Genomic DNA, 57,671 nt, shown 5'->3' with positions numbered 1-57,671 from the left:
ACCACCGGCAGCGAGCCGGGCATGCCCAGGCAGGTCGGGCAGACCTGGGAGTTGGGCTCGGCCCCGAAGGCGGTCGAGCACCCGCAGAACATCTTGGTCGCGGTGCCCAGCTCCACATGGACCTCAAGGCCCATCACCGGGTCGTACGACGCCAGGGCGTCCTCGAACGACACCAGGTTCACGACGCTCACAGCGTCCCCTTCTTCACGTTCACGGAAAGGTTCTGCGGGAGCCGGTCCGCACCCCGGGGTGCGGACCGGCTCCGCCGGGTCTCAGCCGAGCAGGACGTCGTCGTCGCCCAGGTGCCTGAGTTCGCGGATCAGCAGTGCGGTGCCGGTCAGCAGGGCCACGGCCCCGACGACGGCGTTGACCAGCTTGAGGGTGTCGTGCTCGCCCCGGGCCGTGCGGACGTCCTTGACGATCCCGATCGCCCCGAAGGCGCTGGTGCCGATCGACAGCAGCAGGCCGGGCTTGGAGTGCTTGAATCCCTTGAGCTGTGCGGCCTTGCCGCCCTTGGTGGAACTGCTCACAGTGCCGGTGCCTCCTCCAGCAGGGGGTGTCCCCACTTCTCGGTGAATGCGGCCTCGACGGCACCGCCTACCCGGTAGAGGCGGTCGTCCGCCATCGCGGGGGCGATGATCTGCAGGCCGACCGGGAGATTGTCCTCCGGCGCCAGGCCGCAGGGCAGGGACATGGCCGCGTTGCCCGCCAGGTTCGACGGGATGGTGCACAGGTCGGCCAGGTACATCGCCATCGGGTCGTCGGCGCGCTCACCGATCGGGAAGGCGGTGGTGGGGGTGGTCGGGGAGATCAGTACGTCCACCCCGGCGAAGGCCGCGTCGAAGTCCCGGGAGATCAGGGTGCGGGCCTTCTGCGCCGAGCCGTAGTAGGCGTCGTAGTAGCCGGAGGAGAGCGCGTAGGTGCCCAGGATGATCCGGCGCTTGACCTCGGGGCCGAAGCCGGCCTCGCGGGTCAGCGCGGTGACCTCCTCGGCGGAGCGGGTGCCGTCGTCACCGACCCGCAGGCCGTACCGCATGGCGTCGAAGCGGGCCAGGTTGGACGACGCCTCGCTCGGCGCGATCAGGTAGTACGCGGGCAGCGCCAGGGTGAAGGACGGACAGGAGACCTCCACCACCTCGGCGCCCAGCTCGCGCAGCAGCTCCACCGACTCGTTGAAGCGCTGCATGACGCCGGCCTGGTAGCCCTCGCCGCCGAACTCCTTGACCACGCCGATCCGCATGCCGCGCACATCGCGCATCCGGGCCGCCTCGACGACCGGCGGCACCGGCGCGTCGATGGAGGTGGAGTCCAGCGGGTCGTGCCCGGCGATGGCCTCGTGCAGCAGCGCGGCGTCCAGCACCGTACGGGCGCAGGGGCCGCCCTGGTCCAGCGAGGAGGAGAAGGCGACCAGGCCGTAGCGGGAGACCGCGCCGTAGGTCGGCTTCACGCCGACGGTGCCGGTGACGGCGCCGGGCTGGCGGATGGAGCCGCCGGTGTCGGTGCCGATGGCCAGCGGCGCCTCGAACGCGGCCAGCGCGGCGGCGGAGCCGCCGCCGGAGCCGCCGGGGATGCGGGAGAGGTCCCACGGGTTGCCGGTGGGGCCGTACGCGCTGTTCTCGGTGGAGGACCCCATGGCGAACTCGTCCATGTTGGTCTTGCCGAGGATGACGACGTCGGCCTCGCGCAGCCGGCGGGTGAGCGTCGCGTCGTACGGCGGCAGCCAGCCCTCCAGGATGCGGGAGCCGCAGGTGGTCGGGACGCCCTTGGTGGTGAAGACGTCCTTCAGCGCGAGCGGCACACCGGCCAGCGGGCCGAGCCGCTCGCCCCGGGCGCGCTTGTCGTCCACCGCGCGGGCGGCCTGGAGGGCGCCCTCGGTGTCGACGTGCAGGAAGGCGTTCACCTTCTCGTCGACGGCGGCGATCCGGTCGAGGTGCGCCTGGGCGACCTCGGTGGCGGAGACGGCGCCGGCGGCGACGGCGGCGGCGGTCTCGGCGGCGCCCCAGCGAATCAGGTCTGCCATGGGTCAGTCCTCCCCAAGGATCTGCGGCACGCGGAAACGCTGTTCCTCGGCCGCCGGAGCGGCGGCGAGGGCCTCGGCCGGGGTCAGCGACGGCCGCACCTCGTCCGCCCGCATGACATTGGTCAGCGGCAGCGGGTGGGAGGTCGGCGGGACGTCCTGTCCGGCGACCTCGGAAACGCGGGCGACCGCGCCGATGATCACGTCGAGCTGCTCGGCGAAGTGGTCGAGCTCTTCGTCCTTCAGCTCAAGACGCGACAGCCGGGCGAGGTGGGCGACCTCCTCGCGCGTGATGCCAGGCATGCAGCGATCCTCAAGGTGAGTTCTGGTGAGGCCGGTCGCCAGGACCGGCCCGGCGGGCCGGCCCGGTTGCGGCCGGCCCGGCCCTCCTCGTCTGTACGCCCCATCCTATGGCCCTGCGACACGCCACCCGGCCCGGCCGCCCCGCCCGCCGCGGGGGCCGCAACCATGCCCGGACTCATGGAGTTACGCAATCCCCACCGGCCGCCCGCCCCGGGGCGCGAGGAACCGCGCGAACAACCCGTACCCACCGTGGGGGCAGCACCCCCGCCCGCCCCGGCCACGGCCGGCCCCCGGCGCAGCCTCAGGGCGGCGGCGCCGCCGTGGGCAGCTGCGGCTCCGGCGGCAGGCTGGGCGGTGCCAGGGGGCGCGGGGGGACGAGCGGGCGCGGCGGCAGCACCGGACGCGCCCCCGGCCGGGCCGCCGAAGCGGCGGGCAGCTGCGGCTCCGGCGGCCGGACCCCCTCGGGGAGCGCCGGGCAGACCACCAACTCCGGCGGCGGCACCGCCGTACGCCGCACCCGCAGCCAGGCGGACGCCTGGTCGGCCGGGAGCGCGGCCGAGACCAGCCAGCCCTGCACCGCGTCCACGCCCATGCCGTGCAGGCGCTCCCAGGTCTCGTCGTCCTCCACCCCCTCCGCGACCACGGTCAGCCCCAGCGAGTGCGCCAGCTGCACCGAGCAGCGGACCACGGCGGCGTCGTGGTCGTCCGCGACCATCCGGGAGACGAAGGAGCGGTCGATCTTCAGCTCGCCGACCGGCAGGCTGCGCAGCCGTACCAGCGAGGAGTGCCCGGTGCCGAAGTCGTCCAGCGACATCCCGACCCCGTGGCGGCGCAGCTCCTCCAGGGTGTCGGCGGCCCGCTTGGAGTCCTCCAGCAGCATCCGCTCGGTGATCTCCAGCTGGAGGGCCTGCGGCGGTACGGCGTACCGGGCCAGCCGGTCCGCCACCCCGGCGGCGAAGCCGGGGGTGAGCACATCGCGGGGCGAGACATTGACCGCAACCTGGACGTACAGGCCCTGGGAGCGCCACTCCGCCAGCTGGTGGACGGCGGCGTCCAGGACGTAGTCGGTGAGCCGGGGCATCAGGCCGCTGGACTCGGCCAGCCCCACGAACTCGTCCGGGCTGATCCGGCCGCGCCCGGGGCGGTCCCAGCGCAGTAACGCCTCCAGCCCGACCACCCGGCCGTCGAAGGCCACCTTGGGCTGGTAGTGCAGCTCGACCTCGCCCGCCTCCAACGCCCGGCGCAGGTCACCGAGCAGCCCGATCCGCACCGGGGTGTCCGCGTCGCGCTCCTCGTCGTACACCTCGACCCCGGTACGGCCCCGCTGGGCGTGGCCCATGGCGACATCGGCCCGGCGCAGCAGGGTCTCGGCGTCCCCGGCGTGGTCGGGGTAGATGCACACCCCGGCGCTGGCCTCCAGGACCAGCAGCAGGCCGTCGAGCCGACTGGGGGCGGCCAGCTCCGCGATCAGGGCTCGGGCGAGCCGTTGCAGGGTGACGGCGCAGCCGACGCCGGGCAGCAGCACCGCGAACTCGTCGCCGCCCATCCGGGCGACCACCGCGCGCCGGCCGCCCTGCACCGGCGGCGGCAGCACCGAGAACGGGTCGTCGGCGTGCCGCCGGGCGTTCGGGGCCGCCGGGCCGGGCAGCAGGCCGCCGCTGCTGAGCGCGGCGTGCAGCCGGTGCGAGATCTGGACCAGCAGCCGGTCCCCGACGGCGTGCCCGAGGGTGTCGTTCAGCGACCGGAAGCGGTCGAGGTCCAGCAGGATCAGACCGACCCGGCCGGACGGACCGGCGCCGCCGGTGATCGCGGCCCGTGCGGCCAGCAGCAGGGCCTGACGGTTGGGCAGCCGGGTGAGCGGGTCGGTGAGCTGGTCGCGGGCGCGGTCGCGGGCGATCCGCCAGGCGGCGACCAGCACCGCGAGCGGCACGGTGAACAGCGGCAGCAGCGCCGCCTCCTGCTGCCCGACCAGGACGGCGAGCGGGATCAGCGGGGCGGCGCCCGCCAGCAGGATGCCGAGCAGCAGTGTCGCACCCGTCACGCCCTGCGGCGGGTGGGTGGATGCGCCCCTGGAGTACTTGTCCATGCGCAGATCCTCCGTCGGTCCCCGCCCGGCCGGGCCGCCCTGCATGCCTGTGCCTGCCCGCCACCCGGCCGACCGTCGGCCCCGGGGTCGCACACCCCCGGGACCGGCCCGTCGGCGCAGCTGGCACCGCCGACACGGCGGGGGTGTCCCGTCGTACGAGCGGTGGGTGCCTTGCCTCATGATCCGCGCAGCACGACAGTGCCGTCGCGGCATTGCGCCTTGCGCGGGCAGCTTGCGTTCAAGGGTAAATCGAGGCAAGGGCCATGGGCAGTGTTTCGGACATCCATAGCTGTACTACCACGCAGCGGTGTCGGCCGGTGACACTGCGGCGTACAACCCCCGCTCCGGCGGGCGGGGGTGACGGCGACTCAGGACTGCGGTTCCTCCGGCTCGACGGCCTCGGCGGGCTCGACGGCGGGCGGCTCGACGGCCTCGGCGGCCTCGGCGGCGGGCGGCTCGGCGGGCTCGACGGCCTCGGCGGCGGGCGGCTCGGCGGGCTCGACGGCCTCGGCGGCGGGCGGCTCGGCGGGCTCGACGGCTTCGGCGGCGGGCGGCTCGGCGGGCTCGGCGGCGGGCGGTTCCACGGCTGCGGGCTCGGGCTCCGGCTGGTCGGCGGGCGGCAGCCCGAGGTGCGCGCGGGCGGCGTCCGGCCCCTGCTCCAGCAGCACCGCGAAGCCGGCGTCGTCCAGCACCGGCAGGTTGAGCTGCACGGCCTTGTCGTACTTGGAGCCCGGGTTCTCCCCCGCCACCACGAAGTGGGTCTTCTTGGAGACCGACCCGGTGACCTTGGCACCGCGCGACACCAGCGCCTCCTTGGCGCCGTCCCGGGTGTGCGAGGCCAGCGTGCCGGTGACGACCACGGTCAGCCCCTGCAACGGGCGCGGACCCTCGTCCGCGACCTCCTCGTCCGCCAGTTCGACGTAGGCTTCCTCCCAGGCTTTGATGATCTCGCGGTGCCACTCCTCGGCGAACCACTGCTTGATCGCCGCCGCGATGGTCGGCCCCACGCCCTCGGTGGCGGCCAGCTCCTCCTCGCTCGCCTGCTCAATTCGCCTCAGGCTGCGGAATTCCCTGGCCAGTGCCTGCGCGGCGACCGGCCCGACATGCCGAATCGACAGGGCATTGATGTACCGCCACAGCGGGCGGGTCTTAGCCGCTTTGAGGTTGTCCAGCAGCAGATGCGCTGTCTTCTTGGGCTCGCCCTTGGTGGTGGCGAAGAAGGAGACGACTTTCTCCTCGCCGGTGCGGTCGTCCAGCTTGGGCAGGCCCGATTTAGGGTCACGGACCAGTACCCGGATCGGTAGCAGCTGCTCCATCTCCAGGCGGAAGAGCCCCCCCTCATCGGCAAGCGGCGGCTGTTTGGGCTCCAGCGGCTGGGTGAGCGCCGTGGCGGCCACATAGCCGAGCCCCTCGATATCCAGCGCCTGGCGGCCGCCCAGATAGGCGATCCGCTCCCGGATCTGGGCCGGGCAGTACTGGGCGTTGGGGCAGCGCAGGTCGATGTCCCCCTCGCCCATCGGCCGCAGCGGGGTGCCGCACTCATGGCACTCCCCGGGCATCACGAACTCCTGCTCGGTGCCGTCCCGCAGGTCCTCGACCGGGCCCAGGATCTCCGGGATGACGTCCCCGGCCTTGCGGAGCACCACCGTGTCCCCGATCCGAACGCCCTTGGCCTTCACCACGTCCTGGTTGTGCAGGGTGGCGTACTGGACCATCGAGCCGGCCACCTTCACCGGCTCGGCCAGCACCGCGTACGGTGTGGCCCGGCCGGTGCGGCCGATGCCGATCCGGATGCTGGCCAGCTTGGCGGTGACCTCCTCCGGCGGGTACTTCCAGGCGATGGCCCAGCGCGGCGACTTGGAGGTGGCGCCCAGCCGGCCCTGGAGCGCGATCTCGTCGACCTTGACCACCACGCCGTCGATCTCGTGCTCGACGGAGTGGCGGTTCTCCCCGAAATGCGCGATGAACCGCTTGACCTCCTCGGGCGAGCCGACCACCTTGTTGTGCCGGGCGGTGGGCAGCCCCCAGGCGTGCAGCAGGTCATAGGCGTGCGACTGGCAGTCGAGGTCGAAGCCGCGCCGGGCGCCGATGCCGTGCACCACCATGTGCAGCGGGCGGGAGGCGGTGACCTGCGGGTCCTTCTGGCGCAGCGAACCGGCGGCGGCGTTGCGCGGGTTGGCGAACAGCCGGACCATGGCCAGCGGCCGCTTGCCGTCGGCGGTGCGCTGCTCGTTCTCCGCCCGGCGGCGCTCGTTCTCGGCGGCCAGCGCGGCGTTGAGCGCGGTGAACTCCTCGGTGGGCAGGTAGATCTCGCCCCGGATCTCCACCAGTTCGGGGACCGGCTGCCCGCTGTCGGCGCGCAGCACGTCCGGGATCTCCGCGATGGTGCGGACATTGGCCGTGATGTCCTCGCCGGTGCGGCCGTCGCCCCGGGTGGCGGCGCGCACCAGCCGTCCGTTCCGGTACGTCAGGTTGACGGCCAGACCGTCGACCTTGAGCTCGCAGAGGAAGTGGTACGGGATGCCGTCCAGCTCGCGGGCGACCCGCTCGAACCAGGCGTCCAGCTCCTCGTCGTTCATCGCGTTGTCCAGGCTGAGCATCCGCTCCAGGTGCTCGACCTCGGCGAAGTCGTTGGAGTAGCTGCCGCCGACCTTCTGGGTGGGCGAGTCGGGGGTGCGCAGCACCGGGTACTGCTCCTCCAGGCCCTCCAACTCCCGCATCAGCGTGTCGAACTCGGCGTCGCTGACGACGGGCGCGTCCTTGACGTAGTACCGGAAGCGGTGCTCCTCGATCTCCTGCGCCAGCCCGGAGTGCCGGTCGCGGACGTCCGCCGGCACCTCCGCCAGGTCCACGGCCTTGCCGTCACCGGCCACGCGAGCCTCCCAAAACCTCGATGCGCTTACTCCGGCGTGTCCGCCAGGCTCCTGGCCGCTGTGACGCTCAGTGACAGCGCACGGCGGGCATAGGCCGGGGAAGCCCCCGCCAGCCCGCAGCTCGGCGTCACCACGACACGGCGGGCCAGCGACTCGGGGTCGAACCCCAGCCTGCGCCACAACCTCCTGACAACAGCGACACTATCGGCCCCCACTGACAATCCCTGAGTACTGGGGATGACACCCCCGAAGATCAACGTGCCGCCCTCCACCGCCTCCCCGATGGCGTCGTCATCACGCTCGGTCAGCAGCGCCATGTCCAGCGAGACCGCCGCCGCCCCGGCCCGCCGCAGCAGCCCGATCGGCACCTGCGGCGCGCAGCAGTGCACCAGCACCGGCGCGTCCAGCGACCGGACCAGCCCGCGCAGCGCCTCCTCCGCCAGCTGCCGGTCCACCGCCCGCAGCCGCTGGAAGCCGCTGGCGGTGGGCACCTGCCCGGCCAGTACGGCGGGCAGCAAGGGCTCGTCCAGCTGGAGCACCACCTCGGCGCCCGGCACCCGCCGCCGCACCTCCGCCAGATGCCGGCGCAGGCCCTCGGCCAGCGACCCGGCGATGTCCCGGCAGGCGCCCCGGTCGGCCAGCGCCTTCTCGCCGCGCGGCAGCTCGACCGAGGCGGCCAGCGTCCACGGCCCGACGGCCTGCACCTTCAGCGGCCCGGTCCAGCCCTGGGTGAACTCCTCCAGCGCGTCCAGGTCCTCCCCCAGCCAGGCACGGGCCCGCCGGGTGTCCCGCCCCGGCCGGTCGGCGAACCGCCACCCGGACGGCTCCACCCCGGCGTACAGCTCCACCAGCAGCCCGGCCCCGCGCCCGATCACATCCGCCCCGGGCCCCCGCTCGGGCAGCTCCGGCAGGTGCGGCAGCACCTCAAGCTCACCGACGACGGTCCGTACGGCCTCCCGGGCATCGGTGCCGGGCATGGACCCGACCCCGGTCGCAGCGGCCACCAGGTCGGGGAAAGAACGCTCAGTACTCACGTCGAAAGAGTAGTGCGGCCGCCGGGGTGCTCCGGAGCGCCGGTCAGGGGTCGGCGGTCAGCGGGCGGCGGTCAGGGGTCGGCGGTCAGGGGCGGCGGTCGGGGGGCGGTGGTTCAGTGGCCTGGGCGGACGGTGAGGTCGGTGATCTCGGCGTCGCGGGGGAGGTCGAGGGCGGTGAGGACGGTGGTGGCGACCGAGTCGGGGTCGATCCAGGCGTCGGGCCGGTAGTCGCGGCCCTCCTGGGCGTGGACCTTCTGCTGCATCGGGGTGGCCGTGCGGCCCGGGTAGACGGTGGTCACCCGGACGCCCGCGGCGTGCTCCTCGGCGCGCAGCGCGTCGGCCAGCGCCCGCAGGCCGAACTTGCTGGCCGCGTACGCGCCCCAGTCGGCGTTGGCCCGCAGCCCGGCGCCGGAGTTGACGAAGACGACCTGGCCCCGGGCCTGCCGCAGCGAGGGCAGCAGCAGCCGGGTGAGCTCCGCCGGGGCGACCAGGTTGACGGCCAGGGTCTGCTGCCAGACCTTGGGCGGCAGCTCGCCCACCGGGCCCAGCTCCGCCACCCCGGCGATCTGGAGCAGCGAGTCCAGCTCCACCGGCAGCTCCTGGTGGCCGAAGGCCCAGGACAGCCGCTCCGGCTCGGCCAGGTCGCCGACCAGCGTCCGGCTGCCGGGGAACCGGTCGCGCAGCTCGATGGCCCGCTTGGCGTCCCTGGCCAGCAGCCAGAGCTGCTCGCCCCGCTCGGCCAGCCGCCGCGCGACCGCCGCGCCGATGCCGGACCCTGCCCCGGTGATCAGATGCGTACCCATGATCCGATTACTACCACGGGCACCGCCGCCGGGGCGTTCAGGCGGCCGACGCCTCGCCCGCCGTCTCCAGGTGGGCCAGCGCGGAGGCGGCGTCCTCGGCGAAGAAGACCAGCTCGTCCAGCGGGCGCGGCAGGAAGCCCTCGGCCGCCATCCGGGCCAGCTGGCTGCGCAGCCCGTCGTAGAAGCCGTCGGTGTCCAGCACCACCACCGGCTTGGTGTGCAGCCCGTGCTTCTTCAGCTCCAGCACCTCGGTCACCTCGTCCAGCGTGCCGAGCCCGCCGACCAGCACCACCACCGCGTCGGCCCGGGAGAGCAGCATCGCCTTGCGCTCGGCCAGGTCGCGGGTGGTGACCAGCTCGTCGGCCCCGTTGTACGCCTTGTGCGCCAGCAGCTCCACCGAGATCCCCACCAGCTTGCCGCCGGCCGCCTTCACCCCGTCGGCCAGCACTCCCATCAGCCCGGCGTTCGACCCGCCCCAGACCAGGGTGTGGCCGCCCTCCCCGAGCAGCCGGGCGAACTCCCGGGCGGGCAGGGTGTAGCGGTCGTCGAGGGAGAACGCGGAGCAGAAGACAGAGATATTCATGATGTCCCCACTGGTATCACGCCTTCGGCCCGCTGCACCACGGCGTTCTACCAGCCGGGACACCGCCGCTCAGGCGGGCGCCGGGGCGGGCCGGGTGGTGGTGGCGATGGTGGCGGAGCCGACCACGCGGGTGCCCTGGTAGAGGACGACCGCCTGGCCGGGTGCGATGCCACGGGCGGGCTCGGCCAGGCTGACCCGCAGCTCGCCGCCGGTCAGCTCGGCGGTGACCGGGACCTCGGCGCCGTGGGCGCGCAGCTGGGCGGTGTACGTGCCGGGGCCGGTCGGCGCCGGGCCGCACCAGCGGGGCTTGACGCCGGTCAGCGCGACCACGTCCAGCGCGGCGGCCGGACCGACCGTCACCCGGTTGTCGACCGGGGAGATGTCCAGCACATAGCGCGGCTTGCCGTCGGCGGCGGGCCGGCCCAGCCGCAGGCCCTTGCGCTGCCCGACGGTGAATCCGTACGCACCGTCGTGCTCGCCGACCTTGGTGCCGTCCACGTCCACGATGTCGCCGGTGGCGGTGCCGAGCCGCTGGGCCAGGAAGCCCTGGGTGTCGCCGTCCGCGATGAAGCAGATGTCGTGGCTGTCGGGCTTGCGGGCCACCGCCAGGCCGCGGCGCTCGGCCTCCTCGCGGATCAGCTCCTTGGGGGTGTCGCCCAGCGGGAAGAGGGCGTGCGCCAACTGCCCGGCGTCCAGCACGCCGAGGACGTACGACTGGTCCTTGGCGCTGTCCACGGCGCGGTGCAGTTCGCGGCCCTCGGGGCCGGAGACGATCCGGGCGTAGTGGCCGGTGCAGACCGCGTCGAAGCCGAGGGCCAGCGCCTTGTCCAGCAGCGCCGCGAACTTGATCTTCTCATTGCAGCGCAGGCACGGGTTGGGGGTGCGCCCGGCCGCGTACTCGGCGACGAAGTCGTCCACCACGTCCTCGCGGAACCGCTCGGCCATGTCCCAGACGTAGAAGGGGATGCCGATCACATCGGCGGCCCGCCGGGCGTCCCGGGAGTCCTCCAGCGTGCAGCAGCCCCGGGCGCCGGTGCGGAAGGACTGCGGGTTGGCGGAGAGCGCCAGGTGGACGCCGGTCACCTCATGGCCGGCCTCGGCGGCCCGAGCCGCCGCCACGGCGGAGTCGACCCCGCCGGACATCGCGGCCAGCACCCGCAGCCGCCGCCCGCCGCCCGTACCGGGCTCGCCGCTCACCGCAGGACCGTCACTCGCCCCAGGACCGTCACTCACCGACCCGCCACCCGCACCAGGCCCATCACCCGTACCAGGCCCATTACCCGCACCAGGAAAGTCACTCATGATGCCCACCAGCGTACGCGGCGCGCGGTCAGCGCCGCAGCGAAGCCAGCCCGGCGTTCCTGGCCCGCCGCACCACCGGCCCGATGGCCGCCGCCAGCGCCGCCACATCGGCCGCCGTGCTGGTGTGCCCGAGCGAGAACCGCAGCGAGGAGCGCGCCAGCTCCTGCTCCGCCCCGATGGCCAGCAGGACGTGGCTGGGCTGCGGCACCCCGGCCGAGCAGGCGGAGCCGGTGGAGCACTCGATGTCCTGCGCGTCCAGCAGCATCAGCAGCGCGTCGCCCTCGCAGCCGGGGAAGGAGAAGTGCGCATTGGCGGGCAGCCGCCCGTCCGGGTCGGGGTCGCCGTTGAGGACCACGTCGGGCACGGCCGCCCGGACGACCGCGACCAGCTCGTCCCGCAGCGCGGCCAGCTGCTTGGCGTGCTCGGGCTGCCGCTCCACCGCCAGCGCGGCGGCGGCGGCGAACCCGGCGGCGGCGGGGACGTCCAGCGTGCCGGAGCGGACGTCCCGCTCCTGGCCGCCGCCGTGCAGCAGCGGGACGGGAGTGAAGGAGCGGGAGAGCACCAGCGCGCCGACCCCGTACGGGCCGCCGATCTTGTGCCCGGTGACCGTCATCGCGTCCACCCCGGAGTCCGCGAAGGAGACCGGTACCTGACCGAGCGCCTGCACCGCGTCGGAGTGGATCGGGATGCCGTACTCGTGGGCGACCGCCGCCAGTTCGGCGACCGGCTGCACGGTGCCGATCTCGTTGTTGGCCCACATCACGGTGACCAGCGCCACCGACGCCGGGCCCGCGCCGCCCTCGACGGCCGCCCGCAGCGCCTCGGGGTGCACCCGGCCCAGGGCGTCGACCGGCAGGAACTCCACCTGCGCGCCCTCGTGGTCACCGAGCCAGTGCACCGCGTCCAGCACCGCGTGGTGCTCCACCGGGCTGCACAGCACCCGGGTGCGGGCCGGGTCGGCGTCCCGCCGGGCCCAGTACAGGCCCTTGACCGCCAGGTTGTCGGACTCCGTCCCGCCGCCGGTGAAGACGATCTCGCTCGGCCGGGCGGCCAGGGCCCGTGCCAGCGCCTCCCGGGACTCCTCGACGACGCGCCGGGCGCGCCGTCCCGCCGCGTGCAGGGACGACGCGTTGCCGGTGCTGCCGAGGTGTGCCGTCATGGCGTTGATCGCCTCGGGGAGCATCGGCGTGGTCGCCGCGTGATCGAGATAGGGCATGGCTCGACAATTCTAGGGCCCGCCCGGCGGCCGGACGACCGTTGCACCGCTCCCGGCCGCTCGCTAGCGTGTGGCCACCGGTCGGCGCTGCCACCGGGTCCCGAGCGGAGCAGGGGGCGGACGCCGTGTCGCAGACCGTGGACCGGGCACTGACCATCCTCGCCTCCCTGGCCGACGGCCCCTCCTCGCTGGAGCAGGCGGCGACCCGGCTCGGCGTCCACAAGTCCACCGCGATGCGGCTGCTGCACACCCTGGAGGAGCACGGCTTCGTCCACCGCCAGGACGACCACCGCTACCGGCTGGGCGGTCGGCTGTTCGCGCTGGCCCAGCACGCGCTGGAGGGCTTCGACGTACGCCGGGTGGCCTCGCCCTACCTGGTCGCGCTGAACGAGCGGTACGGCCACACCGTGCATCTGGCGGTGCTGGAGGACGACCAGGTGATCTACGTGGACAAGGTGGAGAGCCGCTACCCCGTGCCGTCGCACTGCTGGCTCGGCGGCGCCTCCCGGATCGGCCGCCCGGCCGCGCCCACCGCGTCGGCGGCGGCCAAGGTGCTGCTCGCCGACCTCCCCGACGACCAGCGCCGCAGCCGGCTGGCCGAGCTGACCTTCACCGCGCGCACCGCCCGCAGCATCCCCGGCCCGGAGGAGTACCTGGCCGAGCTGGACGCGGTGCGCGCCCAGGGCTGGGCGCAGGACCGGGGCGAGGTGGACGTCACGGTGACGGCGGTGGCCGCGCCGATCCGGGGCATCGACGGCCGGACCATCGCGGCCTGCTCCATCTCGGCCCCCGCCGCGCCCGGCCGGGATGCCGGTGGCGGCGCCGGTCCCGACGGGCTGCCGCAGGTGCTCCAGGAGCTGCTGCCGGAGCTGCTCTGCACCACCGAGGCGATCTCGCTGGCGTACGGCGGGCAGCCTACTCTTCGCTGGTGCGAGAGCCGTTGCGGTGCCAGGCCCGCGGCGCGCGCCATCCGTATCTGAGCGCCAGCATCCGCAGCGCGAAGCCGACCAGCGCGGCCCCGGTGCCGGTCAGCGGGCCCAGCGCCCCGGCCGCGATCAGCGCCGCCACCAGTACGGACGCCGCCATCGCGGGTACGGCGTAGATCTCCCGGTCCCAGCGCAGCAGCGAGGGCACCTCATTGGCCAGGACGTCGCGCAGCACCCCGCCGCCGACGGCGGTGGCGACGCCCAGCGCCACCGAGGCCACCGCGCCCAGGCCGTAGTCGTGGGCCTTGGCGGTGCCGGTGACGGCGAACAGGCCGAGCCCGAGGGCGTCCAGGGTCTGCACGCTGCGGTTGATCCGCTCCACCTCGGGGTGCAGTACGCAGACCACGGCGGCGGCGACCAGCGGGGTGAAGAAGTAGCCGTTGTCGGTGAAGGCGGCGGGCGGCACCGCGCCGATGACCAGGTCCCGCAGGACGCCGCCGCCCAGGGCGGTGACCTCGGCAAGCATGGCGATGCCGATGAGGTCGAGGTTCTTGCGCACCGCGAGCAGGCCGCCGGAGAGCGCGAAGGCGAAGATCCCGACGAGGTCCAGGGTGTGCTGGACGGTGTGGCTGAAGAGCTGGGTGGTCACAGCAGAGTTCTACCGGGTCGTGCTGCCGGCCCCGTGCTGCCGTCCCGGGGGCAGGCCGGAGGGGGTGCGCGGGCGGCGCACCCCCTCCGGACGGCTTCGGGTCAGGCCGCGCCCTTGCCGGCGGCCTGGCCGGTGTCCGCGCTGCAGGGCGCGTTCTCCGGGAAGTGGCAGGCCACCTGGTGGCCGGTGGCCAGCGCCACCAGCGGCGGCTCCTGGGTGGCGCACTTCTCCTGGGCCTTCCAGCACCGGGTACGGAACCGGCAGCCGCTCGGCGGGTTGATCGGCGAGGGGACGTCGCCGGTCAGCAGGATGCGCTCCCGCTTGCCCTTGCGCCTGGGGTCCGGCACCGGCACCGCCGACATCAGCGCGGTGGTGTACGGGTGCATCGGCCGGGCGTACAGCTCGTCCCGGTCGGCCAGCTCCACGACCTTGCCCAGGTACATCACCGCGACCCGGTCGGAGACGTGGCGCACCACCGACAGGTCGTGGGCGATGATCAGGTAGGTCAGGCCCAGCTCCGTCTGGAGGTCGTCCAGCAGGTTGACCACCTGGGCCTGGATGGAGACGTCCAGCGCGGAGACCGGCTCGTCCGCCACGATCATCTTGGGCCGGAGCGCCAGCGCGCGGGCGATGCCGATGCGCTGCCGCTGGCCGCCGGAGAACTCGTGCGGATAGCGGTTGTAGTGCTCCGGGCTGAGGCCACAGATCTCCAGCAGCTCCTGTACGGCCTTCTTGACGCCGCCCTCGGTCTGCACCTTCTGCAACCGGAAGGGGGCGCCCACGATGGTGCCGATGGTGTGCCGGGGGTTGAGTGACGAGTACGGGTCCTGGAAGATCATCTGGATGTCGCGGCGCAGCGGCCGCATCTTCCCGGTGGACAGGTGGGTGATGTCCACCCCCTCGAACTCGATGGTTCCGCTGGTGGGCTCCAGCAGCCGGGTGACCAGCCTGCCCATGGTCGACTTGCCGCAGCCGGACTCGCCCACCACACCCAGCGTCTCGCCGGCCGCGACCGTGAAGTCGATGCCGTCCACCGCCTGCACCGCGCCGGTCTGACGACGCAGCAGCCCCTTGTGGATGGGGAAGTGCTTGGTCAGTCCGGTCACCTTGAGCAGCGGCTCACCGCCGCGCGGCGCGGCCGGGGTCGCCGCCGGCGCCGTCTCGCTGTCCGTCATGATCGGATCTCGTCTCCTCGACGTCGTGCTGGTTGCCGGGGTCGCGCGCGGGCTCTACAGCCGCGGCGCGATCTCCTCGGCGAAGATGCGGTGCCGCAGTTCGGTCGGCATGTGGCAGGCCGCCAGGTGGCGGTCGCCGTCGCCGACCCGGCTCAGCGCGGGCACCTCGGTGAAGGACCGGTCGCCGTTGCGGCCCGCGTACGGGCAGCGCGGGTGGAAGGCGCAGCCGTCGGGCACGTTGATCAGGCTGGGCGGGCTGCCCTTGACCGGGACCAGCCGGTCTTGGAGCTCGCGGTCCATCCGGGGCATGGAGCCCAGCAGCCCCCAGGTGTACGGGTGCTCGGGGTGGTCGAAGATCTCGGTGGCCGGGCCCTTCTCCACGCACTTGCCGCCGTACATCACCAGGATGTCGTCGGCCAGTTCGGCCACCACACCCAGGTCGTGGGTGATGATGATGACCGCCGAGCCGAACTCCTTCTGGAGGTCGCGGATCAGGTCCAGGATCTGCGCCTGGACGGTGACGTCCAGCGCGGTGGTGGGCTCGTCCGCGATCAGCAGCGACGGGTCGTTGACCAGGGCCATGGCGATCATGGCCCGCTGGCGCATGCCGCCGGAGAACTGGTGCGGGTAGTCGTCCACCCGGGAGTCGGGCTGCGGGATGCCGACCCGGTCCAGCATCTCGATGGCGCGCTTGCGGGCGTCCTTCTTGCTGGCCTCGGGGTGGTGCTCCCGGTAGCCCTCCATGATCTGGGCGCCCACCGTGTAGTACGGGTGCATGGCGGTCAGCGGGTCCTGGAAGATCATCGCCATCTTCTGGCCGCGCAGCTGGCGCACCCGGGTCGGGGTGGCGCCGATCAGCTCCTCGCCGTCCAGCCAGACCTCGCCGCTGATCCGGGCGTTGCGGTTGCGGTTGCCGCCGGTCTTGTGCAGGCCCATGATCGAGAGCGAGGTGACGGACTTGCCGGAGCCGGACTCCCCGACGATGCCGAGGGTCTTGCCCTTCTCCAGCGCGAAGGTGAGGCCGTCGACGGACTTCACCACGCCGTCGTCGGTCGGGAAGTGCACCCGCAGGTCGCGGACCGCGAGGTATTCGGACGGCGCCTGCGCGGTGGTCCCGGCGCTCGGGGCGGGGTCACCGGAGGTCTTGGTCTGCTTGCTCATCCGATCCTCACCCGGGGGTCGACGACGGCGTAGAGGAGGTCAACCAGCAGGTTGGCCATGACGATGAAGAAAGCGGCGAAGAGCGTGACACCCATGATCACCGGCAGATCGCTCTGGGCGATCGCCTGAACGGCCTCATAGCCCAGGCCGCGCAGGTTGAAGGTGGACTCGGTGAGGACGGCGCCGCCGATCAGCGCGCCGATGTCCAGGCCGAAGATGGTGAGGATCGGCGTCATCGTGGAGCGCAGGGCGTGCTTGCCGATGACGGTCCGCTCCTTGAGCCCCTTGGCCCGCGCGGTGCGGATGTAGTCCTCGCCCAGCACTTCCAGCAGCGTGGCCCGGGTGAGCCGGGCGTAGGTGGCCGCGTAGAGGAAGGCCAGGGTGATCCAGGGCAGGATCAGGTTCTGCGCCCAGGCGACCGGGTCGTCGGTGATGGCGACGTAGTCGTTGGGGAACCAGCCCAGGGTGTGGACGAAGACCGACAGCACCAGCAGGCCGGTGAAGTAGATCGGCAGCGAGACGCCGGCCAGGGCGGTCACCATGGTGACGCGGTCCAGGACGGTGCGGCGGCGCAGCGCGGAGACGACACCGGTCGCGGTGCCCAGCACCAGCCAGAGCACCGAGGCGCCGGCGGCGAGCGAGGCGGTGACCGGGAGCCGGTTCAGCAGCAGCGGCCACACCTCCTGCTCGGTCTTGAAGGAGTAGCCGAGGCACGGCGCCGCGCAGTGCGTGATGTCCGCGCCCTGGCTGTAGTCGCGTCCCGCGAAGATGCCCTTCAGGAACAGGCCATACTGCTCGATGATCGGTTTGTCGAGGCCCATCTTGTGGCGGATGCCTTCGACAGCGGCCTTGTCGGCGATCTTTCCGACGTAGTACAGGGCCGGATCGCTACCGGTGAGCTTCGGCACCATGAAGAAGATGCCGAAGGTGATCGCGGAGACCACCAGCAGCAGGACGGCGACGTTGACGAGCCGTCGGATGAGATACACGAGCACTGCGCTCGGCCCCGCCCGGGGCCGCCGCCCGGACTCCGGTAGGAGTCCTGCGGCGGCCCCGGTAAGGCCTTCACCTGCCCTTCGGACTAGCTGTGCGAACTACAGGGGTGGACGGCGGGTCACTTGCCGTCGCTGGTGCCGAGGGCCTGGAAGTCGACCATGCCGAAGGCCTCGTGGACGTAGACGTTGGTCAGGCGCGGGTTGCGGTAGTTGAGCGCCCGGTCCGCCACCACCGGCAGGTAGTAGGCACCGTCGACGACCTTGTGGTTGATCTCCTTGTAGAGATCGGCGGCCTTGGCCGGGTCGGTCTCCGCGGCGGCCTTGTCGAACGTGGCGTTGATCTCCGGGTCGTTGATCTCGGAGAAGTTGTTGTTGCCGTTGGAGGCGATGAAGCGGCCATCCACCAGCGGCTGGAGGAAGCCGGAGCCGTTCGGGTAGTCGGCGCCCCAGCCCATGACGATCAGGCCGTAGCCCTTCTTGTGGACGACGTCCGGCGCGCCGATGACGGAGGAGATCAGCTTGCCGTCGTACTGGTCGATGGCGGCGTCGATGCCGACGGTCTTCAGCGCGTTCTGCAACGCGACGGCGCTGTTCACCTCCTTGTCCTTGTTGTTACGGACGGCGATGGTGGTCTTGAACCCGTTGGGCTTGCCGCACTGCTTGAGCTCGTCCTTGGCCTTGTCGACCTGGGACTTGCCGCCGGTCAGACCGAACGGGTCGTAGTCGTCCGAGCCGAGGATGTTCGGCGGGAGCATGTTGCCGTAGATCGCGCCGGCCGTCGGGCCGCCGCGCGCGGTCTGCAGGGCGGTCGGGTCGGCCGCGTACAGGACGGCCTTGCGGCAGTGCTCGTTGTCGAAGGGGGCGACCTTCGGCACGATCGAGATGTAGCGGATGAAGCCGTTGAACGGGTCGTCCGTGTTGGCCTTGAGCTTGGGGTCCTGCAGGATCTTGATCTGCGCGTCCTGCGAGACACCGGTCTGGCCGATGTCCAGGTCGGCCGTGCCCGCCAGCAGCCGGGCGTCCATGTCGTCCGGGTTGGTGGTGATGGTGAGGTTGATCTTGTCCGGCAGGGCCTTGCGGAACGGGTCGGTCTTCGGGTCCCACTGGTCGTTGCGGACCAAGGTCAGCGACTTGCCGGGCTCGTACGACTGGAACTTGTACGGGCCGGAGGAGACCGGGTGGCTGCCGTACTTGGCGCCGGTGTCCAGCTTCTGCGGGACGGGCGCGGCGCTGCCCATGGCCAGCAGGTACGGGAAGGACGAGTCGGCCTTGGCCAGCTTGAAGATGATGGTCTGGTCGTCGGGGGTCTGCACCGACTTCAGGCCGAGCTTGTTCGGGTCCTTGTCCTTGTACGGGCCGGGGTACTTCTGGCCCTGGTCCAGCGACTGGACGAGGTAGGTCGGACCACCGCTGATGACGTCCTGGGCGAAGACCCGCTCGACGCCGTACTTGATGTCCTTCGAGGTGATCGGAGAGCCGTCCTCGAACTTCAGGCCCTCCTTCAGCTTGAAGGTGTAGGTCTTGCCGTCGGCGGAGATCTCCGGTGCGGCGGAGGCCAGGTCGGGCACCAGCTGGAGGCCGTCCTTGCCCGGCTTGGAGTCGTACGCCAGCAGGGTGCGGGAGTAGAAGCGCTCCATGTTCCAGACGAAGGCGTAGTAGCCGCGCGCCGGGTCCCAGGAGTCGGCGTCCTGGCTGCTCCACAGGTTGAGCGTGCCGCCGGTCTTGTCGGACGCGTTGACGACCTTGCCCACCGCGGCGTCGAAGCCGGCTCCGGCGCTGGACGACGTCTTGCCGTCGCTGGCCTTGGAGCCCGAGTCGCCACCCTTGGAGCCGCCGCAGGCGGAGGCCGTGAGCGTGAGGGCGGCGACCAGTCCGGCCGCTGCGAGGGTTCTGCTGCTGCGAATCATCACTGCTGTCGATCCTCCGAGGTAGTCGCGGCCCTGGATGTGGGCCGCCGGTTGCCGCAGGAGCCGGAGCGAGCCTGCTGGGTGTCCGCGTGGCCCGGTGGTACCGGGACCCGCATCGGGCGGACGGGAATGGTTCGTGGGACGGTCAGTTGCCCTTCGGGTCGAGGGCGTCCCTCAAGCCGTCACCGAAGAGGTTGAACGCGAGCACCGTGATGAAGATCGCCAGGCCGGGGACCACCATGTAGGTCGGGTCCGCCTGGTAGATGTGGACCGCGTCGGAGAGCATCTGGCCCCAGGACGGCGTCGGCGGCTTCACGCCCGCGCCCAGGAAGCTCAGTGCGGCCTCGGTGAGGATGTTGGTCGGGATGATCAGCGTGGCGTACACCAGGACCGGGGCGACCAGGTTGGGCAGCAGTTCGCGGAGCACGATGTGGACGCTGCCCGCGCCCAGGCTCTTGGCGGCGTCGACGAACTCCCGCTCGCGGAGCGAGAGCGCCTGGCCGCGCACGATGCGGCCGATGTACGGCCAGCCGAAGAAGCCGATCACCACGATCAGGACCGCCATCCGGACGCCGGTGCCGCTCAGACCGAGCAGGCTGTCCGGCATGACCGAGACCAGGGCGATCGCGAAAAGCAGCTGCGGGAAGGCCAGCAGCAGGTCCATGATTCTGCTGATCACCGTGTCCACCCAGCCACCGAAGTAGCCGGCGGCGGTGCCCATCAGCACGCCGATGACCACGGACACCGTGGCCGCCAGGAAGGCCACCACCAGCGAGATGCGGGCGCCGTAGAGGATGCGGCTGAAGACGTCGCGCCCGAAGGTCGGGTCTGCGCCGAGCAGGAAGTCCCGGCTCATCCCGCCGAAAGCGCCCTTGGGGATGCCGAGGTTGGGGTCGATCAGCTCCGGGTGGGGATCGTCCGGCGGGTGCCCCAGGAAGTGGGTGAGCACCGGGGCGAAGACCGCCGCCAGGATCAGCACCAGGACGACCACGCCGCCGCTCAGGGCCACCTTGTCCCGCTTGAGGCGGTCCCAGGCGATACGGCCGGGCGATCGGCCCTCGATCTTCTTCTTCCCCTGCACCTCTGGCAGTTGCTCGGGAACCTCGATGGTCGAGGTTCCGCTGTCGTGCAGTGGAGCAGTCATATCGGTAGAGACCCCCTAGCCGGCGGTGACCGGCACGCGGTGCCCAGACCGCCGTCCGGAAGGGCCCGGTGATGACGGGGCCGACCGGGTGCGGTCGCAGTTCACGGTTGGTGCCTGGGTGCGTGGTGCGGCGTTGCGGATGGAGCTTCAGCGGACGGTGCTTCAAATGCGTGGAGCTTCATGGTGCTTGAGCTGGTGTGGTGCTTGAGCTGCATGGTGCTTCAGTGCATGGAGCACGGGCCTTCTGGCTGCGGGCAGCATTGCTCACCCGGCGGCCGGACCCGGTGGGACGGCGTTCGCTCGGCGCGGGGACGGTTGTGTCCCGGACATACCGGCGGACCCTGGTGGGGACCACTGGTACGGCGCTTCGACGGTGGATGTACCGCGTGAGGCGACCTCGACTCCCGCGTTGCGGCGCAACTCTGCTTCGTCCGAATAGCGGTGCGCCAGACCCCCCCGGCGATGTTTGCGCAACTGTGATCTGCATGCATGCACACCCGACACCTGCGAATAGCCGTCTTCACACAGCTGCAATGCCCCGCACACATCGCAGGAGGACGCGAGTAGACCCGAAACCCGTACAGAGGGGACGCCACGGCCTCGCGCCAGTCTTACCCGCGCATGTCATTGAAGAACCTCAACTGATGCCCAGAGTATGGACGCCCGGCGGATTCTCCTACCGCCCGGTAGCCCATGCCGTCACAGCTTGCTACCCGCCGGTAGAAGCGGTGGGCGGCACTCCGGCTCCAGGCGGGCGGAACTGGGCGTCCGTCAGCTCGGACGCCGCCTCGTATAAGGGAGTTGAGGAGCCGTCAGCGCGGCGGATAGCCCGGCCACTGCGGCTGCTGCTGCGGATATCCGGCCGACGGATAGCCGTACTGCGGGCCCGGCTGCGGATAGCCGTAACCGGGCGGTGGGGCACTCGGCGGCGGGACGCTCGGCCGGGCCGCGCCGGTGAAAATCTCCCGGTCGAAGAAGGGCGGGGCATAGGCCGCCATCCACATCGCCACCGGGTCGTACTCGTCCGCCATCGCCACCATGGAGACCGCCAGCCCCTGCGGCGCCCCCGCCACGCAGCGCTGAAGCATGTCGCGCACCGCCTCCACCGCCTGCGGCCCGGTGTCGTAGAGGTCCAGGCCGATCGCCAGATACGGCTCACCGACCACCGGCCGCACCCAGGCGCGGCGCAGCGCCCGCACCACCGGCGTGCCGTACGCCTGCTGGGTCAGCAGTGCGTAGAAGTGCGGCGCCCGCACGGTGGGCTCGCCCAGCACCAGCGGACCGGCCGGCAGCCGGTCCAGGCCGGCCGCGATCCGCCGCAGGTCGGCCCAGGGCACGCCGACGCCACCGCCGGGCGCGTGCGGGTCCAGCCAGAGCCCCCAGCGGTCGGGGTAGAGCGAGGCGGCGATCTCCCGGCCGGAGATCCGCTCGTGGGCGCGGCTCCAGCCGCTCGCGGCGAGCTGCTCGGGGGAGGTCACACAGGGCACATAGCCGTGGCCGCCGACCTCCATGTTCCCGTACTGCGCGTCGGGGCGGCCCGGTTCGCCCTGCCAGAGCAGCATCCAGAGCTGCCCGTCGGCCAGTGCGTGCAGCAGAGCTTCGTACGCGTCGTAGCGGCCCGGCGCCACCTCGCGCAGCGCCCGCTCCACCGCCCCGGGCGTCCACGGTCCGTGCGCGCCGCCGCCTGCTGCTCCCGCGCTCAACTCCGACCTCACCTTCCGCCTGCCTCGGGCAGCACCCTACGGCCCGCCGGTCCCGGGCGTCATACCACCGGCCGGGGGGTTCAGGCCCGGGTGTAGAACGGCGCGACCCGCTGCACCATCCAGTCGCCGACCGGGTCCTGGGCGACGTCCAGCAGCACGATGCGGACCTGCCAGGGCAGCGGTACGGCGCCCAGGGCGCGGCCCAGCGCCTCGCTGGCCACGGCCTTGTCCTGCTCGGTCCAGCTGTCCAGCTCCACGCCGACGAAGAGCAGCGGTGCGTCGCCCTCCACCGTCGCCAGCGCCCGCCGGGCGCTCAGCACCACCGGCAGCGCGGCCAGCTCGGACGCCGCTGCCATCAGGAACTCCACCGGCTCCTCGTACGGCTCCGGCTCCCGCAGCCCGACCCTGGCGCCCGGCGCGGCCGAGGGCACCGCCGACCAGCGGTCCTCGCGCGGGCCCCGGCACAGCTCACCAACGCCCTCCGGCGGCACCGGGATGCCGACCGGCGCCTCCGGGTTGACCGCGATGCCCACGCCCAGCGGCAGCCCCCGGGCCAGCTCCCACATCGGCGCCACCGCGTAGCCGATGTTCCCCGCGGTGCGGCGGAACTGCTCCTCGGAGCTGAACACCGGGACGTACGGCGCCCCGGCCAGCTCGATCGTGGGCAGGTCCAGCGCGCCGCTCTCCGGGGCGCCGCCGCTGGGCAGCGGCACCCAGACCTGGCTGCGGGCCAGCACCTCGAACACCCGGGCGGTGGCGCCGGGGTCGCCCAGAGCGGCGGTGAGCACCTGCTCCAGCTCATTGGCGGGCCAGCCCGTGCCGTCGAGCGGCTGCTGCGCCTGCGGTGCGTACGGGGCCCCGGGGGCCTGTGCCGCCTCGTACTCGACCGGTGCGCCGCCTACCGGATAGCCCATCTGCCCCGAACCACCGTTCTCGCCGTTCCCACCGGAGGGCGGGCCCGCCCCGCCCTCCGCACCTTAGCCGCCCCGCACCCTAGCCGCCCGCGCCGCCGCGCACCGGGAGCCGCCCCGGCCCGGCCGCCGTGCCGCCCGCCGCGTCACCCGCTGTACCACCCGGCTGAGTCACCCCCTTGGGTCACCCCCTTGGGTCACCCCCTTGGGTCACCCCCTTGGGTCGCCCCCTTGGGTCACCCGCCGCGCCGTACCGTGGTCCGCCCGGCGCGCGCGACGGCGGCCCAGGTCAGAGCGGTGCCGGCCGACCTCGCGCCGCCGTCCCCGGCCGTGTCATGATGGGCGCCCAACTCCATACCGGCCGTTCGAACCCGCGCGGGAGAGCCCGGCCGCCCCCGACCTGCCCCGCAGGCCGCCAGGGGCGACGCCGGCGCCGAAGGAGCAACTCCTCCCCGGAATCTCTCAGGCACAGCTACCGCGCGGGCGAGGCACATCTGGAAAGCGGACACGGCCACGCCGTGCTCCCACCCACGGTGCAAGCCGTCGCCGCCCCCTGCCCGGGGTAGCCGCGGTGAAGCTCTCAGGTTGCGACGACAGATGGGGAGATCCGAGCCGCCGCATGCCCCCGCGCATGCCCTGCCGGTCCGCACCCGATCCCGTATCCGAGAGCCCAGCCGCCCCGAGGAGCACCACCATGACCGACGGCCCCCGCCGTACCGCACTGGACGCGGTCCACCGCGCCCTGGGCGCCACCATGACCGACTTCGCCGGCTGGGACATGCCGCTGCGCTACGGCAGCGAGCGCGAGGAGCACAACGCCGTCCGCACCAGCGCCGGCCTGTTCGACCTCTCCCACATGGGCGAGATCACCGTCAGCGGCCCGCAGGCCGGCGAGGCGCTGGACCACGCGCTGGTCGGCTTCGTCTCGGCGCTCGGCCACGGCCGCGCCCGGTACACCATGATCTGCGCCGAGGACGGCGGCATCCTGGACGACCTGATCGTCTACCGCACCGGCGAGCAGGCGTTCCTGGTGGTCGCCAACGCCTCCAACGCCCAGCTGGTGCTGGACGAGCTCACCGCCCGCGCGGCCGGCTTCGACGCCGCCGTCCGCGACGACCGCGACGCCTACGCGCTGCTCGCCGTGCAGGGCCCCGAGGCCGCCGCGATCCTCGCCCGGCTCACCGACGCCGACCTGGCCGGGCTGAAGTACTACACCTGCCTGCCCGCCACCGTGGCCGGCCGCGAGACGCTGCTCGCCCGCACGGGCTACACCGGCGAGGACGGTTTCGAGGTCTTCACCTCCCCCGCCGACGCCGAGCACCTGTGGCAGGCCCTCACCGAGGCCGGCGCCGGCCACGGGCTGGTCCCCTGCGGCCTGTCCTGCCGCGACACGCTGCGCCTGGAGGCCGGCATGCCGCTGTACGGCCATGAGCTGACCGCCGCCACCACCCCGTTCGACGCCGGGCTCGGCCGGGTGGTGCGGTTCGACAAGACCACCGGCGGCGGCGACTTCGTCGGCCGCGCCGCCCTGGAGCGCGCCGCCGCCGAGGCCGCGGCGCACCCGCCGCGGGTGCTGGTCGGCCTGGTCTCGACCGGCCGCCGGGTGCCGCGCGCCGGCTACGCCGTGGTCTCCCCGACCGGCGAGCCGGTGGGCGAGGTCACCTCCGGCGCGCCGTCCCCCACCCTGGGCCGGCCGATCGCCATCGCCTACGTCGACGCGGCGCACGCCGCCCCCGGCAGCGCCGTCGCCGTCGATGTGCGCGGCAGCCACGAGCCGGTCGAGGTCGTGGCGCTGCCCTTCTACCAGCGCGCCCGCTGACTCGCTGCCGCATCCTGGTCCCAGGCCGTCACCGGCCCGTTTCGCCGTACCCGTACCCCATCCTGGAGAATTGCCGCCATGAGCAACCCGCAGCACCTGCAGTACAGCAAGGAGCACGAGTGGCTGACCGTCCCCGAGGACGGCGTGTCCACCGTGGGGATCACCTCCCACGCGGCCGACGCGCTCGGTGACGTGGTCTACGTGCAGCTCCCCGACGTCGGCCAGGCCGTCACCGCCGGTGAGCCCTGCGGCGAGCTCGAGTCCACCAAGTCGGTCAGCGATCTGTACTCCCCCGCCAGCGGCGAGGTGACCGAGGTCAACCAGGCCGTGGTGGACGACCCCGCGCTTGTGAACTCCGGCCCGTTCGAGGACGGCTGGCTGTTCAAGGTCCGGCTCGACGGCGATCCCGAGGGCCTGCTGAGCGCCGACGAGTACACCGCCTTCATCGGCGGCTGACTCCCGAGCCCCGGGCCCGCACGCCCGCCAAGGCTCGTCACCCGCTGCGGTCGCGACCGGAGAACCCCTCGCGCGGCCGCCCCGGTCTCCCCGTCCGCCCTTTACCGGAAGACCCCTGATGACGGTTCTCAACCAGTCCCTGCACGCCCTCGACCCCGAGGTCGCCGCCGCGGTCGACGCCGAGCTGCACCGCCAGCAGACCACCCTTGAGATGATCGCCTCCGAGAACTTCGCCCCGGTGGCGGTCATGGAGGCGCAGGGCTCGGTCCTCACCAACAAGTACGCCGAGGGCTACCCCGGTCGCCGCTACTACGGCGGCTGCGAGCACGTCGACGTGGTCGAGCAGATCGCGATCGACCGCATCAAGGAGCTGTTCGGCGCGGAGGCGGCCAACGTCCAGCCGCACTCCGGCGCCCAGGCCAACGCCGCCGCGATGTTCGCCCTGCTCCAGCCGGGCGACACCATCCTCGGCCTGGACCTGGCGCACGGCGGGCACCTGACCCACGGCATGCGGATCAACTTCTCCGGCAAGCTGTACAACGTGGTGGCGTACCACGTCGACGAGGCGACCAACCTGGTCGACATGGACGAGGTGGAGCGCCTGGCCAAGGAGCACCGCCCCAAGCTGATCGTGGCCGGCTGGTCCGCCTACCCGCGCCGGCTGGACTTCGCCGCCTTCCGCCGGATCGCGGACGAGGTCGGCGCGTACCTGATGGTGGACATGGCGCACTTCGCCGGCCTGGTGGCCGCCGGGCTGCACCCCTCCCCCGTCCCGTACGCGGACGTCGTCACCACCACCACCCACAAGACGCTGGGCGGCCCGCGCGGCGGTGTGATCCTCTCCAAGGCCGAGCTGGCCAAGAAGATCAACTCTGCGGTCTTCCCCGGTCAGCAGGGCGGCCCGCTGGAGCATGTGATCGCCGCCAAGGCGGTCTCCTTCAAGGTCGCGGCCTCGCCGGAGTTCAAGGAGCGCCAGCAGCGCACCCTGGAGGGCGCGAAGATCCTCGCCGAGCGCCTCACCCGGCCGGACGCCACCGAGGCGGGCGTCTCCGTGCTGTCCGGCGGCACCGACGTCCACCTGGTCCTGGTCGACCTGCGGAACAGCGAGCTGGACGGGCAGCAGGCCGAGGACCGGCTGCACGAGGTCGGCATCACCGTGAACCGCAACGCGGTGCCCTTCGACCCCCGCCCGCCGATGGTCACCTCCGGCCTGCGGATCGGCACCCCGGCGCTGGCCACCCGAGGCTTCCAGGCCGAGGACTTCCGTGAGGTGGCCGACGTGATCGCCGAGGCCCTCAAGCCGGGCTTCGACGCGGCCACGGCCGAGTCGCTGAAGGCCCGCGTCAGCGCGCTGGCCGTGAAGCACCCGCTCTACCCGGAGCTGTGAGCCCCACCCGCAAGGGGCGCCCCTCCCACCGGGGGCGCTGAGCGGCACACTGGGGGCGGGCCGGGCGGTGAACCCGCCGACCCGCCCCCGTACCCGCCGTTCCGCCCCCCTCCCCCGCAGCCCTACCCGTCGCAGTTCCGTCCCAGCACCCTGGCGCACGAGCTGGACGGGGTCCGCCCCGCCCCACCACCGTGGGGGTGACCCCCGGAGTCCGCACCCGTGGCCATCAGCGTCTTCGACCTCTTCTCCGTCGGCATCGGCCCGTCCAGCTCCCACACCGTCGGCCCGATGCGCGCCGCCCGGATGTTCGCCAGGCGGCTGAAGTCCGAAGGGCTGCTCGCCCAGGTCGCCTCGGTGCGCGCCGAACTCTTCGGCTCGCTCGGTGCCACCGGCCACGGCCATGGCACCCCCAAGGCCGTACTGCTCGGCCTGGAGGGCAACTCCCCGCGCACCGTCGACATCGAGCAGGCCGACCTCGACGTGGCCCGCATCCGGGCCACCGGGCGGCTGCGGCTGCTCGGCGCCCAGGAGATCGCCTTCGACCCCGACAGCCAGCTGATCCTGCACCGCCGCCGCTCGCTGCCATACCACGCCAACGGCATGACGGTCTGCGCGTACGACGACGCGGGCGTCCCGCTGCTGGAGAAGACCTACTACTCGGTGGGCGGCGGCTTCGTCGTCGACGAGGACGCCATCGGCGCCATGGGGGCACCCCCGGCCGAAGGCGGGGGGAGGATCAAGCCGGACGACTCCGTGCTGCGCCACCCGTTCCGCACCGGCGGCGAGCTGCTCCAGCTCACCCGCGACACCGGGCTCTCCATCTCCGCGCTGATGCTGGAGAACGAGCGGGCCTGGCGCAGCGAGGCCGAGATCCGCGCCGGGCTGCTGGAGATCTGGCGGGTGATGCGCGAATGCGTCACGGCGGGCATGTCCCGGGAGGGCATCCTGCCGGGCGGCCTCAAGGTCCGCCGCCGGGCCGCCACCGCCGCCCGAGCGCTGCGCGCCGAGGGCATCGGCCCGGCCAACGCCATGGAGTGGGTCACCCTCTACGCGATGGCGGTCAACGAGGAGAACGCGGCGGGCGGCCGGGTGGTCACCGCCCCCACCAACGGCGCCGCCGGGATCGTGCCGGCCGTGCTGCACTACTACACCACCTTCGTCCCCGGTGCGGACGAGGACGGGGTGGTCCGCTTCATGCTGGCGGCCGGCGCCATCGGCATGCTCTTCAAGGAGAACGCCTCCATCTCCGGCGCCGAGGTCGGCTGCCAGGGCGAGGTCGGCTCCGCCTGCTCGATGGCGGCGGGCGGCCTGGCCGAGGTGCTGGGCGGCACCCCGGAGCAGGTGGAGAACGCGGCCGAGATCGGCATCGAGCACAATCTGGGCCTCACCTGCGACCCGGTCGGCGGCCTGGTCCAGATCCCGTGCATCGAGCGCAACGGCATGGCCTCCGTCAAGGCCATCACCGCCGCCCGCCTCGCCCTGCGCGGCGACGGCCGCCACCATGTCTCGCTGGACAAGGCCATCAAGACCATGAAGGAGACCGGCGCCGACATGAAGGTCAAGTACAAGGAGACCTCCCGCGGCGGCCTGGCGGTCAATGTCATCGAGTGCTGACGGCGTGCCCCAACTGCGGGGTTCCTTCCCCCTGTAAAGCGCTACCCGGAAATGCTCTGCCCGGTGCTGACACCGGTAGGCAGTGAGCAGCCATCTTCCGCCATGGGACCGAGCACGTGTGGCTCCGTCAACCGGTGAAGGCTTTGCGCCTTCCGTGACAGGTCCTGCGCCGTCCAGGCTCCAGAGGCCGCTCACGCAACTGCTCTCAGCCAGCGTACTGCCATAGATCGCAGCAGGTCGAAGGGTTGGACGGGTCACCCTCGCTCCTCCCCCAGCACGAGCAGGACTGTCTGATCCTCAGCACAGTCCAGGAACGGAAGACATCCCTGCCCGCTGGGATCTCTATGATCGTCGTGTGCCCGAAACCGCCATGCAAGAGCACTACGCGTGTGCCGCGCGGCGTCACTATGACGACGCCGTGTACCTACTCGCCGACAGTCGCGTTCCCAATGCGGACTACCACCTCGGGTTCACCGTGGAGTGTGTGCTGAAGAGCCTGCTGCTGCGGTACGTGGGAGCAACCGTAGATCCGACGAAACCGGGTCGGCTTCCACCGAAGAAGCCCTGGGTCCAGAACAGCGACGGCAAGACGCAGTACTTCAGCCATCTACCGGAGCTGTGGTCCGACGTGGCGCTACTACTCACCGGCCGGTCTGGCGGCAGACTGGCTTCAGCACTCCAGAGCTCGACACCATTCGAAAACTGGTCGGTGGACCACCGATACCGCGATGGGGCCGACATCGTCGAGGCCGACGTGTACCACCATCGCGCCGCAGCCGAGCTTCTCCTCCACCTTCACGACCAAGCCCTCGTCGACGGAGCCCTCACGTGAGCCTCTTTCCGGACCCGGTCCGCTTCGACAAGGCCCGGCCGCTCGCCTTGGAAGTAGCCCGTGGCGTAGCCGCGACCGGTGTAGATGTCCTAGTGGTTCGAGATCTCCTCGGCCAGGTCTCCCTGCTTCTGGATGACAGGGAGCAGCGGCCTGACGACGCGGCTCTCAGTGAATGGCGGGATTCACTCACCACCGCTCTTGGCCGGTACGCCTCCAGTCGGCCGGTGGTGCTGGGATCCAGTCTCTTCCAGCCGGCCGCTCTCTTCGACTCTCCCCGCATCGTGGATGAGCTCGACCAGCCTGCCGGTCCTGGGCAGGGGTGCATCAGATGGCTTGAGAGCACAGTTGTCGGCGAGGACTGGTCTCGAGTGCGCCAGATTCCCGAGGAAAGCGGGGTTCGTGCTCCGCGGGTCACGCTCTACGGGTTCAAAGGTGGTGTAGGTCGTTCCACTGCCACCGCCATGCTGGCGAAGCATCTGGCTGATCTCGGGAATCGCGTGCTCGTGGTCGATCTAGACCTGGAGTCACCTGGCTCCGGTCCTTTGCTGCTCTCCGAGGAGGCAACGCCCTGGTACGGCCTTATCGACCAGCTCGTGGAGTCAGCGGTCGGCAATGCCGAAGGCCTGGATCTTGTCGCCCAGGCTTCCAACTACGACGCCAAAGCCGGCGAGATCTGGGTTGCCCCGGCCCGGGGCAAGGGAGCGCCAGGAGCCGTCTACTCGTATGTGGAGAAATTGAACAGGATCTACGCTGACCTTCCCACCAAGAACGGAGCCGGCTTCGCGGACCGCCTGGAGGAAGCCATCGCGGCATGCGAGGAGGCAGTCACACGAGCGAGCGGCACACCTGATGTCATCCTGCTTGACAGCCGGGCAGGTATCCACGACATCGCTGCAGTCGCCATCTCTCGACTCTGCGACCTCGCCCTGCTCTTCGGGGCGGATAACGCCCACACCTGGAACGGATACCGGGACCTATTCACTGCCTGGCGTGACGCTGGGCAGGCACGGGTAGTGAGGGACAGGCTGCGTATGGTCGCTTCCATGGTGCCCGACTCCGCCGAACGACCGATGGACGCTTACCTGGATTCCTTTCGTGAAAACGCCTGGTCGTGCTTCTCCGTCCTTTACGACGATGTCCCGTCCGGGGGCGACCTCCATAGCTTCCCTTCGGCTTACAATCCAAGCCCAGAGGAGGACTCCGCTCCACACTCGCCCATCCCGATCCTCTTCACACTGGACCTGGTAGGAATCGATGCAATCAGCACTCCTGGCTGGTCCGACCGTTCTTTTGTGAAGGCCGCGTACGATTCCTTCCTAACCACTGCCACCCATCTGATCTTTCCCGGAGGGCCTTGATGACGACCGTGCTCGGAGTCGACGAATACCGCGATCTGCTGAGTTCGGCGTTGCCACCCGCACAAGATGCGGACACGGTTACGCCGTCACTCTCAACCCTATTCACTCCCGACAGTCACAGAACTGCGCTGCACGTGGATACCACAGTGGTGCGCGGCGGCCGTGGAGTGGGAAAGACGTTCTGGTACCGGTCGCTACTCGACGACAAGCTGCGCGCCGTCGCCGCCGAGGAGTACCGAATCGACAAACTCCACCACATTACGGTAGCCACAGGCTACGGCGCCCAGATTCAGCCCACTCTTTACCCAGGGCCCGGGGAACTGCGCAGTCTCGTGGAGGAGGCAGTACGCCCGTACGACCTCTGGAACACTGTGCTCCTCGTAGCTCTTGGCCAGCCGAAACTGATGGGCCTGCAAAGTTGGCGCGAACGGGTCGACTGGGTGCGCGCCCACCCGAGCGAACGCGACCAAACCATCGCGCAGGCCGACCAGCAGGCCCAGAGCCAGGGAACCACACAGCTGATCCTTTTCGACGCGCTGGAACACCTGCACTGGGACCGCGCACAAGCCGATCGCCTAGTCGCCGGAATCCTCCAGTTGGCATTGGAGATGCGGCTTGGAACAAAAAATATCCGGTTCAAGGTATTCATTCGTCCGGACATGTTCGACGGGGCTCTTCTCAATTTCCCCGATGCATCGAAGTTGACCTCAAATTCCGCGAGCCTCCAATGGTCCAGAGCCAATCTCTACGGCCTCTTCTTCCACTACCTCGGCAACCACGATAGCGAGGAAGCCGTGTGCTTCCGTGCCATGACCAGCGGCTGGATCGAGCACACAGAAGGTCGGCACCAGCTGCCGTCCGCCCTACGCGGCGACGAGAAAGTCCAGGCTGATGCGTTCAGTCTGATCGCTGGTCCTTACATGGGAGCGAACTTCCGTAAGGGGATCACCTACACCTGGCTGCCCAACCATTTGATGGACGGAGTCGAGCAAGTCAGCCCGCGGAGCTTTCTGAACGCGCTGGTCAAGGCCGTCGAGGAGACACGCGACAGCTACGCAGGGCATGATTTTCCACTGCATCACGAAGGAATTCGACGCGGCGTCCAGTCCGCCTCTCAGACCAGGGTAGCGGAAGTTCGCGAGGATATGCCATGGGTACACACTGCCATCGCACCGCTTCAGGGCCAGCAAGTCCCTATTGATTCGGAACTCGTGATCAGCTTGTGGGGACAGGCCGACCTCACTCAGCGACTGCAACGCGAGGCCGAACGTGTGGCCACAGCCACAAGAAACAGCGGCGAGATCCGCACCGGACCACGTTACGCGGACGACTACCGGCAACTGATTGAAGAGCTTATCCTGCTTGGTGTGATGCGCCGCCGAAAGGACAGGAGGATCGATTTGCCAGATGTATACCGTATCGCATTTTCCATCGGCCGCAAGGGCGGCGTCCCCATGGTCCAGCTTTAGCGAAACATGTCCACGTCGGAAAGATGTAGATCGCAGGTAGAGAAAAACCGGGAAATATCCTCGATTGGCATCTCTCAAATCACGGGCAAGAAGTTTCACGGGTATGCCCGTGATCCCGCAGGATGATCCGGATTCCGTGCGCCCTGCCGAGATTTCTACCCGCAAACGTCGTCACGGAGCAGGTCACCGGTGTTGGTTGCCTGGCGGTCAATGTCATCGAGTGCTGAGGGGCCGTGTGCCGAGGGGGCGGGCTCAGCGGGCCGACCGGATACGGCTGTCGGGCTCGGAGTCGGTCTACTAGGCTGACCGGGTGGCGACAGACGGGGTGTTGCGGGCGGTCAGTGACTTGCATGTCACGTATGCGGAGAACCGGGAGATCGTCGAGCGGCTGCAACCGGGGTCGCCGGACGACTGGCTGATCGTGGCCGGGGACATCGGCGAGCTGATGGCCGACATCGAGTGGACGTTGACCCTGCTGCGGGACCGGTTCGCGCAGGTGATCTGGGTGCCGGGCAACCACGAGCTGTGGACGGTCGACCGCGAGACCAGCCAGGCGCGCGGCGTCGCACGCTATGAGCAGTTGGTGGCGCTCTGCCGCCGGCTCGGGGTGCTCACGCCGGAGGACCCGTACCCGGTGTGGACGGGGGCGGGCGGGCCGGTCCGGATCGCGCCGCTGTTCCTGCTGTACGACTACAGCTTCCTCGCCCCGGGGACGACCACCCCGGCGGAGTCGCTGGCCAAGGCGCACGAGGCCGGGATCGTCTGCACCGACGAGTACTTCCTGCACCCCGACCCCTATCCGTCCCGTGCCGCCTGGTGCGCCGCCCGGGTCGAGGAGACCGAGCGGCGGTTGGCTCAGGTCGCGGGCGAACTGCCGCTGGTGCTGGTCAACCACTGGCCGCTGGTGCGGCAGCCGACCGAGATCATGACGCACCAGGAGTTCGTCCAGTGGTGCGGGACGGTGCGTACGGCCGACTGGCACACCCGCTTCGGCGTCGAGGCCGTGGTCTACGGCCATCTGCACATCCCCCGGCGCACCGTCTACGACGGGGTCCCGTTCGTGGAGGTGTCGCTCGGCTATCCACGGGAGTGGGGCCGCTTCGGGCTGCGGTCCGACCTCGCCCGGCAGATCCTGCCGCGTCCGGCGGGGGTGGACGCGTGATCGGCGCGATACTGCCGCCCTCGGTGCGCTGGGCCCAGTCCTTCACCGACCGCGAGGTCGCGCTGTTCCCGCAGGAGCAGGCCGCGATCGCCAAGGTGGTCGAGAAGCGGCGGGTGGAGTTCACCACCGTCCGGGCCTGCGCGCGGGACGCGCTGGGCGCGCTCGGCGTCGGGCCGGCGCCGCTGGTCCCCGGTGAGCGGGGAGCGCCGAGCTGGCCGGACGGGGTGGTCGGGAGCATGACGCACTGCGCGGGCTACCGTGCGGCGGTGGTGGGGCGCAGTGCCGAGGTGGCCACGGTCGGGATCGACGCCGAGCCCAATGAACCGCTGCCGGAGGGCGTCCTCGGCGCGATAGCCCGCCCGGAGGATCTGGAAGCGCTGGCCGCGCTGCCGACGGCGGCGGGGGTCGCCTGGGACCGGGTGCTGTTCAGCGCCAAGGAGTCCGTGTACAAGGCGTGGTACCCGGTGGCCCGGAAGTGGCTGGACTTCGAGGAGGCCCGGGTGAGGATCGCCCCGGACGGGACGTTCACGGCGGGCCTGCTGGTCTCCGGGCCGACGCTGCTCGGCCGGCCGCTGACCGGCTTCGCCGGACGGTGGGTCGCCGCCGACGGCCTCGTGGCGACCGCGATCGTGGTGGAGCAGGGCGCCTGACCCCGGCCGGTCCGGGCCGGTGCCGGGGAATGCGGTGGTGCCCCGGGGATCGGCCTGGGCCGATCCCCGGGGCACCGGGGTCATGCGGGGTGGTGCGGGGTGGTGCGGGTCAGCTGGCGGTGCAGGTGACCGTGGGGGCCCCGTTGGTGCCGCTGTAGGTGCCCTGGAAGCCGAAGGAGGTGCTTCCGTTGGCGGCGACCGCGCCGTTGTAGGACATGTTGGTCGCCGTCACCGCCGTGCCGCTCTGGGTCACGTTGGCGTTCCAGGAGCTGGTGACCTTCTGGTTGCCCGGGAAGGTCAGGACGACCTTCCAGGAGCTGATCGCAGAGGTACCGGCCTTGACCGTGACGTCGGCGGTGAAGCCGTCCTGCCACGAGTTGGGGGTGTAGGTCGCGGTGCAGCCCGCGTTGGTGCCGCCACCGTTGTTGCCACCGGTGCCGCCGCCGGTGCCGCCGCCGCTGGAGGCGGAGGTGGTGACGGAGAGCGCGGCCGAGGCGGCCGAGACGTTACCGGCCGCGTCGCGGGCCTTCACCGTGTAGCTGTACGCCGTCGAGGCGGTCAGACCGCTGTCGGTGTAGCTGGTGGTGGTGGAGGTGCCGACCTGGGTGCCGTTGCGGAAGATCTGGTACCCGGTGACGCCCACGTTGTCGGTGGAGGCGGTCCAGGACAGCGAAACGCTGTTCGCGGTCTTGGACGGCGACGTCACATTGGTCGGAGCGGTCGGAGCGGTGGTGTCACCGGTCGGCGGGTTGGTGCCGCCGCCGCCGAAGACCGTGGCCTCCTTGGCGGTGGACTTGATGCCGTTGGCGCCATTGAAGATCCGCTGACCCCAGGTGGTGAGCTGGGAGGCGTTGAAGTTGGTCACCATGTCGAGGTATTCGACGCCGCCGCCGTTGCCGCTCCAGGACCAGCCCAGGTAGCCGAGCTTCAGCGACTGGGCGTAGGACATGATCGAGTCCTCGTCCGGGTCGCCGTCGCTGTGCATGTTGCCGAACTCGCCGACCACGATGGGCAGCTTGGCCGTGACGAAGTAGTTGAGGTAGTCGCTGACCTTGGAAGCAGTGTTGTAGACGCCGTACATGTGGATGGAGAACACGGTGTTGGCGTCGGTGTCGGCGGCGAAGACGGACGCCGCGTTGTCCCGCATGGTGTTCGACCAGTCCTGGCCCCAGTTGGGGGCGTCGACCATCAGCATGTTGTGGATACCGGCGTTGCGCACCTTCTGGATGGCGCCCTTGGTGTCGGCGGTCCAGCCGGAGGTGTTGTTGTTGCCGTACGGCTCATTGCCGATGTTGACGATGATGTAGCTCTCCTGGCCGGCCAGGATGCTCTTGAGGCCCACCCAGTAGTCGGCGGCCTGGGAAAGGGTGATGGCATTCTGCTCGCCGTAGCCGGTGGTGTCGTGCGCCTCGAGAACGCAGATCAGACGGCTCGCCTTGCACTTCGCGATGACGTTGCTGACGTCGGTGGCGTCGTTCTTGGTCCACAGGCCGCCGGTGCTCAGCACCACCCGTACGGTGTTGGCTCCCAGCGCCTTGATGTCGGCGAGCGAGTTCAGCTTGTCCGGGTACCAGGCGTGGGCGTGGCTGACGCCACGCATGATGTAGTCATTGCCGTTGCCCTCCAGGATGCGCCCGTTGCTCACGTGGAAGCCGGTGGTGGCGGCGTGCGCGGGCGTGACGAAGGCAAACATCGGGACAAGGAGGGCGAATAGCGCCCCGAAGGCACTGGCTATCCTTTTCCTCATGGACGACTCCCATTGGAGGAGGAATCTCAGTGATTCCACGTAGGGGTCGCGGCAATATTCGGCGACCGGGGGGAATACAGGCACAACCCCACCGTGCTGAATGGGGTTTCGACGCCGCGTCGACCGGCGACATTGTCGCCTCTGAGCATGGGGGCAGGAATTGCAGCCGACAGCGTGAATGGTCGGAGAAACTCGGCGCGAGCCTCAGCGTAAACGCCCGGCACGAAGATCACAACGGTTTGAACCGAACCGGTTTAGTTGCCCAGCACCTGCGCCGCCGCGTCCTTGTGCAGAGCCACCCGGACCAGCGCTGCGGCAAAGGCCGCCGGGTCGTGTCCGGCGGTGAGCCGGGCCAGTTCGCGGGGGTCGGTGGGCAGCCCCAGCCGTTCGGCGCCCTGGAGCGCCTTGGCGCCGAAGTACGGGGCGACGGCACTCCAGACGCCCTGCACCTCGCGCAGGAAGATGTCCGCGCCGGCCGGGCCGATCCCCGGGAACTCCTGGAGCGCCCCGGCCAGTGCCGCGACGTCGTCGCCCGCCTCGCGGTGCAGGTGGCGCAGGTCGCCCTGCCAGCGGTCGAGCAGCAGCCGCGCGCCGTCCCCCAGGCGGGTGGCGGTGCTCTCGTCGTAGCGGCGGTAGCCGCCCTCGCCCAGCGCGTCCACCCGCTGCTGCCAGTCGGCGTCCAGCATCCGGTGCGGATCGCGCAGCCCAGCGGCGAACAGCACCCGGGCCGCGTCCACCGCGATCTCGGCGCGGATGCGGGTGCTGGCCAGCTCGGAGAGGACCAGCAGCTGGTAGAGCCGGCCGGGGGTGTCCCGCAGCCGGATTCCGGCGTCGGCGGCGTAGGTGCGGCCGTGGGCCTCGACAAGGCGGTCCACGACCGCCCGGGGCTGCGTGGAGCGGTCCTCGTTCACGGCGGGGCGGGTACCCCGGAACAGCCGCTGAAAACTCGGGCGATCCAAGGGCGGAGCGTGGCACAGGTCACCATCGCAAGGTGGATCACTATGCACACCTTTGAATGAAAGGTTGAAAGTTGCCCGATTGTCCACCGATATGCCAGAGTGGGAGACCGTTGACCACGGCCTCCGACCGACCCGGCACGGCCGTCTCCGACCGCGCGGCACGCACCCCCTTGGCCGCGCGGTGGCATCGCAGGGGCCCCCGCCGCCGCATCCCGGCATCCGGGGGCCCCGCACTGCTTTCCGGCCGCTACCGCTGCGCCGCCACGGTTCAGGGCTCGCGCACCCGCAGCTCGAACCAGACGCCCTTGCCCCGGGACAGCAGATCGGCGCCCCAGCGCTCGGACAGCGCGTCCACCAGCACCAGCCCGCGCCCGGTGTCCGCGTCCGGCTCGGCCCTGATCAGGCAGGGCAGCGCCCGCGAGGGGTCGCGCACCTCCACCCGGAGCCAGCCGGGGCGCCGGGCCAGCCGCACCCCGACGGTACGGCCGCCGGTGTGCTGCACGGCATTGGTGACCAGCTCGCCGACCAGCAGCTCGGCCACCTCCATCTGCGCCGCCAGCCCCCAGAGCCCGAGCACGGACCGGGTGAGCCGCCGCGCCTCGGCCGCCGACTCCGGCCGGGCCGGGAGCCGTACCTCGTCCACCACCGGGGCGGCCAGCCGGTCGAAGAACGCCGCCTCGAACTCGTCCTGGACCAGCCCCGTCACGTCGAAGCCGACAGGATGGTACGACTGCTCTGTTTCGCCCCGGCCTGCCATGAGCCCATCATCCCGGCTGCGCAGGCGCCGCGCGGGCACAACCGGGAAAGGATCACTATCTGATTGGCATATGCCAGGCGGCGCCGGGGGCAGAGCGGCGCACACCCGGCGCCAATCCGGGCAGAGTCACCCGGGGCAGATCACCCGAGGCAGATCACCCGAGGCAGGGTCAGCGGAACTTCGCCTTCCCGGGCCCCTCCTCCACAAAGCTGCGCATCCCGGTCTCCCGGTCCTCGGTGGCGAACAGCCCGGCGAACAGGCCCCGCTCGATCGCCAGGCCGGAGTCCAGGTCGGTCTCCAGGCCCCGGTCCACCGCCTCCTTGGCGGCGCGCAGCGCCAGCGCCGGGCCGCCGGCGAGCCGCCCGGCCCAGGCCAGCGCGGCGGCGTACACCTCGGCGGCGGGCACCACCCGGTCCACCAGGCCGATCCGCAGCGCCTCCTCGGCCTTCACCTGCCGTCCGGTGAAGATCAGGTCCTTGGCCCGGGAGGGGCCGACCAGCCGGGCGAGGCGCTGGGTGCCGCCCGCGCCGGGGATCAGGCCGAGCAGGATCTCCGGCTGGCCGAGCCGGGCGTCCTCCGCCGCGATCCGGTAGTCGGCGCAGAGCGCCAGCTCACAGCCGCCGCCCAGCGCATAGCCGGTCACCGCGGCCACCACCGGCTTGGGGATGCGGGCGACGGCCGTGAACGCCTCCTGGAGCGGGGCGCCGCGCTCCGCCATGTCGGCGTACGACATGGCCTGCATCTCCTTGATGTCCGCGCCGGCCGCGAAGACCCGCTCGCCGCCCCAGAGCACGACCGCGCGCACGTCCGCCCTGCGGGCCGCCTCCAGGGCGGTCTCCCGGAGCTGGTCCTGCATCGCGGCGTCCAGGGCGTTCATCGGCGGCCGGTCCAGCCGGATGGTGCCGACGCCGTCCGTGACGTCGAGGTGGACAGAGCGCGTCATTGCGTTCTCCCGAGGCGGTGAGGGTTTCCGGCGGCCGGACGGCCGCTCGGGCCGACCCTAGCCGGGTCCGCCGCAGCCGGGCACCCGGGAGTTGGGCACCCGGACAGTCATCAGGGTCAGCACGCGCGAAGGCCCGGCGCCGGGCACACGGGGTGCTCGGGGCCGGGCCTCGGGGCGCGGTGGCCGCTGGGGTCAGCTGGCGGCCTTCCAGTCGGACCAGTCCATGTTCCAGCCGTTGATGCCGTTGAACGGGTCGACGGTGCGGTCGTGCGAGTTGACCACCTGCACCACGTCACCGATCAGCGAGCTGTTGAAGAACCAGGCGCCCGGCGTGTCGGGGTCGCCGGCCCCCTGCACGTCACGCAGGCCCACACAGCCGTGGCTGGTGTTCTGGGAGCCGAAGATGCTCGACGCGCCCCAGTAGTTGCCGTGCACGAAGGTGCCGGAGGTGGTCAGCCGCATGGCGTGCGGCACGTCCTTGATGTCGTACTCGCCCTTGAAGCCCACCGAGTCGCCGTTCATCCGGGTCTGGATGTACTTCTCGGAGATCACCATCTTGCCGTTGTACGTGGTGTGCTCCGGCGCGCCGGCCGAGATCGGGATGGTGCGGAGCACCGCGCCGCCCCGCTTGACGACCATGGTGTGCTTCTCGGCGTCCACCAGGCTGACCTGCGAGCGGCCGATGGAGAACTTCACGTCCTTGGACTGCACGCCGTAGACGCCGGACGCGCCCTCGACGCCGTTGAGCCGCAGGTGCAGAGTGACCTTGGTGCCGGCCGCCCAGTACTCGGCGGGGCGGAAGTCCAGCCGCTGGCTGTCGGCCCAGTGGCCGACGACCTTGACCGACGGGTTGGCGGTGACCGAGATGTGGTCCAGGACGTCCTGCTTGTTGGTGATCGCCTTGTTGAAGCGCAGCGAGACGATCATGCCGACGCCGTAGGTCTGGCCCTGGTCGGTGTTGAAGTAGCCGATGAAGGTGTTGGCGGGCGTCAGCGTGGTGAAGCTGGAGTTCTCCACCGCCTCCAGGTTGTCGGCGTCCTTGGCGCGGGCCTCGACGTTGTACTTGGTGCCGGTGGTCAGCACGTCGTCCGGCGTCCAGCTGGTGCCGTCGGCGGCCAGCTCGCCCGCGACCTCCTTGCCGTCCTCGGAGGTGACCTTGACCGAGGTCAGCTTGCCCTTGCTGACGGTCACCTTGAGCCCGTCGCGGGTGGCGACGTTGTTGGCGCCGTCGGCGGGCTTGATGGTCACCACAGCGGCGGACGTCTTCTCGGCGGCGGCCTTGTCGGCCTGGTTGACGCCCTTGTCGCCGCCGCCCTGGCCGCCGGACGAACCCGACGACGGCGAGCTTCCGGAGCTGCATGCCGTCACCAGCGCCAGCAGCGCACCCAGCAGCAGTGCCAGGACGCCCCTCATGGCGATCCGGCTCCGGCCGTGTGCGGTGCTCGTGCGTATCGCGGCGACTGCCGCCTGTTCCGGCTTCACGTGTGTGCTCCCCTCCCGGTTTCCACCTCAATACACGCGCAGACCTGCGACCCGGTTGCATCGGTCCCGGGAATCTCTCGTGCAGCGGGACCTGAAGGATAACGGGAGGTTCTGAGGGGGTTCCGGGAGGGAGGCGGGCCGGGGAGGTCAGCCGGACTGCGGCCGCCACCGGTCCCAGGGCAGGTTCCAGCCGTTCAGGCCGTTGTCGGGGGCGACCGTGCGGTCACCGGAGTGCGTGACCAACACCACGTCCCCGATCAGCGACCGGCCGAAGAACCAGCCCGCCGGAGAGGTGGCCCCGCCGCCCTTGACATCGGCCAGCCCGACGCAGCCGTGGCTGGTGTTCTCGGCGCCGAAGACCGACGCCGCCGCCCAGTAGTTGCCGTGCACAAAGGTGCCGGAGCCGGTCAGCCGCATCGCATGCGGCACGTCCGGGATGTCGTACTCGCTGCCCAGGCCCACGGTGCGGGAGTTCATCCGGGTCAGCGGGAACTTCTCGGAGATCACCAGATAGCCGTCGTACGTGGGGTGCTCCCGGCTGCCCGCCGAGATCGGCACCGTACGCAGCACCCGGCCGCCGCGCCGGACGGTCATCAGCCGGGCGGCCACGTCCACCGTGCTGATCTGGGAGCGGCCGATGGTGAACCGCACGTCCTTGCGCTGCACCCCGTACACCCCGGGGGTGCCCTCCACGTCCCGCAGCCGCAGCGCCAGCCGCACCCGGGTGTGCGGTGCCCAGAAGTGGTGCGGCCGGAAGTCCAGCCGCTGGGCGCCGAACCAGCGCAGCCGGATCGGCACCGGCGGGTCGGCGGTGACCCGGACCGCCCGCTCCACCGCCGCGCGGTCGGTGATCGGGCGGCTGAAGCGCAGCGAGACGGGCATGCCCACGCCGACCGTGGAGCCGTCCTCCGGAGTGAAGAACGCCACAAAGGTGTGCAGCGGCACCAGGGTGCTGAAGGCGGCGTGCCGGACGGCCTCCAGCCCGTCCGCGTCCCGGGCGACGGCGTCCAGGGTGTACCGGGTGGCCAGCGCCAGCCGGGCGTCCGGCTGCCAGACGCCCCCGGCGCCGACCCGGCCGGGCACCGGGTGCCCGGCGGCGTCCGCCAGCCGTACCGAAACCAGCCGCCCGTCGGCCACCGCGACCCGCACCGCGCCCTCGGCCGGCACCTCGGTGGCGCCGTCGCCGGGGCTGACCGTGAGGACCGCCTGCGACACGCGCGGCGGCGGCAGCGCGCCCCCCGGCTTCGCCGCGCCGCCGACGGGACGGCAGCCCGCCGACGCACCCAGGACGAACAGCGCCACCACGGCGAGCAGTGCCCCGCGGGCGGCCCGGCGGCGCCGGGTGATGCTTCCGGGATGCATCCCGGCCCTCCCTGGACTGTCCCTCGGACGGCCGATCCCGCAGCTGCGGGCGGCCCCGGGTGCGCTGCCCCCGGCGCCGGGCACAACGAGCGGTGGCACACCGGGGACACGGCGGTGTCACCGATAGCGGTGGGGTGAGCACGGAGCGTCGCTGCCGGATTCAGTGCGTGACAGCCGCCCCTGATCTGGGGAGACCAACAGGGACGGGGCACGGGACGCCCCGCGGCGGGAGGGTGTGCCATGGCCGCATGGCAGCAGATCGGCGGCGGACCGGACGAGGACCGGGCCCGCGCCGAGCCACACCCCGGGGCGGAGCTGCGGCTCGCACCCCCCGGGCCGCCGGCCGCGCCCGGGTCCGCCGCCGCCTGGCCGGGCAGCCGGCAGCCGCTGGGCGCCCGGTTCCGCCGCGCGGCGGACGGCACCCCGGGCACCAACTTCGCCCTCTGGGCGGCCGGCGCCGAGGCCGTGGAGGTCTGCCTCTTCGACGACGGCGACCACGGCGGCACCGAGACCCGCCACCTGCTGACCGAGCAGACCTCGCAGACCTGGCACGGCTTCCTGCCGGGCGTGCTGCCCGGCCAGCGCTACGGCTTCCGGGTGCACGGCCGCTGGGACCCGTGGACCGGCGCCCGCTGGAACCCGGCCAAGCTGCTGCTGGACCCGTACGCACGGGCGGTGGACGGCGAGCCGCGCACCCATGACGCCCAGTGCGGCTCGGTCCGCGACTGGCCGGAGGCCGACGTGGCCGACACCGTCCGCGACAACCGCGACTCGGCGCCGTACGTCCCCAAGGCGGTGGTGGTCCAGGACGACGACGACTGGTCGGACGACCGGCGGCCCAAGGTGCCCTGGGCCGAGACGGTGCTGTACGAGCTGCACGTCCGGGGCTTCACCATGCGGCACCCGGACGTCCCGGCGGAGCTGCGCGGCACCTACGCCGGGCTGGCGCACCCGGCCGCGATCGAGCACCTGGTGCGGCTCGGGGTGACGGCGGTGGAGCTGCTGCCGGTGCACCAGTACGCCAGCGAGGACCACCTCCAGCGGCGCGGACTGCGCAATTACTGGGGGTACAACACCCTCGCCTACTTCGCCCCGCACGCCGGCTACTCCGCCGCCGGGAGCCGGGGCCAGCAGGTCGGGGAGTTCAAGCGGATGGTGCGGGCGCTGCACCGGGCCGGGATCGAGGTGATCCTGGACGTCGTGTACAACCACACCGCCGAGGGCGGGCCGGGCGGCCCGACGCTCTCCTTCCGGGGGATCGACAACGCCGCCTACTACCGGCTGCCGCCGCTGCACCCGCGCGGCTACGCCGACTACACCGGCTGCGGCAACACGCTGGACACCCGGCAGCCGCAGGTGGTCCGGCTGATCACCGACTCGCTGCGCTACTGGGTGGCCGAGATGGGGGTGGACGGCTTCCGCTTCGACCTGGCGGCGGCGCTGGCCCGGGGCAGCGACGCGGTCGACATGCAGAGCCCGTTCCTGGCCGCCGTCGCGCAGGACCCGCTGCTCAGCCGGGTCAAGCTGATCGCCGAGCCATGGGACGTCGGCCCCGGCGGCTACCAGGTCGGCGGCTTCCCCCCGCTGTGGGCGGAGTGGAACGACCGCTACCGCGACACCGTCCGGGACTTCTGGCGCGGCGCCCGCCCGGACGTCCGCGAGCTGGGCTACCGGCTGGCCGGCTCCTCCGACCTCTACCAGCGCGGCGGGCGGCGGCCGCACGCCTCGGTCAACTTCGTCACCGCGCACGACGGCTTCACCCTGCGCGACCTGGTCAGCTACGACCGCAAGCACAACGAGGCCAACGGCGAGGACAACCGGGACGGCACCGACGACAACCGCTCCTGGAACTGCGGCCACGAGGGCGAGACCGCCGACCGGGCGGTGACCGCGCTGCGCCGCCGCCAGCTGCGCAACATGCTGGCCACCCTGCTGCTCTCCACCGGGGTGCCGATGCTGGTGGCCGGTGACGAGATGGGCCGCACCCAGGGCGGCAACAACAACGCCTACTGCCAGGACAACGAGACCGGCTGGCTGGACTGGTCGCTGCTGGAGGAGCCGGGCTGGCGCGCGCTGTGCGACCTGACGGCGCGCCTGGTACGACTGCGGCGCACGCACCCCGTACTGCGCCGGCGCGCGTTCTTCTCCGGGCTTCCGGCGCATCCGGGCGGGCTGCGCGATCTGGCCTGGTTCACCGCGCAGGGACGGGAGATGACGGAGGCCGACTGGTTCGCGCCGACCGCCGCGCTGGGGATGTTCCTGTCCGGCCGCGACATCGGCGAACGCGACCCGGCCGGGCACCCGGTGCTCGACGACAGCTTCCTGCTGCTGCTCAACGCCTGGCACGAGGACGTGGTCTTCAACCTGCCCGGCCGGCCGTGGGCCGCCGGCTACCGCACGGTGGTGGACACCTCGCTGGAGGAGCAGGCGGCGGCACCCCGGGGCGCCCCGGCGGCCGGTGCCCGGATCACCCTGCGGGGCCGCTCGCTACTGCTGCTGCGCACGCTCGGACCTGCGGCGCAAGCGACCGCAGGCTGCTGACGATACGTCAGTTATCTGCTGGGAAAGCGAGTTGGCGGGCCGGGGCGCGGACGGTGCTCCGGGCCGCCGGAAAATGAGATGTGGTTGTCAGTGCGGAGTCGTACGCTCGCGAACGATGTCCGCACACACCGACACCCCGCCCTCCGTGCCACGGCGCTCCGCCGTGCGCTCGCTGCTGCGCCTGTGGCCGTACGTCCGCCCGGTGCGCTGGTTCCTGGTGGCCTCCACCAGTGCGGCGCTGGTCGCCTCCGGCGCCGCACTGGTGGTGCCGCTGGTGCTCGGGCGGATCGTGGACGGGCCGGTCGCCCACCACGACACCGCCGCGCTCTGGCCGCTCGCCGGGCTGCTCCTGCTGCTGGGCGTGGCCGAGGCGGGGCTGTTCGGCCTGCGGCGCTGGCTGGTCGCCCGGCCGCTGGCGCGGGTCGAGCGCACGCTCCGCCGCGACCTGTACGGGCGGTTGCAGCGGCTGCCGATCTCCTTCCACGACCGCTGGGCCTCCGGGCAACTGCTCTCCCGCGCCACCTCGGACCTCTACACACTGCGGCTCTTCCTGGCCTTCGTGCTGGTCTTCCTGGTGGTGAACACCGCGGCCTTCCTGGCCGGCGTCGGGATCATGTTCTCGCTGGACTGGCGGCTGGGGCTGATCCTGGTGCTGCCGGTCGGGCCGCTGGTGGTGCTCTGCTCCTCCTTCGAGTCCCGGTACAGCACCGCCGCCCGCCGGGCGCAGGACCAGATCGGGGATCTGGCCACCGTGGTCGAGGAGTCGGTGCTCGGCATCCGCATCCTCAAGGCGTTCGGCCGGCACCGCTCCATGGCCCGGCGCTTCCGCGCCCAGGCCCATGAGCTGCGCTCCACCGAGCTGCACAAGGCCCGGCTGCTGGCCGACCTGTGGGCGGTGATCGTGGGGCTGCCCGAGATCGCCCTGGGCACGGCGCTCTGCGTGGGCTGCGTACAGGTCGCACACGGCCACCTCAGTGCCGGCACCCTGGTCGCCTTCCTCTCCACCGCGCTGGCGCTGCGCTGGCCGGTGGAGTCGCTGGGCTGGCTGCTGGCGTACAGCAACGAGGCGGCGACCGCGGCGGACCGGCTGTTCGAGGTGCTGGACACCCCGGAGGCCGAGCAGCAGGACGCGGCCCGGACCACGCCCGACCGGCCCGCCCGCGCCTTCTCCGGCGATGGCGATGGCGACCGCGACCGCGACGGCGACGGCGACGGCGACGGCGGGCAGCGGGACGGCATCCGGTTCACCGGTGTCCGCTTCCGCTATCCCGACGCCCCGGCCGACACCCCCGACCTGCTGCGCGGCGTCGACCTGCACATCCGGGCCGGCGAGACGATGGCCCTGGTCGGCGCCACCGGCAGCGGCAAGACCACGCTCACCGCGCTGCTCCCCCGGCTGTACGACACCACCGCCGGCCGCGTCACCGTGGACGGCACCGACGTCCGCGACCTGCCCCGCCATGAGCTGCGCGCCCGGGTCGCGGTGGCCTTCGAGGAGCCCACCCTGTTCTCCGCCTCCGTCCGGGAGAACGTGCTGATGGGCGCGCCGGACGCCGGGCCGCAGGCGCTGGAGCGGGCCCTGGACACCGCGCAGGCCGGTTTCGTCCGCAGCCTGCCCGACGGGGTGGACACCCAGGTCGGTGAGCAGGGGCTGAGCCTGTCCGGCGGCCAGCGGCAGCGGCTGGCGCTGGCCCGCGCCGTGGTCGGCGCCCCCGACTTCCTGGTGCTGGACGACCCGCTGTCCGCACTGGACGTGCACACCGAGGCCCTGGTGGAGGCCGCGCTGCGCCAGGTGCTGGCCGGCACCACCGCCCTGGTGGTGGCGCACCGGCCGAGCACCGTGCTGCTGGCCGACCGGGTGGCGCTGCTGGCCGACGGCCGGATCGCCGCCGTCGGCACCCACCATGAGCTGCTGGAGTCCTGTCCCGCCTACCGCGAGCTGATGTCCGGCGAGCCGGCCGGCCTGGTCCCCGAAGGGAGCATCACCCGATGACCTCCGCCACCGACGCGGAGCCGGACGCGCCGCAGCCCGTGTCCCAAACCGTGTCACCGGCCGTGTCACCGGCCGTGTCACCGGACGCCCCGCCGGCCGCCCCCGTGGCCGGCCCCGAGCCGGCCACCGGGCCCGACGACGCCGAGGAGGCGCCGGACGGCGAGGACATCCCCGTACCGCCGGGCGCCGCCGCCGCGCTGCTGCGCTCCCTGGCCGGCCCGCACCGGCGCCGGATCGCCGCCGCCGGCGCGCAGATCGCGGTCCAACAGGCCGCCCTCCAGGCCGGGCCGCTGCTGGTGGCGCTGGCCATCGACCGGGCCATCCCCGCGCTGCGCGACCACGACTCCGGGCCGCTGATCGCGGTCACCGCCGCCTATCTGGGCTGCGCACTGCTCAGCACCCTGCTCCAGCGGGCCTTCATCCGGATCACCGGCCGGATCAACCAGGACATCCTGCTGGACCTGCGCGGCCGGATCTTCCGGCACGCCCAGCGGCTCAGCCTGGACTTCCATGAGCGCTACACCTCGGGCCGGATCATCTCCCGGGCCACCAGCGATGTGGACACACTGCGCGAACTGCTCAACGAGGGCTTGCAGGAACTGCTGGCCGTGGCGCTGTCGCTGAGCTACATCTCGGTGCTGCTACTGGTGATGGACTGGCGGCTCGGCCTGGCGTCGCTGGCCTCCTTCCTGCCGATGTACCTGCTGGCGCGGTCCTTCCGCCGCCGCTCGCAGCGGGTCTACCGGCGGTCCCGCACCGCCGCCGCCAGCGTCATCGTCCGGTTCACCGAGACGATGAACGGCATCCGGCCGGTGCAGGCGTTCCGCCGCGAGCAGGCCAACGAGGCGGAGTTCGACAAGCTCAACGTGGGCTTCGCCGAGTCCAACGCGGACGGGCTGCTGGAGATGGCCCGCTTTGTGGCCACCTCCCGCGCCGCCGCCAATGTGTGGGTCACCGGTGTGGTGCTCTGGGGCGCCTACCTGGTGTCCGACGGCAGCCTGCAACTGGGCGTGCTGGCCGGCTTCGTGCTCTATCTGCGGCGGCTGTACGACCCGATCGACCAGCTGGCGATGTTCCTCAACAGCTACCAGGCGGCCGGCGCCGCGCTGGAGAAGATCGCCGGGCTGCTCGCCCATGAGCCCACCGTGGCCGAGCCCAGCGCCCCCGCCGCGCTGCCGGCCCGTCCGGAGGCGGCGGCCAAGGGCCGCGAGGTGGTCTTCGACGGCGTCTCCTTCGGCTACCGCACCGGCAAGGAGGTGCTGCCCCGCTTCGATCTGGTGCTGCCCGCCGGGCAGACGGTCGCGGTGGTGGGCTCCACCGGCGCGGGCAAGTCCACGGTGGCCAAGCTGCTGGCCCGGTTCTACGACCCCACCGGCGGCCGGATCACCCTGGACGGCGTGGACCTGCGCGATCTGGCCACCCCCGAGCTGCGGCGCGGGGTGGTGATGGTCACCCAGGAGTCCTTCCTCTTCTCCGGGACGGTGGCCGACAACATCGCCGTCGGGCGCCCCGGGGCGACCCGGGAGGAGGTGGAGCAGGCCGCGCACGCCATCGGCGCGTACGACTTCGTCGCCGCCCTGCCGGAGGGCTTCGACACCGATGTCCGCAAGCGCGGCGGCCGGATCTCGGCCGGTCAGCGGCAGCTGGTCGCCTTCGCCCGCGCCCTGCTCGCGGACCCGGCCGTGCTGATCCTGGACGAGGCCACCTCCTCGCTGGACGTGCCCGGCGAGCGGGCGGTGCAGGAGGCGATGCGCACGGTGCTGGCCGGCCGGACAGCGGTGATCATCGCGCACCGGCTCTCCACGGTGGAGATCGCGGACCGGGTGCTGGTCATGGAGCACGGCCGGATCGTGGAGGACGGCACCCCGGCCGAGCTGATCGGCGGCGCCGGGCGGTTCGCGGACCTGCACCAGGCGTGGCGGGACAGCCTGGTCTGAGCCACACCGGTCGCGCCCCCGCCCTGCTGGGCGGGGGCGCGGTCGAGTGCGGAACCGTCAGCGCAGCAGACCGGCGTCCATGCCGGCCGACTCCGGCGGGACGGCGATCAGGCCGAGCTCGGCGGGCGAGGCCAGCAGCGGATGGGCGGGCAGGATGCGGACGGTGTAGCCGAACGGGCCGGTGCGGCTGAGTTCGAGCGGGCCCTCGTACAGCCAGCGGCCGTCGATGTCCGGGCGGCCGGACGGCTTGAGCGACACCGTCGCCGCGCCGGTGATCCGGTCGCCGTCGTCCACCCGGCCGGCCACCACCTGGACGTCCACGTCGGACGGCTCCAGCGTGCCGAGCGCGACCTGCACCCGCAGCGCCAGGGTGCTGCCCAGCTCGGGCGCGTCGGCCGGACCGCCGGCCTCCACATGCTCGACCCGGACGGCCGGCCAGGCGGCGCGCACCCGGGCCTTCCACTCCGCGAGCCCCCGGGCGCCGGAGTACGGCGAGCCGTCGGGCACCGGCCCGGCCAGCCTGCGGTGCGCGGCGGCGGCCGGGGCATAGAGCCGCTCGACGTACTCGCGGACCATCCGCCCGGCGAGCACCTTGGGACCGAGGTGGACCAGGGTGTGGCGGACCATCTCGATCCAGCGGTGCGGCAGGCCGCCGGGCCCCCGGTCGTAGAAGCGGGCCGCGACCTGGTGCTCGATCAGGTCGTACAGCGCCGCCGCCTCCAGGTCGTCGCGGCGCTCGGTGTCCAGCTCCTGGCTGCCGGCCGGACCGACGCCCAGCCCGGCGCTCTCGGCGGTGGGGATCGCCCAGCCGTTGGAGCCGTCGAACCACTCGTCCCACCAGCCGTCCAGCACCGAGAGGTTGAGGCAGCCGTTGAGCGCCGCCTTCATCCCGGAGGTGCCGCACGCCTCCAGCGGGCGCAGCGGGTTGTTCAGCCAGACGTCGCACCCGGGGTAGAGGTGCTGGGCCATCGCCATGTCGTAGTCGGGCAGGAAGACGATCCGGTGGCGCACCGCCGGGTCGTCGGAGAAGCGGACCATCTCCTGGATGAGCCGCTTGCCGCCGTCGTCGGCCGGGTGCGCCTTGCCGGCGATCACGATCTGCACCGGCCGCTCGGGGTGCAGCAGCAGGCGGCGCAGCCGGTCGGGGTCGCGCAGCATCAGGGTGAGCCGCTTGTAGGAGGGCACCCGCCGGGCGAAGCCGATGGTGAGCACGTCCGGGTCGAGCGCGGAGTCGGTCCAGCCGAGCTCGGCGTCGCCCGCGCCGCGCTGCCGCCAGGAGGCGCGCAGCCGGCGCCGGGCCTCGTCGACCAGCTGGGCGCGGAGTGACCGGCGCAGCTCCCAGACGTCGGTGTCGGGGATGGACTCGATGCCGTGCCAGCGCCGCGCCTCGCCGATCATCATGGCGTCCTCGGCGTGCTCGGCGCCGATCTCCCGGGCGCCCAACCGGACCACGGCGGGGTCGATCCAGGTGGGGGCGTGGACGCCGTTGGTGATCGAGGTGATCGGCACCTCGGCGGCGTCGAAGCCGGGCCACAGGCCGTTGAACATGCCCCGGCTGACCTCGCCGTGCAGGGTGGAGACGCCGTTGGCGCGCTGGGCCAGCCGCAGGCCCATGGCGGCCATGTTGAACAGCGCGGGGTCGCCGCCGTCCCAGGTCTCGGCGCCGAGCGCGAGCACCTGTTCGACGGGGACGCCGGGCAGTGCCGCGTCGCCGCTGAAGTGGCGGGCGACCAGCTCCCGGTCGAACCGGTCGATACCGGCCGGCACCGGGGTGTGGGTGGTGAAGACGGTGCCGGCCCGCACCGCCTCCAGCGCGGCGGGGAAGTCGAGGCCGGGCTCGCCGTCGCCGGGGCCGGCGGCCAGCTCGCGGATGCGCTCCACCCCGAGGAAGCCGGCGTGGCCCTCGTTGGTGTGGAAGACCTCGGGGGCGGGGTGGCCGGTGAGGCGGCAGAAGGTCCGTACGGCGCGGACGCCGCCGATGCCGAGCAGCATCTCCTGGAGGAGCCGGTGTTCGCTGCCGCCGCCGTAGAGGCGGTCGGTGACGTCCCGCTCGGCTGCGGCGTTCTCCTCGATGTCGGAGTCGAGGAGCAGCAGCGGCACCCGCCCGACCTGGGCCTTCCAGATGTGGGCGTGCAGCCGGCGGCCGCCGAACAGCGGCAGGACGACCAGGCAGGGGCTGCCGTCGGGCTCGCGGAGCAGGCTGACGGCCAGTTCGTTGGGGTCCAGCAGCGGGTAGCGCTCCTGCTGCCAGCCGTCCCGGGAGAGGGACTGGCGGAAGTAGCCGTGGCGGTAGAAGAGGCCGACGCCGATGACGGGCACGCCCAGGTCGCTGGCGGCCTTGAGGTGGTCGCCGGCCAGGATGCCGAGGCCGCCGGAGTACTGCGGGAGCGCGGCGGCGATGCCGTACTCGGGGGAGAAGTACGCGATGCCGGACGGCAGCGGTTCGCCGTCGTCGCCGGGCAGCGCGTCCTGGTACCAGCGGGTTCCGGTGAGGTAGTCCTGGAGCTCGTCTGCGGTGTCGTGGAGGCGGCGCAGGAAGCGCCGGTCGGCGGCGAGGGCCGTCAGCCTGGCCGCCGAGACCTCGCCGAGGAGGCGGACCGGGTCCTCACCGGTGGACTCCCAGACCTCCGGGTCCACGGAACGGAAGAGGTCCCTGGTCTCCGGGTGCCAGGACCACCGCAGGTTGAGCGCGAGCTCGTGCAGCGGTTGGAGTTGCTCGGGCAGGACGGTGCGGACTGTGAATCTGCGGATTGCCTTCACGCTCGGAAGCGTAGCCTCGGGCAGCGCGCCAAGGCAGCGTCAACTCGGTGTCCGAGGGCCGTTCGGCTCAGTGGTGAGATCACAAGCGGTGTACCGCGCCCGCGTATGGAGGCGCGAGGGGCGCACGGCAGCCGCCCGGCTGCGCCGGGGCGCACCGCGACGTCCCGACGAGCGCCGCGTGACCGCCGAGACACGCCGCAGACAGGCCCAAACTGCTGCGTCGCGGTCGGCGCCGGTGCGAGGATGCGTGCGGGGCGAAGGCTCCGTGACCAGGGGCGGCCAGGGCGCCGCGCCGGTGCGGGACCCTGCCCGGAAATCCCTCATTCCCGCTTGCTGTCCGCCACCGCGCCGAACCGGCCGCCGGTGGCCGATGTCCGCGTGTCCTCCAACCGTGCGCGCTCGTTGTCGAGTCGGTGCGACCGTCCGTCCGGAACACCTCCGGGACGGCGGTCGAAGCGCCCCCACCGGGGCGCGCGCCGGAGCGCGCCCGGCCCGCTGCCAGGACGCGCGGGCGGGGCCCGGCCAACGGCAGGTTGTCGGGCGGAAAGGCGGGGGAAGGCTCTCCGGGACCGCAACTGGAGCCGGTCCGTCGTCCCGTACATCAGTCCTCCCGGTACTCCTTTCCGGGCTCGCCGCCCAAGTTTCGGGGCGTGGCGGGCGTTCCGATGGGAGCTGCCGCCGATCGCGGGCAGGAGCTTCGCCATGCACGACGAGAAGCGGACACCGTCCACGCCGACCACACCGCCGGGTGCGCCCGGCCGGGTCACCGGACGGGCGTCACAGGCCGAACCGACCCGGGCCGCCTTGGCGGCCGAGCCCTCCGCGCCGGTGCCGGCGCAGCAGGCCCTGGCGGCCGGGGGCGGCGCGCCCGCGCCCAGAGCCGCGGCCGCCGCCCGGCCGGACGCCGAGCGGGCGGCCGAGCGGGCGGCCGAGCGGGCGGCCGAGCGGGCGGCCGAGCGGGCGGCCGGGACGCCGCCGGCGCCCGCCGCGAAGCGGGCCGCGCCGGGGAAGGCGGCCAGGAAGGCGGCGGACGGCCCGGCGAAGAAGGCCGCGAAGAAGGCGCCCGGCAAGACGGCGCCCGGCAAGGCGGCGGCGGGCAAGGCGGCGGCGGGCAAGGCGGCGAGCGGTACGGCGGGGACCAGGAAGGCGGCGAAGAAGGTGCCGGCCGGGCCCGGCACCCCGAGCATGCCCGGCACCCCGACCGCGCCCGGCCCGGCGGCCCAGACGACCATGGTCGGCCGCATCCCGGTGCTGGACGTCCGCCCGCTGGTCGACTGCGGCCGCCGCCCGGCCAAGGCCGTCGCCGGGGAGACCTTCCAGGTCAGCGCCACCGTATTCCGGGAGGGCCACGACGCGGTCAACGCCAATGTGGTGCTGCGCGACCCGGAGGGCCGCAGCGGCCCGTGGACGCCGATGCGCGAGCTGGCCCCGGGCACCGACCGCTGGGGCGCGGACGTCACCCCCACCGCCACCGGCCGCTGGACGTACGCGGTGGAGGCGTGGAGCGATCCGGTGGAGACCTGGCGGCACAACGCCCGGATCAAGATCCCGGCCGAGCTGGACACCGCCCTGGTGCTGGAGGAGGGCGCCCAACTGCTGGAGCGCGCCGCCGCCGGGGTGCCCGCCGACGACGGCCGGGCGGTGGTGCTGGCGGCGGTGGAGGCGCTGCGCGACTCCGGGCTGCCGCCGATGACCCGGCTGGCGGCGGCGGTCTCCGCCGAGGTCACGGCGGTGCTGGGCCGCCACCCGCTGCGCGAGCTGGTGACCGCCTCCCAGCCGCTGCCGCTCCGGGTGGACCGCCCCCGGGCGCTGTTCGGCTCCTGGTACGAGTTCTTCCCCCGCTCCGAGGGCGCGGTCGTCGACCCGACCGGGGTCCGCCCGCCCCGCAGCGGCACCCTGCGCACCGCCGCCGAGCGGCTGCCGGCCGTCGCCGCGATGGAGTTCGACGTGGTGTACCTGCCGCCGATCCACCCCATCGGGCGGGCGTACCGCAAGGGCCCCAACAACAGCCTGGACGCCGGCCCGCACGACGTCGGCTCGCCGTGGGCGATCGGCTCCCCCGAGGGCGGCCATGACGCGGTCCACCCCGACCTGGGCACCATCGAGGACTTCGACGCCTTCGTGGCCCGCGCCGCCGAGCTGGGCATGGAGGTGGCACTGGACTTCGCGTTGCAGTGCTCCCCGGACCACCCCTGGGTCAACAAGCACCCGGAGTGGTTCCGGCACCGGGCCGACGGCTCCATCGCGTACGCGGAGAACCCGCCGAAGAAGTACCAGGACATCTACCCCGTCAACTTCGACCAGGACTTCGAGGGGCTGGTCCGGGAGACGCAGCGGGTGCTGCGCTACTGGATGGCGCACGGGGTGCGGATCTTCCGGGTGGACAATCCGCACACCAAGCCGGTGGTCTTCTGGGAGCGGGTGCTCGGCGACATCGCGCGCACCGACCCCGATGTGCTGTTCCTGGCCGAGGCGTTCACCCGCCCGGCGATGATGCACACCCTGGGCAAGGTCGGCTTCCACCAGTCGTACACCTACTACACCTGGCGCACCGGCAAGCAGGAGCTGACGGAGTACCTCACCGAGCTGAGCGGTGAGGCGGCCTCGTACATGCGGCCGAACTTCTTTGTGAACACCCCCGACATCCTGCACGCCTTCCTCCAGCACGGCGGCCCGGGGGCGTTCGCGCTGCGGGCGGTGCTGGCGGCCACCCTCGCGCCCAGCTGGGGGGTGTACGCGGGGTACGAGCTCTACGAGGGCGCCGCGGTGCACGCCGGCTCGGAGGAGTACCTGGACTCCGAGAAGTACCAGCTGCGGCCGCGCGACTGGGCCGCCGCCCAGGCCGAGGGCCGCACCCTGGCCCCGCTGATCACCGCGCTCAACCGGCTGCGGCGGCACCATCCGGCGCTGCGCGAGCTGCGGAACATCCGCTTCCACCACGCCGACAACGACGCCGTCCTGGCGTTCTCCAAGCACACCTCGGGCGCCGGTGTCGGTGGCACCGGGGCGCCGCCCGCCCACGACGACGCCGTCCTGGTGGTGGTCAACCTCGACCCCCGGCAGGCCCAGGAGGCCACCGTCACCCTCGACCTGCCCGCTCTCGGGTTGGAGTGGCACGACCAACTGGCGGTGCGCGACGAGCTCACCGGTGCCACTTACCGCTGGGGTCAGCACAACTACGTCCGGCTCGACCCGTCCCAGCAGCCGGCGCACATCCTCACGGTTCGGAGGACCGCAGAGTGATCGTCAATGAGCCAGTTCCCGACACGTTCGAGGACACCCCGCAGAAGGACCGCGACCCCGACTGGTTCAAGCGCGCGGTGTTCTACGAAGTCCTCGTCCGCTCCTTCCAGGACAGCAACGGAGACGGTGTCGGAGACCTCAAGGGGCTCACCGCGAAACTGGACTACCTCCAGTGGCTGGGGGTGGACTGCCTCTGGCTGCCGCCCTTCTTCGCCTCGCCGCTGCGCGACGGCGGCTACGACGTCTCGGACTACACGGCGGTGCTCCCGGAGTTCGGCGACCTGGCCGACTTCGTGGAGTTCGTGGACGCCGCGCACCAGCGCGGCATGCGGGTGGTCATCGACTTCGTGATGAACCACACCAGCGACCAGCACCCCTGGTTCCAGGAGTCCCGCAAGAACCCGGACGGCCCGTACGGGGACTACTACATGTGGGCCGACGACGACAAGCAGTACCCGGACGCGCGGATCATCTTCATCGACACCGAGACGTCCAACTGGACCTACGACCCGGTGCGCAAGCAGTACTTCTGGCACCGCTTCTTCTCCCACCAGCCGGACCTGAACTTCGACAGCCCGGCGGTGCAGGAGGAGATCCTGGCGGCGCTGCGGTTCTGGCTGGACCTGGGCATCGACGGCTTCCGGCTGGACGCGGTCCCGTACCTGTACGCCCGGGAGGGCACCAACTGCGAGAACCTGCCGGAGACCCACTCCTTCCTACGCCGGGTGCGCGCCGAGATCGACGCGCAGTACCCCGACACCGTGCTGCTCGCCGAGGCCAACCAGTGGCCGGAGGACGTCGTCGACTACTTCGGCGCCTTCGAGCAGGGCGGCGACGAGTGCCACATGGCGTTCCACTTCCCGGTGATGCCGCGGATCTTCATGGCGGTGCGCCGGGAGTCGCGCTACCCGGTCTCGGAGATCCTGGCCAAGACGCCCAAGATCCCGTCCGGCTGCCAGTGGGGCATCTTCCTGCGCAACCATGACGAGCTCACGTTGGAGATGGTCACCGACGAAGAGCGCGACTACATGTACGCGGAGTACGCCAAGGACCCCCGGATGCGGGCCAACGTCGGCATCCGCCGCCGGCTGGCGCCGCTGCTGGACAACGACCGCAACCAGATCGAGTTGTTCACCGCGCTGCTGCTGGCGCTGCCCGGCTCGCCGGTCCTGTACTACGGCGACGAGATCGGCATGGGCGACAACATCTGGCTGGGCGACCGGGACGGCGTGCGCACCCCGATGCAGTGGACGCCCGACCGCAACGCCGGTTTCTCCTCCTGCGACCCGGGCAGGCTCAACCTGCCGACCATCATGGACCCGGTCTACGGCTTCCAGGTGACCAACGTCGAGGCGCAGATGAGCAACACCAGCTCGCTGCTCCACTGGACCCGCCGGATGATCGAGATCCGGAAACTCAACCCGGCCTTCGGGCTGGGCAGCTACGCGGAACTGCCGTCCAGCAATCCGGCGGTGCTGGCCTTCGTCCGCGAGTACGGCGACGACCTGGTGATGTGCGTCAACAACTTCTCCCGGTTCGCGCAGCCGACGGAGCTGGACCTCCGGCAGTACGGGGGCCTGCACCCGGTGGAGCTGATCGGCGGGGTGCGCTTCCCGGCGATCGGTGAACTGCCGTACCTGCTGACGCTGGCGGGGCACGGCTTCTACTGGTTCCGGCTGCGCCGGTCCGAGGCGTCCTGACGGCTCGGCAGCCGAACGCGAACAGCAACACCGCCTTCCCGGGGCGTGTCGGCGAGACACCCCGGGAAGGCGCCCGGCACCACCGTACGGAGACGCAAGAGAACCCATTCGGACCCCCACGGCGTGACACGCGGCCCCTTTGACCGCGTGCCGGAGCCGCCGCGCCGCTGATATCCGGAACACTGGCAAATCCGGCCAACTCACCTGAGCCGGACAAACCGTGTCATCCGGGGAAAGGGAGCCATGTCGGACACCTCCCGGCCTCGTGCCACCGTCAACGGCGGGCCGCGCAGCGGCACCGCGGCCCACCCAGAGGCCCCGTCCCGCCCGGACGCCCCGTCCCGCACCGACTCCCCGCCGGGCCACGCGGCCCGCACCGACGCCGGGACCGACGCCCTGGTCGGCGCGGCGCTCCCGCTGCTCGGCTCCTGGCTGCCCGGCCGGCGCTGGTTCGCCGGCAAAGGGCGACCGGTGACCGCAATCACCCCGATCGCCGCCACCCCGCTGCTGGACGGCGACCCCACCCTGATCCACCTGCTGCTCCGCGTCGAACAGCGCACCGGCGGCGACGACCAGACCACCGCCGACGTCTACCAGCTGCTGCTGGCCGCCCGCGCCGACCTGCCGGGGCGGCTCGGCCGGGCCGCAATCGGCAGGATCTCCGGCGGCCCGTACGACGGCACCGTGGTCTACGACGCCGCCCATGACACCGACCTCACCCGCTGGCTGCTCACCTGCTTCGCCAAGCCGGGCGAGCTGGGCCCGCTGGTCTTCCGGCGGCTGCCGGGCACCCAGATCCCGGCCGGGCTCACCGGGCGGGCGGTGACCGCCGAGCAGAGCAACACCTCGCTGGTGTACGGCAGCGCGCTGATCCTCAAGCTGTTCCGCCGGGTGAGCCCCGGGATCAACCCCGACCTCGAACTGTCGCTGGCCCTCGCCCGAGCCGGCTCCAGCCGCATCCCGCGCCCCGCCGCCTGGTTCGAGACCAGGCTGACCGGCAGCGACGACTCCGACCCGGCCACCCTGGGCCTGCTCCAGCAGTTCCTGGCCGGGGCGGCGGACGGCTGGGAGCTGGCGCTGGAGCACGTACAGCGGCTCTGCACCGACCCCGAGTGGTGCGGCGCCCGGGACGGCCGGCCGTCCGACCACATCAGCGGCAACTTCTCCGCAGAGTCGTTCCTGCTGGGGCGGGCCACGGCCGAAGTACACCTGGCGCTGGCCCGCACCCTCCCGGTCGGCGTGCTGGACCGGCCGCAGACCGACCAGCTGGCGGCCGGGATGGCCCGCCGGCTGGACGCGGCCACCGTCGCGGTGCCCGACCTGCTGCCCTACCGGCCCGCCCTCCAGGACGCCTTCCGCGAACTGGCCGAATCGGCGCGCGACGGGCGGGCGCTGCGCATCCAGCGCATCCACGGCGACCTGCACCTCGGCCAGTCGATGCGCACCGCCGACGGCTGGGTGCTGCTGGACTTCGAGGGTGAGCCCGCCAAGTCGCTGGGCGAGCGCCGCCGGCTCCAGCCGCCGGTGCGGGACGTGGCGGCGATGCTGCGCTCCTTCGACTACGCCGCCGCCCATCTGCTGGCCGAGCAGCCCGCCACCGTGCCCGACCCCCGGGGCGGCGGCCGGCAGTCGGCCGACCGCGACCACCTGGCCCGGCTGGCGACCGCCTGGGCGGTACGCAACCGGGCCGCCTTCTGCGCCGGCTACGCGGCCGGCGGCGGCGAGGACCCGCGCAGCGACGCGGTGCTGCTGCGCGCCTTCGAGATCGACAAGGCGGTGTACGAGGTCGTGTACGAGGCCCGGCACCGGCCCGACTGGCTGCCGATCCCGATGTCCGCCGTCCGCCGCCTGGCGGCGGGCGCCGCCCCGGCGTGACCCGGTTCCCGACCATCCCCCATCCCTGCGACCCAGACCAGCCCAGGAGGCATCGGCCGTGACCGCGCCCGACCCGACCCGCCCGACATCGCAGCTCCAGCGGCAGCCGCCGTCCGTGGTGGCGCCGCGCCCCGACGCGGAGTCCGCGCCCACCGGGGCGGTGCCCGGCGGGGCGGCGCCGGCCGCGGCTCCGGAGGCCACCACCGCCGAGCCGCCCGCCGCCGGGCGGGCCGCCGGGTCCGGTCGGCCGTCCGGTCCCCGCCCGACCGATCCGCAGCCGATCGATCCGCGTCCGATCGATCCGCGTCCGGGCAGCCTGCGGGCGGGCGGCCCGCAGTCGGGCGACCCGCAGCAGCCAGGAGGTGCGCGGCCCGGTGGCCGGGCGGCGGGCGGCGGCCGGGCGGCGGAGCCGATCCGGCTGCCGGAGGCGCCGCTGGCGCCGGGCGAGATCGACCGGCTGGTGGCCGGTGCCCACCACGACCCGCACGGCCTGCTCGGCGGGCACCCGGTCTCCGGCGGGGTGGCGGTGCGGGCGCTGCGGCCGATGGCCGAGCGGGTGGTGGTCGAGACGCCGATCGGCTCCGCCGAGCTGGTGCACCAGCGCGACGGGCTGTTCACCGGCCTGCTGCCGGTGGAGCTGGTCCCGGACTACCGGCTACGGGTCACCTACGGCGGCGCCGAGTACGTGCAGGACGACGGCTACCGGTTCCTGCCCACCCTCGGTGAGATGGACCTGCACCTGATCAGCGAGGGCCGGCACGAGCAGCTCTGGGCGGTGCTCGGCTCGCATGTGCGCAGCTACGACACCGGCCTGGGCCGGGTGACCGGCACCGCCTT

The 57,671-nt window shown here is 72.2% G+C and carries 42 protein-coding genes, 1 pseudogene and 1 riboswitch (2 of these 44 running past the window's edge); of the genes and pseudogenes, 17 read left to right on the top strand and 26 right to left on the bottom strand.

All coding sequences use genetic code 11. From position 1 onward, the window contains the following. The 11 genes and pseudogenes from gatB to ACIQGZ_RS07235 all read right to left on the bottom strand — a co-directional run. Nucleotides 1-191, bottom strand: the 5' portion of a protein-coding gene (gatB, locus tag ACIQGZ_RS07285; protein ID WP_402599835.1) for an Asp-tRNA(Asn)/Glu-tRNA(Gln) amidotransferase subunit GatB. It extends 1,315 nt beyond the left edge of the window; the window shows 191 of its 1,506 coding nt (coding positions 1-191); its start codon is at nt 189-191; its stop codon lies off the left edge, out of view. 81 nt (nt 192-272) lie between these two features. After that, on the bottom strand, nt 273-530 hold the full coding sequence (locus ACIQGZ_RS07280; protein WP_402599834.1) for a hypothetical protein: 258 nt from the start codon (nt 528-530) through the stop codon (nt 273-275). Next, nucleotides 527-2,020, bottom strand: a complete 1,494-nt coding sequence (gene gatA / locus ACIQGZ_RS07275) for an Asp-tRNA(Asn)/Glu-tRNA(Gln) amidotransferase subunit GatA (protein WP_402599833.1) — start codon at nt 2,018-2,020, stop codon at nt 527-529. Before gatA ends, ACIQGZ_RS07280 begins: the two co-directional genes overlap by 4 nt. A 3-nt stretch (nt 2,021-2,023) precedes the next feature. Then, nucleotides 2,024-2,320 (bottom strand): Asp-tRNA(Asn)/Glu-tRNA(Gln) amidotransferase subunit GatC, encoded by a 297-nt coding sequence (gene gatC / locus ACIQGZ_RS07270; protein WP_402599832.1) that lies wholly within the window; start codon nt 2,318-2,320, stop codon nt 2,024-2,026. A 301-nt stretch (nt 2,321-2,621) separates the two neighbouring features. After that, the gene (locus ACIQGZ_RS07265; protein ID WP_402599831.1) at nt 2,622-4,406 is read right to left on the bottom strand and encodes a putative bifunctional diguanylate cyclase/phosphodiesterase; all 1,785 of its coding nucleotides are present in this window, start codon (nt 4,404-4,406) and stop codon (nt 2,622-2,624) included. Between the two features lie 635 nt (nt 4,407-5,041). Beyond that, nucleotides 5,042-7,279: pseudogene (ligA, locus tag ACIQGZ_RS07260) on the bottom strand (NAD-dependent DNA ligase LigA); the annotation flags it as partial. A gap of 26 nt (nt 7,280-7,305) precedes the next feature. Next, on the bottom strand, nt 7,306-8,256 hold the full coding sequence (locus tag ACIQGZ_RS07255) for a methionine synthase (protein WP_402600015.1): 951 nt from the start codon (nt 8,254-8,256) through the stop codon (nt 7,306-7,308). A 170-nt stretch (nt 8,257-8,426) separates the two neighbouring features. Then, nucleotides 8,427-9,116, bottom strand: coding sequence for an SDR family oxidoreductase (locus ACIQGZ_RS07250; protein ID WP_402599830.1), 690 nt, complete (start codon nt 9,114-9,116; stop codon nt 8,427-8,429). A gap of 37 nt (nt 9,117-9,153) precedes the next feature. Continuing rightward, a complete protein-coding gene (locus ACIQGZ_RS07245) occupies nt 9,154-9,699 on the bottom strand; it encodes a TIGR00730 family Rossman fold protein (protein WP_402599829.1) in 546 nt (181 codons plus the stop codon). A gap of 69 nt (nt 9,700-9,768) precedes the next feature. Further along, nucleotides 9,769-10,896 (bottom strand): tRNA 2-thiouridine(34) synthase MnmA, encoded by a 1,128-nt coding sequence (gene mnmA / locus ACIQGZ_RS07240; protein WP_402599828.1) that lies wholly within the window; start codon nt 10,894-10,896, stop codon nt 9,769-9,771. Nucleotides 10,897-11,029: 133 nt separating this feature from the next. Further along, nucleotides 11,030-12,217 carry a cysteine desulfurase family protein gene (locus ACIQGZ_RS07235; protein WP_402599827.1) on the bottom strand — a complete coding sequence of 396 codons (1,188 nt, stop codon included), beginning with the start codon at nt 12,215-12,217 and terminating at the stop codon, nt 11,030-11,032. 125 nt (nt 12,218-12,342) lie between these two features. Between ACIQGZ_RS07235 and ACIQGZ_RS07230 the strand changes: the two genes are divergently transcribed. Further along, on the top strand, nt 12,343-13,197 hold the full coding sequence (locus ACIQGZ_RS07230; protein ID WP_402599826.1) for an IclR family transcriptional regulator: 855 nt from the start codon (nt 12,343-12,345) through the stop codon (nt 13,195-13,197). On the opposite strand, the gene ACIQGZ_RS07225 is transcribed toward ACIQGZ_RS07230, so the two are convergent. The 8 genes from ACIQGZ_RS07225 to ACIQGZ_RS07190 form a co-directional block, all read right to left on the bottom strand. Continuing rightward, on the bottom strand, nt 13,133-13,792 hold the full coding sequence (locus ACIQGZ_RS07225) for a trimeric intracellular cation channel family protein (RefSeq protein ID WP_402599825.1): 660 nt from the start codon (nt 13,790-13,792) through the stop codon (nt 13,133-13,135). The genes ACIQGZ_RS07230 and ACIQGZ_RS07225 overlap by 65 nt on opposite strands. A gap of 101 nt (nt 13,793-13,893) precedes the next feature. Continuing rightward, complete coding sequence (locus ACIQGZ_RS07220) at nt 13,894-14,967, bottom strand: ABC transporter ATP-binding protein (RefSeq protein WP_402599824.1); 1,074 nt, start codon at nt 14,965-14,967, stop codon at nt 13,894-13,896. 54 nt (nt 14,968-15,021) lie between these two features. After that, nucleotides 15,022-16,128 carry an ABC transporter ATP-binding protein gene (locus tag ACIQGZ_RS07215; RefSeq protein ID WP_402599823.1) on the bottom strand — a complete coding sequence of 369 codons (1,107 nt, stop codon included), beginning with the start codon at nt 16,126-16,128 and terminating at the stop codon, nt 15,022-15,024. Then, complete coding sequence (locus ACIQGZ_RS07210; protein WP_402599822.1) at nt 16,125-17,123, bottom strand: ABC transporter permease; 999 nt, start codon at nt 17,121-17,123, stop codon at nt 16,125-16,127. Before ACIQGZ_RS07210 ends, ACIQGZ_RS07215 begins: the two co-directional genes overlap by 4 nt. Nucleotides 17,124-17,242: 119 nt before the next feature. Continuing rightward, entirely contained in the window at nt 17,243-19,030 is a 1,788-nt protein-coding gene (locus ACIQGZ_RS07205) for an ABC transporter substrate-binding protein (RefSeq protein ID WP_402599821.1), read from the bottom strand. 145 nt (nt 19,031-19,175) lie between these two features. Beyond that, on the bottom strand, nt 19,176-20,174 hold the full coding sequence (locus ACIQGZ_RS07200) for an ABC transporter permease (protein WP_402599820.1): 999 nt from the start codon (nt 20,172-20,174) through the stop codon (nt 19,176-19,178). An 812-nt stretch (nt 20,175-20,986) separates the two neighbouring features. Further along, nucleotides 20,987-21,877, bottom strand: a complete 891-nt coding sequence (locus ACIQGZ_RS07195) for an enhanced serine sensitivity protein SseB C-terminal domain-containing protein (protein ID WP_402599819.1) — start codon at nt 21,875-21,877, stop codon at nt 20,987-20,989. 80 nt (nt 21,878-21,957) lie between these two features. Next, the gene (locus tag ACIQGZ_RS07190) at nt 21,958-22,791 is read right to left on the bottom strand and encodes an enhanced serine sensitivity protein SseB C-terminal domain-containing protein (protein ID WP_402599818.1); all 834 of its coding nucleotides are present in this window, start codon (nt 22,789-22,791) and stop codon (nt 21,958-21,960) included. Nucleotides 22,792-23,154: 363 nt separating this feature from the next. Next, a riboswitch (glycine riboswitch) is annotated at nt 23,155-23,276 on the top strand. A 206-nt stretch (nt 23,277-23,482) separates the two neighbouring features. Here ACIQGZ_RS07190 and gcvT point away from each other — a divergent pair. The 9 genes from gcvT to ACIQGZ_RS07145 all read left to right on the top strand — a co-directional run bounded on the left by gcvT (nt 23,483) and on the right by ACIQGZ_RS07145 (nt 33,535). After that, on the top strand, nt 23,483-24,607 hold the full coding sequence (gene gcvT, locus ACIQGZ_RS07185) for a glycine cleavage system aminomethyltransferase GcvT (protein WP_402599817.1): 1,125 nt from the start codon (nt 23,483-23,485) through the stop codon (nt 24,605-24,607). A 78-nt stretch (nt 24,608-24,685) separates the two neighbouring features. Then, nucleotides 24,686-25,063 (top strand): glycine cleavage system protein GcvH, encoded by a 378-nt coding sequence (gene gcvH / locus ACIQGZ_RS07180; RefSeq protein ID WP_402599816.1) that lies wholly within the window; start codon nt 24,686-24,688, stop codon nt 25,061-25,063. 118 nt (nt 25,064-25,181) lie between these two features. Continuing rightward, a complete protein-coding gene (gene glyA / locus ACIQGZ_RS07175; protein ID WP_402599815.1) occupies nt 25,182-26,450 on the top strand; it encodes a serine hydroxymethyltransferase in 1,269 nt (422 codons plus the stop codon). Between the two features lie 219 nt (nt 26,451-26,669). Then, a complete protein-coding gene (locus ACIQGZ_RS07170; RefSeq protein ID WP_402599814.1) occupies nt 26,670-28,064 on the top strand; it encodes an L-serine ammonia-lyase in 1,395 nt (464 codons plus the stop codon). 355 nt (nt 28,065-28,419) lie between these two features. Next, nucleotides 28,420-28,896, top strand: coding sequence for a hypothetical protein (locus tag ACIQGZ_RS07165; RefSeq protein WP_402599813.1), 477 nt, complete (start codon nt 28,420-28,422; stop codon nt 28,894-28,896). Continuing rightward, nucleotides 28,893-30,254 carry a KGGVGR-motif variant AAA ATPase gene (locus ACIQGZ_RS07160; protein ID WP_402599812.1) on the top strand — a complete coding sequence of 454 codons (1,362 nt, stop codon included), beginning with the start codon at nt 28,893-28,895 and terminating at the stop codon, nt 30,252-30,254. The genes ACIQGZ_RS07165 and ACIQGZ_RS07160 overlap by 4 nt, the downstream gene beginning before the upstream one ends. Next, nucleotides 30,254-31,723 carry a hypothetical protein gene (locus ACIQGZ_RS07155; protein WP_402599811.1) on the top strand — a complete coding sequence of 490 codons (1,470 nt, stop codon included), beginning with the start codon at nt 30,254-30,256 and terminating at the stop codon, nt 31,721-31,723. The genes ACIQGZ_RS07160 and ACIQGZ_RS07155 overlap by 1 nt, the downstream gene beginning before the upstream one ends. Nucleotides 31,724-32,033: 310 nt before the next feature. Next, complete coding sequence (locus tag ACIQGZ_RS07150) at nt 32,034-32,885, top strand: metallophosphoesterase family protein (protein ID WP_402599810.1); 852 nt, start codon at nt 32,034-32,036, stop codon at nt 32,883-32,885. Further along, nucleotides 32,882-33,535, top strand: a complete 654-nt coding sequence (locus ACIQGZ_RS07145; protein WP_402599809.1) for a 4'-phosphopantetheinyl transferase — start codon at nt 32,882-32,884, stop codon at nt 33,533-33,535. Before ACIQGZ_RS07150 ends, ACIQGZ_RS07145 begins: the two co-directional genes overlap by 4 nt. A 109-nt stretch (nt 33,536-33,644) precedes the next feature. On the opposite strand, the gene ACIQGZ_RS07140 is transcribed toward ACIQGZ_RS07145, so the two are convergent. From ACIQGZ_RS07140 to ACIQGZ_RS07115, 6 genes are all read right to left on the bottom strand, one after another. Next, nucleotides 33,645-35,228, bottom strand: a complete 1,584-nt coding sequence (locus tag ACIQGZ_RS07140; protein WP_402599808.1) for a cellulase family glycosylhydrolase — start codon at nt 35,226-35,228, stop codon at nt 33,645-33,647. Nucleotides 35,229-35,536: 308 nt separating this feature from the next. Next, nucleotides 35,537-36,193: an endonuclease gene (locus ACIQGZ_RS07135; protein WP_402599807.1), complete on the bottom strand. Its 657-nt coding sequence runs from the start codon at nt 36,191-36,193 to the stop codon at nt 35,537-35,539. Between the two features lie 316 nt (nt 36,194-36,509). Then, nucleotides 36,510-36,998, bottom strand: a complete 489-nt coding sequence (locus ACIQGZ_RS07130; protein ID WP_402599806.1) for an ATP-binding protein — start codon at nt 36,996-36,998, stop codon at nt 36,510-36,512. Nucleotides 36,999-37,167: 169 nt separating this feature from the next. Beyond that, nucleotides 37,168-37,941, bottom strand: a complete 774-nt coding sequence (locus ACIQGZ_RS07125; protein WP_402599805.1) for an enoyl-CoA hydratase/isomerase family protein — start codon at nt 37,939-37,941, stop codon at nt 37,168-37,170. A gap of 192 nt (nt 37,942-38,133) precedes the next feature. Then, nucleotides 38,134-39,354 carry an Ig-like domain-containing protein gene (locus tag ACIQGZ_RS07120; RefSeq protein ID WP_402599804.1) on the bottom strand — a complete coding sequence of 407 codons (1,221 nt, stop codon included), beginning with the start codon at nt 39,352-39,354 and terminating at the stop codon, nt 38,134-38,136. A 216-nt stretch (nt 39,355-39,570) separates the two neighbouring features. After that, complete coding sequence (locus ACIQGZ_RS07115; RefSeq protein ID WP_402599803.1) at nt 39,571-40,785, bottom strand: Ig-like domain-containing protein; 1,215 nt, start codon at nt 40,783-40,785, stop codon at nt 39,571-39,573. Between the two features lie 240 nt (nt 40,786-41,025). Between ACIQGZ_RS07115 and glgX the strand changes: the two genes are divergently transcribed. From glgX to ACIQGZ_RS07100, 3 genes are all read left to right on the top strand, one after another. After that, nucleotides 41,026-43,326 carry a glycogen debranching protein GlgX gene (glgX, locus tag ACIQGZ_RS07110; protein ID WP_402599802.1) on the top strand — a complete coding sequence of 767 codons (2,301 nt, stop codon included), beginning with the start codon at nt 41,026-41,028 and terminating at the stop codon, nt 43,324-43,326. A 115-nt stretch (nt 43,327-43,441) separates the two neighbouring features. Beyond that, nucleotides 43,442-45,319: an ABC transporter ATP-binding protein gene (locus ACIQGZ_RS07105; protein ID WP_402599801.1), complete on the top strand. Its 1,878-nt coding sequence runs from the start codon at nt 43,442-43,444 to the stop codon at nt 45,317-45,319. Next, nucleotides 45,316-47,256, top strand: a complete 1,941-nt coding sequence (locus ACIQGZ_RS07100; protein WP_402599800.1) for an ABC transporter ATP-binding protein — start codon at nt 45,316-45,318, stop codon at nt 47,254-47,256. The genes ACIQGZ_RS07105 and ACIQGZ_RS07100 overlap by 4 nt, the downstream gene beginning before the upstream one ends. A 57-nt stretch (nt 47,257-47,313) precedes the next feature. Here ACIQGZ_RS07100 and glgP read toward each other — a convergent pair whose 3' ends face one another. Beyond that, nucleotides 47,314-50,016, bottom strand: coding sequence for an alpha-glucan family phosphorylase (gene glgP, locus ACIQGZ_RS07095; RefSeq protein ID WP_402599799.1), 2,703 nt, complete (start codon nt 50,014-50,016; stop codon nt 47,314-47,316). Between the two features lie 1,230 nt (nt 50,017-51,246). Here glgP and ACIQGZ_RS07090 point away from each other — a divergent pair. From ACIQGZ_RS07090 to glgB, 4 genes are all read left to right on the top strand, one after another. Then, nucleotides 51,247-53,259: a maltotransferase domain-containing protein gene (locus ACIQGZ_RS07090; RefSeq protein ID WP_402600014.1), complete on the top strand. Its 2,013-nt coding sequence runs from the start codon at nt 51,247-51,249 to the stop codon at nt 53,257-53,259. Then, nucleotides 53,256-54,959: a maltose alpha-D-glucosyltransferase gene (treS, locus tag ACIQGZ_RS07085; protein WP_402599798.1), complete on the top strand. Its 1,704-nt coding sequence runs from the start codon at nt 53,256-53,258 to the stop codon at nt 54,957-54,959. The genes ACIQGZ_RS07090 and treS overlap by 4 nt, the downstream gene beginning before the upstream one ends. A 243-nt stretch (nt 54,960-55,202) precedes the next feature. Further along, complete coding sequence (locus tag ACIQGZ_RS07080; RefSeq protein WP_402599797.1) at nt 55,203-56,834, top strand: maltokinase; 1,632 nt, start codon at nt 55,203-55,205, stop codon at nt 56,832-56,834. A gap of 58 nt (nt 56,835-56,892) precedes the next feature. Next, a protein-coding gene (gene glgB / locus ACIQGZ_RS07075; protein WP_402599796.1) for a 1,4-alpha-glucan branching protein GlgB crosses the window boundary here: on the top strand, nt 56,893-57,671 show its 5' end (the start). It continues 1,795 nt past the right edge of the window; 779 of the gene's 2,574 nt are visible here — the first part of the coding sequence; it begins with the start codon at nt 56,893-56,895; its stop codon lies off the right edge, out of view.

The sequence above is a fragment of the Streptomyces sp. NPDC092296 genome, from assembly GCF_044755465.1.
Taxonomy (GTDB): Bacteria; Actinomycetota; Actinomycetes; order Streptomycetales; family Streptomycetaceae; genus Peterkaempfera.
Note: the sequence above shows the minus strand (reverse complement) of the source record. Positions and strands in the feature narration are given on the sequence as shown.

Excerpts from the sequence above, each read along its gene's own strand:
- ACIQGZ_RS07100 (WP_402599800.1), top strand. The coding sequence starts at position 45,316 with ATGACCTCCGCCACCGACGCGGAGCCGGACGCGCCGCAGCCCGTGTCC.
- ACIQGZ_RS07235 (WP_402599827.1), bottom strand. The coding sequence starts at position 12,217 with ATGCCCTATCTCGATCACGCGGCGACCACGCCGATGCTCCCCGAGGCG.
- gcvH (WP_402599816.1), top strand. The coding sequence starts at position 24,686 with ATGAGCAACCCGCAGCACCTGCAGTACAGCAAGGAGCACGAGTGGCTG.
- ACIQGZ_RS07245 (WP_402599829.1), bottom strand. The coding sequence starts at position 9,699 with ATGAATATCTCTGTCTTCTGCTCCGCGTTCTCCCTCGACGACCGCTAC.
- ACIQGZ_RS07115 (WP_402599803.1), bottom strand. The coding sequence starts at position 40,785 with ATGCATCCCGGAAGCATCACCCGGCGCCGCCGGGCCGCCCGCGGGGCA.
- ACIQGZ_RS07265 (WP_402599831.1), bottom strand. The coding sequence starts at position 4,406 with ATGGACAAGTACTCCAGGGGCGCATCCACCCACCCGCCGCAGGGCGTG.
- ACIQGZ_RS07190 (WP_402599818.1), bottom strand. The coding sequence starts at position 22,791 with ATGGGCTATCCGGTAGGCGGCGCACCGGTCGAGTACGAGGCGGCACAG.
- ACIQGZ_RS07200 (WP_402599820.1), bottom strand. The coding sequence starts at position 20,174 with ATGACTGCTCCACTGCACGACAGCGGAACCTCGACCATCGAGGTTCCC.
- ACIQGZ_RS07125 (WP_402599805.1), bottom strand. The coding sequence starts at position 37,941 with ATGACGCGCTCTGTCCACCTCGACGTCACGGACGGCGTCGGCACCATC.
- ACIQGZ_RS07140 (WP_402599808.1), bottom strand. The coding sequence starts at position 35,228 with ATGTTTGCCTTCGTCACGCCCGCGCACGCCGCCACCACCGGCTTCCAC.
- gatA (WP_402599833.1), bottom strand. The coding sequence starts at position 2,020 with ATGGCAGACCTGATTCGCTGGGGCGCCGCCGAGACCGCCGCCGCCGTC.
- ACIQGZ_RS07155 (WP_402599811.1), top strand. The coding sequence starts at position 30,254 with ATGACGACCGTGCTCGGAGTCGACGAATACCGCGATCTGCTGAGTTCG.
- ACIQGZ_RS07215 (WP_402599823.1), bottom strand. The coding sequence starts at position 16,128 with ATGAGCAAGCAGACCAAGACCTCCGGTGACCCCGCCCCGAGCGCCGGG.
- ACIQGZ_RS07090 (WP_402600014.1), top strand. The coding sequence starts at position 51,247 with ATGGTCGGCCGCATCCCGGTGCTGGACGTCCGCCCGCTGGTCGACTGC.
- ACIQGZ_RS07220 (WP_402599824.1), bottom strand. The coding sequence starts at position 14,967 with ATGACGGACAGCGAGACGGCGCCGGCGGCGACCCCGGCCGCGCCGCGC.
- ACIQGZ_RS07080 (WP_402599797.1), top strand. The coding sequence starts at position 55,203 with ATGTCGGACACCTCCCGGCCTCGTGCCACCGTCAACGGCGGGCCGCGC.
- ACIQGZ_RS07130 (WP_402599806.1), bottom strand. The coding sequence starts at position 36,998 with ATGGCAGGCCGGGGCGAAACAGAGCAGTCGTACCATCCTGTCGGCTTC.
- ACIQGZ_RS07250 (WP_402599830.1), bottom strand. The coding sequence starts at position 9,116 with ATGGGTACGCATCTGATCACCGGGGCAGGGTCCGGCATCGGCGCGGCG.
- ACIQGZ_RS07205 (WP_402599821.1), bottom strand. The coding sequence starts at position 19,030 with ATGATTCGCAGCAGCAGAACCCTCGCAGCGGCCGGACTGGTCGCCGCC.
- gatC (WP_402599832.1), bottom strand. The coding sequence starts at position 2,320 with ATGCCTGGCATCACGCGCGAGGAGGTCGCCCACCTCGCCCGGCTGTCG.
- glgX (WP_402599802.1), top strand. The coding sequence starts at position 41,026 with ATGGCCGCATGGCAGCAGATCGGCGGCGGACCGGACGAGGACCGGGCC.
- glyA (WP_402599815.1), top strand. The coding sequence starts at position 25,182 with ATGACGGTTCTCAACCAGTCCCTGCACGCCCTCGACCCCGAGGTCGCC.
- ACIQGZ_RS07255 (WP_402600015.1), bottom strand. The coding sequence starts at position 8,256 with ATGCCCGGCACCGATGCCCGGGAGGCCGTACGGACCGTCGTCGGTGAG.
- gcvT (WP_402599817.1), top strand. The coding sequence starts at position 23,483 with ATGACCGACGGCCCCCGCCGTACCGCACTGGACGCGGTCCACCGCGCC.
- ACIQGZ_RS07120 (WP_402599804.1), bottom strand. The coding sequence starts at position 39,354 with ATGAGGGGCGTCCTGGCACTGCTGCTGGGTGCGCTGCTGGCGCTGGTG.
- ACIQGZ_RS07105 (WP_402599801.1), top strand. The coding sequence starts at position 43,442 with ATGTCCGCACACACCGACACCCCGCCCTCCGTGCCACGGCGCTCCGCC.